The sequence below is a fragment of the Rhizobium sp. YTUHZ044 genome, from assembly GCF_051123975.1.
Lineage (GTDB): Bacteria > Pseudomonadota > Alphaproteobacteria > Rhizobiales > Rhizobiaceae > Rhizobium.
In genome coordinates, this window is sequence record NZ_CP101426.1 from 1 (window position 1) to 56,277 (window position 56,277).

Sequence of the window (56,277 nt, forward strand, 5' to 3'; positions counted from 1 at the left end):
GTGGAATTGAAAGGCGGCATTATGCAGATAAATACGATGACGGCGGGCGGGCTCGACAACGGGGATGCGGCACCGCAGGCGTTCGGCTCCATTCGCCAGGAAGTGGGGGAAGCAAAGGCGGAAATGAAGCAGAGCATTTTGTTTGAGCGTGTCAGCGCGCGCTTGAAGGCCCAGGTCGGTCCTGACGTCTATGCCAGCTGGTTCGCCAGGCTGAAGCTGCATTCGGTATCAAAGAGCGTTGTTCGCCTTTCGGTTCCCACGACCTTCCTGAAGTCGTGGATCAACAATCGTTATCTCGATCTCATTACCGGTCTGTTTCAGGCCGAAGACCCGGAAATCCTGAAGATCGAAATCCTGGTGCGCACGGCAACCCGCAGCGGCATGAAGGCCGTCGACGAGGTGGTCCAGCCCGAGCCGGCTGCTCCCGCGCAGATGCGCCGTCCGCCAAGCGCCCAGCCGGCCGGTCAGGCCGTCCAGCAGGCGGTTTCGGCCGTTGCCGCCGCAAGGCCCGCAAGCCTCGGTACGCCGCTGTTCGGTTCGCCGCTCGACAGCCGTTTCACCTTCGATACCTTCGTGGAAGGCAGCTCGAACCGCGTCGCGCTTGCGGCTGCCAAGACGATCGCGGAAGTTGGCTCCGGCGCCGTACGTTTCAATCCGCTCTTCGTCCATTCGACGGTCGGGCTCGGCAAGACCCATCTGCTGCAGGCGATCGCCAATGCGGCGGTGCAGAACCCGCGAGCCCTGCGCGTCGTCTATCTGACGGCCGAATATTTCATGTGGCGCTTCGCCACGGCGATCCGCGACAACGACGCGCTGACGCTGAAGGATTCATTGCGCAACATCGATCTCCTGATCATCGACGACATGCAGTTCCTGCAGGGCAAGATGATCCAGCATGAATTCTGCCACCTCCTGAATATGCTGCTCGACAGCGCCAAGCAGGTCGTCGTCGCCGCCGACCGCGCGCCATGGGAGCTGGAGTCTCTCGATCCGCGCGTCCGCTCACGCCTGCAGGGCGGCGTTGCCATCGAACTCGACGCGCCGGATTACGAAATGCGCCTCGAAATCCTCAAGCGGCGTCTGGCCGCGGCCCGTCTCGAGGATCCGTCGCTCGAAATTCCGGCAGATCTGCTTCAGCACGTCGCCCGCAACATCACGGCCAGCGGCCGCGAACTCGAAGGCGCCTTCAACCAACTGATCTTCCGCCGCTCCTTCGAACCGAACCTGTCGATCGAGCGCGTCGACGAATTGCTCGCCCATCTCGTCGGTTCGGGCGAACCGCGCCGCGTGCGGATCGAGGATATTCAGCGCATCGTCGCCAGGCACTACAACGTCTCGCGCCAGGAACTGGTCTCCAATCGCCGCACCCGCGTCATCGTCAAGCCGCGCCAGATTGCCATGTATCTGTCGAAGACGCTGACGCCGCGCTCCTTTCCGGAAATCGGCCGCCGCTTCGGCGGGCGCGATCACACGACCGTGCTGCACGCCGTGCGCAAGATCGAGGAGCTGATATCCGGTGACACCAAGCTTTCGCACGAAATCGAGCTGCTGAAGCGGCTGATCAACGAATAACCGGCGGACCTGTCGGGAAATTTGACGGCTGGAAGCGATTCCAGCCGTTTTCCTTTATAGGGTTTTTATTCTATACCTCCCGCATTCGAGAACGAGCGCCGAAAGGGCGCATGGGAGGGAATGAATGAGTTTCGAAAAGATCGCCGTTCTCGGCCTGGGCAAGGTCGGGCGGCTGGCGGCAACGCTTTTGCATGAAGGCGGCTTCGAGGTTATCGGTGTCGATGCGCAGCTGCCCCCGGGCGAGGTGCCCTTCAGATGCCGCGCAGGCGACGTATCCGATCCGCAGCTGATCGGCGAACTGCTCTCGAATGTCGAGGCGGTGCTGTCCTGCCTGCCCTATCATCTGAACATTGAGCTGGCCCGTGCCGCCCATTTTGCCGGCGTCCATTACTTCGATCTGACCGAAGATGTCCCGACCACCAATTTCATCATCGAGCTGTCGAAGACCGCCCGCGGACTGATGGCGCCGCAATGCGGCCTGGCGCCCGGTTTCGTCGGCGTCGTCGGGGCAAGCCTCGCCGATGGCTTCGATCGCTGCCGATCGATCCGCATGCGCGTCGGCGCCCTGCCGCAGCATCCGACGGGTCTCCTCGGCTATGCCTTCAACTGGTCGCCGGAAGGCGTCGTCAACGAATATCTGAACGACTGTGAGGTCATCGAAGGCGGCGTGCGCAAGCTCGTCTCGCCGATGGAGTGGCACGAGACCATCTATGTCGGCGGCGTCAAGCTCGAAGCCTTCACGACATCGGGCGGCCTCGGCACCATGTGCGACACCATGCTCGATAAGGTCGACAATCTCGACTACAAGACCATGCGTTATCCCGGGCACATGGAGCTGATGAACTTCTTCTTCCATGAGCTCTTGATGCGCGACAAGCGCAGGCTCGCCGGCGAAATCCTGACCAATGCCAAGCCGCCTGTTGAAGACGATGTCGTCTATGTCCATGTCGCCGCGGAAGGCACGGAGAACGGCAACCTGCGCCGCAAGGAATTCGTGCGCGCCTATTACCCGATCGAAATTGCCGGCGCCCGCCGCACGGCGATTGCCTGGACGACGTCGGCCTCCGTCGTCGCCGTCATAGAAATGGTCCGCGACGGCCTGCTGCCGGCGACCGGCTTCCTGCACCAGGAACACATTCCGCTCGAGATGTTCCTGAAGACGCCGACCGGCAGCCTGTTCAAGGCGGGCGCGACCAGCCACGGCTGAGACTTGTTTTCCGGCGCGGACGGCGATGTCGCTGCCGCGCCCGGATCAACCTCGTTGGATGTCAGCAGGCGAGATCAGCGACGACGGAATCGAGGATCAGCATGCCCGATGGAGTGCAGCGCAGGCGCGAATTGCCGATCCGCTCGACGAATTTATGTTCGAGCAGGAATTCCTCTCGTTTCGGGTCGAGCTCACGGCCCGAAAGCTGCTGCCAGCGGGCGAGATCGACGCCTTCCCGGAGCCGCAGTCCCATCAGCAGCAACTCGTCCGACTGTTCCTCGAAACCGAGCCGTTCCTGGTCGAGAATGCCGTGGCCGTCGCGCTCGACCATCTCGAGCCAGGCTTCCGGCTTGCGCTCGGTCGCCGTCGCAAGCTTCTCATGCCCACGCGTCAGCCGGCCGTGTGCGCCCGGACCGATGCCGGCATAGTCGCCGTAACGCCAGTAGGTCAGGTTATGGCGGCTTTCGGCGCCCGGCCGGGCATGATTGGAGACCTCGTAGGCGGGCATGCCTTCACGCGCCGTGATCTCCTGCGTCGCCTCGTAGAGCAGGGCCGATTGCTCGCCGTCCGGCACGATCAGCTTGCCCGATTTGTGCAGGCCAAAGAAGGGTGTGCCTTCCTCGATGGTCAGCTGATAGAGCGACAGATGGTCGACTGCATAGGAGATCGCTTCCTTCAGTTCCTTCTCCCATTCCTCGACCGTCTGCTCCGGCCGGGCATAGATGAGGTCGAAGGACATGCGCGGGAAGATCTCGCGCGCCAGCTGGATCGCCTTCAGCGCGTCGGCGACGTCATGCAGCCGGCCGAGGAATTTCAGATCCCGGTCGTTCAACGCCTGCACGCCGAGCGAGACGCGGTTGACGCCGGCAGCCCGGTAGCCGCGAAACCGCTCGGCCTCGACGCTCGACGGATTGGCCTCCATGGTGATTTCGATGCCGGCGGGCACATGCCAGTGCCGTGCGATGCCGTCAAGAATGGCATTGACCGTCTCCGGCTTCATCAGCGACGGTGTGCCGCCGCCGAGAAAGATGCTCGTCACCGTCTTCGGACCGCTCATTGCCCGGACCGCCGCCATCTCCTTCAAAAAGGCTGATGCAAAGCGCTCCTGGTCCACCGGCTGATGGCGTACATGGCTGTTGAAGTCGCAATAGGGACACTTCGCCGCGCAGAAGGGCCAATGCACATAGACGCCGAAGCCGGGCTCGCCGGTATCGGGCAGCAGCGCGGCGTCGCGCGAGAGGCTTGGCGTATCGAAATTGCCCACGAACAGACCTTATGCCTCCAGGCAGGTTTCGACGAAAAGTTTGAAGGCACGGGCCCGGTGCGACAGCGCCTGTGGCTTGCCGACGTTCCAGCCGTGTTTCTCCTCGCCGCTCATTTCGCCGAAGGTAACGTCGTAACCCTCGGGCTGGAAAACCGGATCATAGCCGAAGCCCTGGGTGCCCCGCGGCGGCCAGACGACGTTGCCTTCGACCTCGCCGCGGAAAAGCTCCGTGTGCCCGTCCGGCCAAGCCAGGCAAAGTACGCTGACGAAACGCGCCCCGCGCTGTTCCGGCGTCGTGGCGCCCGCATCCTGCAGCGCCTTTTCCACCTTGGCCATCGCCATGTCGAAGTCGCGCGTGCCGTCTGCCGTCTCCGCCCAGTTGGCGGTGTAGACGCCGGGATCGCCGCCGAGCGCGTCGACCACCAGGCCGGAATCATCCGAAAGCGCCGGCATGCCCGCGGCATTGGCTGAAGCGACCGCCTTGATCGTCGCATTCTCCTCGAAGCTCGTGCCGGTCTCGTCAGGTTCGACGAAATTCAGTTCGGCCGCAGACTTGGCGGTGAAGCCGAGCGGTCCGATCAGTTCCTGGATCTCGCGGATCTTGCCGGCATTGTGGCTGGCGACGACGATGGTTTTGGTTTCGAGCTTGCGCATTCAGATATCCTGTTCGATGCCCCAGATTTTTGCCTCCGCGCATTCCAGGCTGTTGCCGGCAGGGTCGCGGAAATAGATCGAGCGGCCGCCGTTTGGCCAGTGCACCTCGGATTCGATCGCGACGTCAGCCGCCATCAGCTGTTCGGCCATCGCATCGATATTGCGACCGGACACCCGGAAACAGGCATGGCCTTGCCCGGTCATGCCGTGCGGCGGCACCTGCAGTGCGTCGGGTGCCGGTGGCTTTATCGTTTCCTCGGGGTTGAAGATCAGGAGAACGCCAGGCCCACAGCGGAAGAAGACATGCCGATTGCCGGCGCGGGTGATCTTTTCAAGCCCGAGAACGTCTTCGTAGAACGTCTCGGCCTGATCGAGATCGCGCGCATAGAGCGCCGTTTCCAACATGCCTTCCAGCATGGGGTTCATCCCGCAATCGCCTCTTTCTGCAGGGCGACGAGTTCGCCGATGCCGTTCTTGGCAAGCCGCATCAGCGAACTGAATTCCTCTTCGCTGAACGGCGTGCCTTCGGCCGTGCCCTGGATTTCGACGATGCCGCCGGCGCCGGTCATGACGAAATTTGCGTCGGTCTCGGCCGAGGAATCCTCGAGATAATCGAGGTCGATGACCGGTTGGCTGGCGAAAACGCCGCAGGAGATGGCGGCGACGTGGTCCTTCAGGACCCGGTCGACCTTGATCATGTTGCGGCTTTCCATCCATTTCAGGCAGTCGTAGAGCGCGATCCAGCCGCCGGTGATCGAGGCCGTCCGTGTGCCGCCGTCGGCCTGGATGACGTCGCAATCGAGCGTGATCTGCTTTTCGCCGAGCGCCTGCAGATCGACGACGGCGCGCAGCGACCGGCCGATCAGCCGTTGGATTTCCTGCGTGCGGCCGCCCTGCTTGCCGGCGGCGGCCTCGCGCTTCATGCGCTCGCCGGTTGCCCGCGGCAGCATGCCGTATTCGGCCGTGACCCAGCCCTTGCCGGTGTTGCGCAGCCATGGCGGCGTCTTTTCCTCGAGGCTCGCGGTGCAAAGCACGTGCGTATCGCCGAATTTCACCAGGCACGAGCCTTCCGCATGCTTGGAAAAATTGCGCTCGAACGAGACCTTGCGCATCTGGTCGGTTTTTCTGCCTGAAGGCCGCATTCTCATCTCCTGGAGTTGTTGACCGCTTCTACGATTGGCGGCGCCCATTTGCAAATTCCCTTTTGCCACGGGTGCGAGTTTGACTATATTTTCGGGAGCATCATCAGCGTGGGTTTGAAAAGGTTCATGGGCATCAGGTCGACGTCGGTTTCGGATGCCGTTGCTGCACTGGACGAACGCTCCAGGGAAATTTTCCGCCGCATCGTCGAAGGGTATCTTGAAAGCGGCGAGCCGCTCGGCTCGCGCAATCTGTCGCGCCTGCTGCCGATGTCGCTGTCGCCGGCCTCGGTGCGCAACGTCATGAGCGATCTCGAAGAGCTCGGTCTCATCTATTCCCCGCATGTCAGCGCCGGCCGGCTGCCGACCCAGATCGGGCTGCGCTTCTTCGTCGATGCCTTCATGCAGATCGGCGATCTCTCCGCCGAGGAGCGTGCCAGCATCGATCGCCAGGTGCGGGCCGAAAGCGGCGGCAATCCGGTAGAATCGATGATGAACGAGGCGAGTCGCATGCTTTCCGGCATCTCGCGCGGGGCCGGCCTCGTCATCACCTCGAAAAGCGATCCGGTGTTGAAACATGTCGAGTTCATCCGGCTTGAGCCGACAAAGGCGCTCGCCGTACTCGTCGGCGATCACGATCAGGTGGAAAACCGCATCATCGAACTGCCGGCAGGCATCACCTCGTCGCAATTGACGGAGGCGGCGAATTTCCTCAACGCCCACATGTCCGGCCAGACGCTGCCGGAGCTGCGCAAACAATTAAGCCGTCTGAAGGATGATGTCCGTCACGAACTCGATGCGCTCTCGCGCGATCTTGTCGAGCGCGGCATCGCCGTCTGGGCCGGCAGCCCGGACGAGGGAAAGCCCGCCCAGCTGATCATCCGTGGCCGCGCCAATCTGCTCGAAGGCCTCGCCGGCGCCGAAGATCTCGACCGGCTGCGCATGCTGTTCGATGATCTCGAAAAGAAGGATAGCCTGATCGAGCTTCTTAACCTGGCCGAAAGTGGTTCGGGCGTTCGGATCTTCATCGGTTCGGAAAACAAGCTCTTCTCGCTGTCCGGCTCGTCGCTCATCGTCGCGCCCTATCGCGACGAGGACGACCGGATTGTCGGCGCCGTCGGTGTCATCGGCCCGACGCGGCTCAATTATTCCCGTATCGTGCCGATGGTGGATTATACCGCCCAGCTCGTCTCCCGCCTGTCGCGCAATCCGCTTTGATGTCATCACTGGCGAAGCCGCGGAATTTTCGCTTCTTCGTCACGCAGACTTGATTTTTTCCGGTCAAACCTCGATATCGGGCGCATCTGAAAATACCAACCGGAGACCGTCATGACCGATGAAACGACGAAAAACGGACCTGACGCAACTGCGGCCAACGCCGCAGCCGACGCTGCCGTCAACGTCGAAACAGCCACTGCCGGGCAGGAGGAGGCAAACCAGCCGGATCCGATCGACCTCCTGAAGGCCGAGAATGCCGAGCTGCGTGACCGCTATCTGCGCCTTGCCGCCGAGATGGATAATCTGCGCCGCCGCACCGAGCGCGAGGTCAAGGATGCAAAATCCTATTCCGTCGCCGGTTTCGCCCGGGACATGCTCGCCGTCTCGGACAATTTGCGCCGGGCACTGGACGCCATCTCTCCGGAGACCAAGGCCACGGCCGATGCCGGCCTCACCACGCTGATCGAAGGTGTGGAGATGACCGAGCGCGCGATGCTCGCGGCGCTGGAGCGCCACGGCGTTCGCAAGCTGGAGCCGGTTGGCCAGAAATTCGATCCGAATTTCCATCAGGCGATGTTCGAAGTGCCGAACTCCGAAGTGCCGAACAATACCGTCGTCCAGGTCGTGCAGGCCGGCTTCACCATCGGCGAACGCGTCCTGCGCCCGGCCATGGTCGGCGTCGCCAAGGGTGGCCCGAAGCCGGTCGAGGCCGAGATCAATTCCGTCTTCGACGAGAAGGACGCCTGAGCTCGGTTTCCCTCTCCGGCTCGGAGAAGGAGATAAAAATCAGATGCGGGCGAAGCGTTCGATCAGCAGATCGAAGAAGCCGTCCGCATCGACATGGCGCATGACCTTGGCATTGCGCTTGCGGTCGGTCACATGCCACCAGTCGACGACGGTCATCCCGACGGTGAGTTCGGACTGGACCTCGATTTCGACATTGCAGTCCCGGCCCTGGAAAAGCTCTGGTTTCAGCAGATAGGCGACAACCGTCGGGTCGTGCAGCGGCCCGCCGTCGGAACCGTATTTCTCGATATCGAAGCGTTCGAAGAATTCCAGCATTTCGACCATGGCCTTTGCCGGCGCCGTGCCGATCTCGGCCATGCGCTTGACCCGGTCCTTGCGGGTCAGCAGCTGGTGCGTCACGTCGAGCGGCATCATCACGATCGGGACGCCGGAGCGGAAAACGATGTCGGCGGCTTCGGGGTCGACATAAATGTTGAATTCGGCGGCCGGTGTAATGTTGCCGCCCTCGAAAAAGCCACCGCCCATCATCACCAGCTCGCGAACGCGGGCAACGATGTCGGGCGCCCTCTGGAAGGCCATGCCGATATTGGTGAGCGGCCCGAGCGTGCAGAGCGTCACTGTGCCCTCCGGCTCGCGGCGCAGCGTCTCGATGATGAAATCGACGGAGTGGCCGGGCTGCAGCGCCATCGTCGGTTCGGGCAGATCAGGGCCGTCGAGCCCGGTCTTGCCATGCACATGCTCTGCCGTCACCAGCTTGCGGGCGATCGGCCTATCGGCTCCGGCGAAAATCTTTACATCCGTGCGGCTGCAGAGCTCGCAGACGATGCGCGCGTTGCGGCTGGTGAATGACAGCGGCACGTTGCCAGCGACCGTCGTGATCCCCAGCACCTCGAGCTCATCGCGGCTGCCGAAAGCCAGCATGATGGCGGCCGCGTCATCCTGGCCGGGATCCGTGTCGATGATGATCTTTCTCGCGCTTGCCATTCCACTCGTCCCGTTTCCGCCATGCCGGTTGTCCCGGCAGACACCATCTCTTCATTTCCCGTCACAAATCGGCACATTACGCGCGGGCATGTTTTGATGCGAGGCAGCAGGTCCTTTGTCAAGCAAGGAGGCGGCCGCGGCCATTCGAAAATTGACAGATGTTTAAATTGGGGAGGGTCGTGCGCGCCTTGCAGCGCCGTAATCATGCCCCCATATTAGCGGCATCCGGATGCTGCGCTTGAGGTCCGGGATGGTCGCTTGCATCAAGGACTTGAAAAGAGATGAGCCGCATTACGCCTTTCGCCAGCCCTTTGCTTCTGGGCTTCGACGCCATGGAAAAGACGCTGGAGCGCATTTCCAAGGCGAGCGACGGATACCCGCCTTACAATATCGAACGCATCGCCGCCGACAGCGGCGCCCCCGAACGTCTGCGCATCACCCTTGCGGTTGCCGGTTTCAGCGAGGAGGAGCTTGATGTCTCCACCGAGGAGAACCAGCTTGTGATCCGCGGCCGCCAGCTGGAGCAGGGCGAGCGGGACTATCTCTATCGCGGCATCGCCGCCCGCCAGTTTCAGCGCACCTTCGTGCTGGCCGACGGCATGCAGGTGCTTGGCGCCGGCCTCAAGAACGGTCTGCTCTCCGTCGATCTAATTCGTCCCGAACCCGCCCGCATGGTCAAGAAAATTAACATTTCGGTTTCACAGTAGCACAACGGTTTGTCGAACCGTTGGTCCCTTCTCCCGGAGGAACAGGAATGTTGATGAAAGAAGCCACGTCTCGCTTGACCAAATCCGAGCTTGCCCACATCGGCAACGGCGAGGTCGCCTATATCAGAAAGATGCGCACTGAAGAGGTCGCCAAGTGCTTCCCAGAGGCGCCGGATATCGATCCGAACGTCGATCTCTGGGCACTCTTCGGCGCCGACGGCACGCCCATCCTTCTGACGGACAACCGCTCCAGCACCTTCTTCAAGGCGGCCGAAGACGAATTGAAGACGGTCAGTCTGCACTGACCGTCAAACGCCATCAGTGCCTCTGAAAAACCAAATGCCATCATGCATTTGAAAGCCATACTGCTTCGGAACTAATCGTCGTTGGTGCCGCACGGCACTACATGGCCTTCAATTGCTTCCAGCGCAGTGTTCGCTGAAGTCAGATCTTCCTGAATGTCAGATAGGCCGAGGAACGGCCCTCGCGGCGCGCTTTCGTCTCGTAGCGCGTGCTCGGCCAGCCCTCATAGGGGGTCAGCCAATCCGCCGCGTTTTCCGCCATCCAGTCGAAGCCGCCATGGTCGCGGCATTTGATCAGCGTCCAGTTCACATAGGTGTCGATGTCGGAGGCGAAGCAGAAAAGGCCGCCGGGCTTCAGCACGCGATGAAAGCGGTCGAGATTGGTCTTCGAGACGAAGCGGCGCTTCCAGTGCTTCCGCTTCGGCCATGGGTCGGGATAGAGCAGATCAATCTTGTCGAGCGTGCCATCCGGCAGCCAGTCGAGCAGTTGCGTTGCATCGTCATTATAGACGCGGATATTGGAGGCACCGGTTTCGCCGATGCGCGACAAAAGCTTCTGCATCGAATTGACGAAGGGTTCGACGCCGATGAAACCGGTCGAAGGTCTTTCGAGCGCCCGATGAATCAGATGTTCGCCGCCGCCGAAACCGATTTCCAGCCGCAATGTCGTGACCGGGATCGGGAAGAGGGATGTCAGCGGCTCCGGGGGAGCCGCCGAGAGATCGATGAGGAATGCCGGGAGCAGGCTGTTCAGCGTTTCCGCCTGCTGTTCGCGCAGGGCCTTTCCCTTGCGGCGACCGAAAAAGGCTTCGGTCGCCCGTCCCCGGCGCTCCATATCCGTCATGCAGCAGCCTTGGTCTTGACGGCTTCCTTGAGCGCCTTGACGAGGTCGGTGCGCTCCCAGGAGAACGAGCCGTCACGGCCGGCCTTGCGGCCGAAATGGCCGTAGGCCGAGGTCTTGGCGTAGATTGGCTTGTTGAGGTCGAGGTGACGGCGGATGCCCGATGGCGAGAGGTCCATATTCTGACGGATCGCCGCTTCGACCTGGTCTTCCGACACACCCTTGCCGGTGCCGTGCAGGTCGACATAGATCGACAGCGGCTGCGCGACGCCGATGGCGTAGGAGAGTTGGATCGTGCAGCGGTCGGCAAGGCCGGCGGCGACGACGTTCTTGGCGAGGTAGCGGGCGGCATAGGCAGCCGAACGGTCGACCTTGGTCGTGTCCTTGCCGGAGAATGCGCCGCCGCCATGCGGAGCCGCACCGCCATAGGTGTCAACGATGATCTTGCGGCCGGTGAGGCCTGCATCGCCGTCCGGTCCGCCGATGACGAACTTGCCGGTCGGGTTGATGTACCACTTGCAATCCTCGGCGATCTTCAGTTCGCCGAGTGCTTCGCGGATATAGGGTTCGACGACCGCGCGAACCTTCTTGGAATCCCAGCTCTCGTCGAGATGCTGGGTCGAAAGCACGATCGAGGTCACTTCCGACGGCTTGCCGTCGACGTAACGCACGGTCACCTGGCTCTTGGCGTCGGGGCCGAGCTTGGCGACTTCGCCGTCACCCTTCTTGCGGGCGGCTGCAAGCAGCCGCAGAATCCTGTGGGAATAATAGATCGGGGCCGGCATCAGGTCCGGCGTTTCCTTGCAGGCGTAACCGAACATGATGCCCTGGTCGCCGGCGCCCTCGTCGCCCTGCTGGTCGGCGGCGCTGTCGACGCCCTGGGCGATGTCGGCCGACTGAGAGTGCAGCAGCACGTCGATCTTTGCCTTCTTCCAGTGGAAGCCGTCCTGCTCGTAGCCGATATCCTTGATGGCGCGGCGGGCGGCGGCCTTGAACTTCGAGGGATTGATGACGTCCTTGCCGTCCTTGTCCTTCTTCATCAGGCTCGGTGGCAGGCGGACCTCGCCGGCAATAACGACGCGATTGGTTGTTGCCAGCGTTTCGCAGGCAATGCGCACGCCCCACGGATTGACGCCGGTCTTGGCCGCTTCGCGGTAGACCAGGTCGACGATCTCGTCGGAGATGCGGTCACACACTTTGTCCGGATGACCTTCGGCAACAGATTCGCTGGTAAAGAGATAATTCGCGCGCATTCCGGGATTCCCCTCAAAGAATAAAAGCCAGCTAGTAGGTACTCAGTTCGAGCGCCGATGACAAGCGCACAAGGACATAAATATATCTTTATATCCGCGGCGAAGTGACAAATTTTGCCCCAAAAACATAAAAAAAGCGGCCTTTCGACCGCCTTTCCATTTTGCAATGAGAGCTGGATCAGTCAGCGTCAGCTTCGGCAGCGAGCGCCTTGACCAGTTCCACGACCTTCCGGCGAACCTTGGGATCGGAAATCTTGACGAAGGCGCGGTTGAGCTGCAGGCCCTCCGAGGAGGAGAGGAAGTCTACGACGTAATTCGAGCTGGAGGCTTCGGCCATGCCGCCAACGGCGCCGGCATGTTCGCCGGGCGCATCTTCGAAGAAGAAGGAGACCGGAACATTGAGGATGCTCGAGATGTTCTGCAGACGGCTTGCGCCGACACGGTTGGTGCCCTTTTCATATTTCTGGATCTGCTGGAAGGTGATGCCGAGGCTTTCGCCAAGCTTTTCCTGGCTCATGCCCAACATCGTTCGGCGAAGGCGAATGCGGCTGCCAACATGGATGTCGATCGGATTCGGCTTCTTCTTATTTTCAATCATGGTCGTGCCCTAGCTACGAATTTCTGTTTCCAACCGGCATGCCCCTGATCCATCCCAAAACGCCACGTTGTAAGCGGCGGGAACCCGCCGACAAACATACGTTAAGAACGCCGATTGACACCACTATGCAATTTTAGGGGTTTTTGGTCAATTCAACCTCAAAATAAAACTTCCGCGTGAAATTAGCGCAATCAACATCAACAGTGCTTCGGTCAACCAGAAGTATGTCTCACGGGGGTATGTGGTTCCGAACCCATTGCCGAGCCCATCAACAGTTGCATCAATGAAGCCAGTCTCACCAAGATCGAGGCCCGCGATGATTTCCCCATGCGCGTTCACGATTGCCGAAATGCCGTTGTTGGCGTCGCGAATCAGCGGCAGGCCTGTCTCGATTGCTCGAACACGCGCCTGCTGGAAATGCTGGTAGGGCCCGGGCGTGATGCCGAACCAGGCATCGTTGGTGAGGTTGAGGAGCGCGTTGGCATCCACGATGTCGCCGGTCATTTCGCCCGGAAAGATGATCTCGTAGCAGATCAGCGGGTAGAGATTGAGACCGCCGGGCAACGCCAGCAGGTGCCGGCTTGCGGCGGCCGAAAAGCCGCCCGGTATCTCGACGACGTTCTGGATGCCGAGTTCGGTGAGGATGTCCTCGAAGGGCAGATATTCGCCGAAAGGCACGAGATGCACCTTGTCGGAGGCGGCGATGATCTGGCCGCGGCCGTCGATCACATAGATGGAATTGTAGTAGCGCACCGGTGTGCCAGGCCCCATCTCCTCGGCGCGCACCGCGCCGGCGATCAGAACCTGGTCGTCGTCGAGCGTATCGGCGATCCGCGTCAGCGCATCCTGGTTGTCGGTGAGGATGAAGGGGATCGAGGTTTCCGGCCAGACGATAATGTTGGGTTTGCGGCCGCCATTCCTGGGCGCTTCGGCGGAAAGCTTCAGATGGGTCTCGAAGATCGCATTGCGGTCGGCGTCGTTGTCCATCTTCGCCGCCTGGTCGATGGCCGGCTGCACCAGCCGCACCACCGGACGCTTGTCCTCGGGCAAGGGCTGCGGCCGCGGCGCCAGATGGACGGCATAGGCGCCGTAACCGAGGTGGGCGGCAAACAGCAGGGCGGCGAGCGCAATTCCCGACTTCGCGCCCTGTCGCGTTCCGATCAGCGCCGGGGCGGAAAAGACGAAGACGGCAAGTGCAGTCACCCCCATCGCACCGATCACATGCGCCGACTGCATCATCAGCGGAACGGGCATCAGGCCGTAGCCGATGGCATTCCAGGGAAAGCCGGTGAGGATCATGCTTCGAAGCCATTCCATCAGGCCGAAGCCGGCCGCCAGCGCGGCGATCCGTCCCATGCCGTCGGACCAGACGATCCGGGCAAGTGCAGTCGCCAGCCCGTAGAAGACCGCAAGGCCGGCCGGCAGTCCGAGGACTGCCAGGGGCAGTGCCCAGGCAAATTCCGCCGAATCGACCAGCAAGGCATGGCCGATCCACCAAAGGCCGGCGACGAAATAGCCGAAGCCGAACAGCCAGCCGACGGCAAAGGCCGGCCATAGCCTGCCGATCAGGCCGCTTTCAGGAGAAGCCGCCGCCCCGTCGAGCAGCCAGACGAGCAGCGTGAAGGAGAGAAACATCGCCGCGAAAAAACCGAAAGGCGGCAGCGCCAGAGCGGCGAATGCTCCAGCGGCGACGGCCAGCAACGACCGTTTTAACCCCCAGACGAGGATAACCCTGTCCGCAAGCCGCTCCATGCGCACTCCCATCAAACCGCGAATCAACCCATTCGCAGTCTTTCAAAAAAGCGGCTCTTTGTCCTGTTTCCGCGTCGGCCCGAAAGGCGATTCCGACTTTCGTACCGATGCCTAGTTGGTGGTCGATTCGGCCGGCCGGTCGTCGCCGGTCTCGGATCCCGGCGTGATGTCGCCAGCCTCCTTGGCGCGGCGGCGGATCGCGTGGCGCTTGCGGGTGATGCGCAGCCGCTTGATGCGGCGCGGATCGGCGTCGAGAATATGGAATTCGAAGTTCGGCAGAGCCTGGACCACTTCGCCGCGAACGGGGATGCGGCCGAGCGCGGAGAAGATCAGCCCGCCCAGCGTGTCGACTTCGTCGACCTGTTCGCTGATGTCGAAATCCGGTCCGATCGCTTCGGCGATCTCTTCCAGTTCGACACGGGCGTCGGCGACGAAAACGTCTTCGGCAACGCGCTTAAACATCACCTCTTCGTCGTCATGTTCGTCGTCGATGTCGCCGACCACCATTTCGACGATGTCCTCATGGGAGGCGAGCCCGTCGGTGCCGCCATACTCGTCGATGACGAGCGCCATTTGCGTACGGTTCACCTGCATCCGGCGCAGCAGGTCGGAGGCCAGCATCGACGGCGGCACGAACAGGATCTTGCGGATGATGCCGGCCTCGGCCAGCGTCTTCTGCAGGTCGACCCGGGCAAGATCGAAATTCGGCTTGGTCGAGCGCGGCGGCTTCTGGATGTTCTCCGGCGCGACGTCGATCGCCGGCGCTGCAGCTGCCGGCTTTGCCGGGCCGCGGCGCTTGTTGCGCGCCTGCTTGGCGACATAGGAGAGCAGGTCGCGGATATGCACCATGCCGCGCGGGTCGTCGAGCGTATCGGCATAAACAGGCATGCGCGAGCGGCCGGATTCCTCGAAAAGGATCATCAGTTCGCCGATGGTGATATTTTGGTCCACCGCCTCGATATCGGCGCGCGGCACCATCACGTCGGCGACGCGCACCTCGCGAAAGCGCAGGATATTGTGCAGCATCGCCCGTTCGTCGGGCGAAAAAGCGTCGTCGCCGGCCGCATCGGTCATCAGCGCGTCGGCAAGATCCTCGCGCAGTCGCGAGCCCTGCTGCGGGCGGAGAATGCGGGCGGCGCGCGACCAGAAGGATTGGGATCGGCCGGATGGCCGACTACTACTGCCTACCTCATCCGAAGAAGATGATGATTCGGAGTCCTTGGCGTCTGTCGCCGGCTTCGTCGTAAAGTCGCTCATGGTTCCATTTTAAGGTCTTGACCCTCGTAGGGATCAGATAGGCCGAGCTGCGCCAAAATGCGAGTCTCCAGCCCCTCCATAATTTCGGCTTCGGCATTATTCATATGGTCGTAGCCGAGAAGATGCAAGAAACCGTGCACCAGAAGATGGGTCAGGTGGTCGTCGAAGCTCTTGTCGAGTTCCTGGGCTTCCCGCTCCACCGTCTCCCGGGCGATGATGATGTCGCCGAGCATCGGCCCGGGCATCTTGCCGCGCTCAACCGGAAAGGCCGGGAAGGAGAGGACATTGGTCGGCTTGTCCTTGCCGCGCCATTCGGCATTGATGTCCTGGATCGAGGCATCGTCGGTAAAGACCAGCGAAACTTCCGGCGGCATCTTCGGAAAGGGCTGCTTCTCATTGTCGCTGAGATAGACCGCGGCGGCCCCGAGCACGCGCTCGCAAAAAACCAGCAGCGTTTCCTCGCCGGGCCAGCCGATGTCCTCGATGCTGATCTGGATATCGAGTTCGGCCATCAGTCCTGCCGACCGACGTCTTCGGCTTCGACAAGATAGGTGGCGTCATAGGCTCTGACGATGCGGCCGACCAGCGGATGGCGCACGACGTCGGTGTCCTTGAAGCGCACGATCGAGATGCCCTCGACGCCGTTCAGCAGCTCCAGGGCCTCGACGAGGCCGGATTTGACGCCCCGCGGCAGGTCGATCTGGCTCGGGTCGCCGGTGACGATCATGCGGGCATTTTCGCCGAGACGCGTCAGGAACATCTTCATCTGCATCGATGTCGTATTCTGCGCTTCGTCGAGGATGATGGCGGCGTTGGCGAGCGTGCGGCCGCGCATGAAGGCGAGCGGGGCGATTTCAATGACGCCGGCGGTGATCGCCCGATCGACCTTGTCGGCCGGGATCATGTCGTAGAGCGCATCATAGAGCGGGCGAAGATAGGGATCGACCTTTTCCTTCATGTCGCCTGGCAGGAAGCCGAGGCGCTCCCCGGCCTCGACGGCCGGGCGCGACAGGATGATCTTTTCGACCGCGCCGCGCTCGAGCATCTGGGCGGCATGGGCAACGGCGAGATATGTCTTGCCGGTGCCGGCCGGGCCGACGCCGAAGACGAGTTCGGCGCGCTCCAGCGCCCTGATATAGGCGTCCTGCGTCGGCGTGCGGGCGATGATCGTCTTCTTGCGCGTCGAAATCTGCGCCATTGTCAGCTTGGCCTTGCGCTCCATGGTGGGAAGGCTGAGCTGATCGTCGGCGGCGACCGCCATGCGGATTGCGCCCTCGACGTCGGATCGTTCCACGCTGCCGCCTTTCTGAAGCTTTTCATAGAGATAATCGAGCGTGCGCCGTGCCTGATTGGTGGTCACGACATCGCCCGATATGACGACGGAATTGCCGCGCGCCCGCGCATCGATGTTCAGCCGCTCCTCGAGCAGCTTGAGGTTCTGGTCGAACTGGCCGAAGAGTTCGCTGGCGAACCGATTGTTCTCGAACGTCAGGACGAAGTGATTGGTGTCGCTCGGCGTGCGGGGGTGGCGCGGTGAAGAAGAAACCAATTCTTGTCCGTTCAAGCGGTCGGGCTCCTTGGGTTAGACCGCAGCCTCTGCGCGTTCGGCAAACAGGCTGTTCGTTCCGGTTCCGGTGATTCGCACTTTGATAATGTCACCGATTTGCGATGCTTTTGCATCAACATTCACGGATTGAAGCCAGGGAGAACGTCCGATCAGCTGGCCCGGCATGCGGCCGGGTTTTTCGAGCAGCAGATCGATCTCCTTGCCGATGCAGGATTCGGCAAACTCCTGCTGCTGCTTCAAAAGAAGCGCTTGCAGGCGTTCCAGCCGTTCTGCCTTGATCTCTTCCGGCACCTGGTCCTTCAGTTCCGCGCCGGGTGTGCCCGGCCGAGTCGAGTATTTGAACGAGAAGGCCTGCGCATAGCGCACCTCCTCCACAAGTCTGAGTGTATCCGCAAAATCCTTGTCTGTCTCCCCCGGAAAACCGGTGATGAAATCGCCCGACAGCGCGATGTCCGGGCGCACGGCGCGGATGCGCTCGATCAGACTGAGATATTCTGCCGCCGTATGACGCCGGTTCATCGCCTTCAGGATCCGGTCGGAGCCCGATTGCACCGGCAGGTGCAGGTAGGGCATCAGCGCCCTGAGGTCGCGATGCGCCTCGATCAGCCGGTCGTCCATGTCGCGCGGATGGCTTGTGGTGTAACGCAGCCGCGCCAGGGCGGGGATCTCGGCAAGGCGGTAGAGGAGGTCGCCGAGGCTCCACGCCTCGCCGCGCGGTCCGGCGCCATGCCAGGCGTTGACGTTCTGGCCGAGCAGGGTGATTTCGCGCACTCCGGCTTCGACGAGCTTTTCGGCCTCCTCGACGATCTGCGAAACCGGCCGCGACACTTCCGAGCCGCGCGTATAGGGCACGACGCAGAAGGTGCAGAACTTGTCGCAGCCCTCCTGCACCGTCAGGAAGGCGGTGACGCCGCGGGCGCGGATCTTGCGGCTCTCGGCGAGAGGCAGGTGCTCGAACTTGTCCTCGATCGCATATTCCGTATCGACGACGCGCTGGCCCTCTTTGGCCCGGCGCAGCGCCTCCGGCAGGCGGTGATAGGTCTGCGGCCCGATGACGACATCGACGGCGGGGGCGCGGCGCAGAATCTCTTCGCCTTCGGCCTGGGCGACGCAGCCGGCAACGCCGATCATCATCTCCCGGCCGTCGGCGGCCTTTTTCTTTTTCATCTCGCGCAGCCGCCCGAGCGCCGAATAGACCTTCTCCGCCGCCTTCTCTCTTATATGACAGGTGTTGAGCAGAACGAGATCCGCCTGTTCCATGTCTTCGGTCGGTTCGTAGCCGTCGCGGGCAAGCGCATCGCTCATGCGCGTGGAATCATAGACGTTCATCTGGCAGCCATAGGTCTTGATGAAGACCTTGCGGCTGTTGCTGCCGTCGCGGAGAGAAACCTCCGGGGCCTGAAGAAGGGCGTTATCCTGTGTCATGGCGCGCTATTTAGTGGTTTTTGCCGCCCGAGAAAAGAGACCTCTCGGCTTAGCCGATATCGCGACCGCGCAGGCTTGTGTTGAGAAGGCTGCGGATGCGCGAGGCGATCGTCGCGCTTACCTCCTTGCGATTGCTGTCGGCGCGGTATTCCACCGCCTCGCCGAAGGAAACTTCCGCGTCGATGGCGCCGCATCTGAGAATGTCGATCAGATGCGGCAGGAGCTCGATATCCCCCGGCCAGGCGGCAAGCGGCCGGTGGTAGCGTCCCATCGGAACGCCGTGCACTCTGGTATAAGCAACGGCCACCGGCTGCACCACGACGGTTCCCGTCGGCGAATAAGGCACCGCCATCGCGGCAGCGCCGAACAGCGACGACTTGACCTCCAGCAACCGGTTGCCGTCCGAGGTCGTCCCCTCGGGGAAGAGCACGACAATCTCGCCGTCGGCCATGCGCCCGGCGATTTCATTTGCCTGATGGCCGGTCTTGCGCCTTTCCTCGCGCACGACGAACACGCTCTTCTGCAGCTTGGCGAGGGTGCCGAAGATCGGCCAATCGGCGACTTCGATCTTGGCGATGAAGGCGACGTCGGCGACGGCCGACATCACCATGATGTCGAGCCAGGACGAATGATTGGAGCAGAGCATCAGCGGTCGGCGGTCTTCCAGCCTGCCTGTCACCCGGACGCGGAGGCCGAGACAATAACAGATGATACGGTGCCAGACGCGCGGAAGACTACGGCGCAGCCGCCAGTCGAAACGCAGGGCCAAGACCTGCAGCGGCATGAGCACGATGCTGACGGCAAGGATGACGACCGCAGCGAAGGCAATGCGCAGCCAGGCAATCAAATGCGGCACTCCCGGGCTGCCATCGCTTCAGAGATCTTCCTTCTTCAACGGAATGCCGTAGAGCTCCAGGCGGTGGTCGACCAGCTGGAAGCCGTGCTCGCGGGCGATGCGCTCCTGCAGCGCCTCGATCTCAGGCGAACGGAATTCGATGACCGTGCCGGTCTTCAGGTCGATCAGGTGGTCATGATGCTCTTCCGGCACCGTTTCGTAGCGCGAGCGCCCGTCGCGGAAGTCGTGGCGGGCGATGATGCCGGCATCCTCGAACAATTTGACGGTGCGATAGACCGTGGAGATCGAGATCTTCGCATCGACCTTCACGGAACGGCGGTAAAGCTCTTCGACGTCAGGATGGTCTTCCGACTCTTCGAGGATGCGCGCGATCACGCGGCGCTGCTCGGTCATGCGCATGCCACGTTCGGCGCAAAGCTCCTCGAGGGTCTTGGCTACGTCGGTCATGGCCCGCCTTCAAAAATAATCGCGTTTCCACAATGCCTGCACGGCGTTTGCGCCGGTCCGCATGTCATGCTCTGCAGGGAACTATCGAAGAACGCGCTTCATGACAAGCGCCGTGGAACGGGCGCCGTTTTCCTGCTTGTAGTAGCCCTGGCGCTCGCCGACCTTTTCAAAGCCGAGCTTGCGGTATAGGCCGAGCGCCGCCGTATTGCCGCTGTCGACCTCGAGAAACATGCTCTCGCCGCCACGCGCCCGCGCCTCGCGCATCGCCGCCTGCATCAGCCGCCAGCCCAGCCCGGCACGGGCGACCTTCGCCTGCACGGCAATCGTCAGGATCTCGGCCTCGCCGGCGACTTGGCGGGCAAGGATAAAGCCGGGAAGCGGCTTTTTCAGGATGGCATTGGTCTGGCGCGCGACGAAGCCGAAAACAGTCTCCTGCGACAGCAGGCTGTGGAATTCGCCGTCGCCCCAGGGCCGGGCGAAACGCTCGCCATGCAGGACGGCGACGTCGCGGCAATCCTCGCGCTCCATGGCGATGATTTCAAATTCCGGCTTCAGCGTCAGATAGGCTTCCAGCATGGTCACACTCGTCGCGCAATCGCATATCCGGCCTGCGGCTTGGCATCCGGTCCGCGCAGATAAAGGGGCTTGGGCTTTCCGGCATCGGCAGGGGCGGCAGCCCCCAGACGCGCGACAATCGAAATCGGAAAGACGTTGGGGTGATCGCCACCGGCGCTGGCCTTCAGGAGCGGCGTTGCCGAACCGGTGATTTCACCGTCGAAGCCGGCCGCTAAAGCCTGGGCCTCGGCGACGCTTGCCGCCCGCGGCTGATCGAGCGGGGAACCATCGGCTGCGAAGGACTGGAGATAGATTTCGTCCCGCTTGGCGTCCATCGCCGCCAGCACGGCGCGGCCGGGCGTCTTCTCACGCTGGGCGGCGGCCATCACCTCGAGCGTGGTGACGCCGACGACGGGCACATTGAGGGAAAGCGCAAAACCGCGGGCTGCGGCAACGCCGACGCGGATACCGGTAAAGGAGCCGGGGCCGATCGTGACGGCAACGCGGTTGATCTGAGAAAGTGTCACTCCCGCCTGATCCAGCACGCGATCGACGATACCGATCAGATGTTCAGCATGCCCCTTGCCGATCATGTCCGATGCCTCCCCCAGCACCGTATTCCTGCCGCTGTCATAAATGGCGGCAGCGCAATCCACACCTGCCGTGTCGAGCGCCAGAACGATCATGCCATCAATTTCCGAATAAACTGTTTGTCGCCTAACCATAAACCGTCCGGCCGAACCTGAGATGAACGGCCGGAGCGAATTCGAAATTCTTAAGCGGCAATCACTTCCTGCACTTCGGGAACGAAATGGCGCAGCAGGTTCTGGACGCCGTGCTTCAGCGTCGCCGTCGAAGACGGGCAGCCGGAGCAGGAGCCTTTCATGTTCAGATAGACCTTGCCGTCCTTGAAGCCGCGGAAGGTGATGTCGCCGCCGTCCTGGGCGACGGCCGGGCGCACGCGGGTCTCCAGAAGCTCCTTGATGGTCAGCACGATCGATTCATCGGCTTCATCAAAGAACTCGTCGCCGGCATCGGCATCCTCGGAAAGGATGGAAGCATCCCCCATGACCGGCTTGCCGGACATGAAATGCTCCATGATCGAGCCAAGGATAGCCGGCTTAAGATGCTGCCATTCGGCGTTGTCCTTGGAGACGGAAATGAAATCATAGCCGAAATAGACACCGGTCACACCGGGAATATCGAACAGTCGGGCGGCGAGCGGCGAGGCTTCAGCCTCTTCGGCGCTGCGGAATTCGGCGGTGCCGTTTTCCATGACGACCTTGCCTGGCAGGAACTTCTGTGTGGCGGGGTTCGGCGTGGCTTCGGTCTGAATGAACATCTGGCTCTCCATGTGACAGGCTCGAGACCTCGGCCGTCTTTAGAATTCTTCAAAAGAAGATAAGCCCATTGCCTGATCTAATCAAGAGACTTGCACTCAAGAAATAGGCTCAGCAGAGGGCGTCGATTTCCTCGTTGGTCAGCGTATCCGGCAGGACGGTAACGGGGATCGGAAACGCCGCCGCGCGTCCGGCGACCGACGAAACAAGCGGTCCCGGACCTTCTTTTGCCGAGCCGGCGGCAAGAACGAGGATCGCCACATCGCGGTCTTCCTCGATCACGGCGTTGATCTGCTCGGCGGCACTGCCTTCACGGATGACGACCTCAGGCTCGATGCCGATCGTCTCGCGCACGATCTGGGCGATCTTGGCAACGGTTGCCTCGGCTTCCTCGCGCGCCTCGGCCCGCATGATCTCCTCGACGCCGAGCCATTGCTGGAAATCGCCGTTGGGGATCACATAGAGCAGCACCAGGCCGCCATTGGAATTCTTCGCGCGCCGGCCGGCATAATGAACGGCGCGCTGGCATTCGGGTGTTCCGTCGATCACCGCCATGAATTTGCGGCGGTGGCCTTCGAGCCGTGAGAGTCGCTTCGATACCATGGGGCGGACTCTGACACCCGAAGCGGAAAAATTGCAAGCGCAGTTTTCTGGCGCCTCTCGCTCTGACGGAGATCCTCTTCTCCCCCAAGAAGGCAGAAGAAGAGATCTGCCTCAGTAGAGGAAGCCGATGACGTCGCGTACTTGGCTCATCGTTACTTCGGCGCGGGCTCTCGCCCGTTCGCCGCCCTTGCGCAGGATCGCGTCGATATGGCTGGTATCGTCCATCAGCCGGCGCATCTCGCCGGTGATCGGCGCCAGCACATGGATGGCGAGATCGACCAGTGCCGGCTTGAAGACGGAGAACTGCTGGCCGCCAAAGTCGGCCAGTACCTCCGCCTTCGATTTGTCGGCGAGCGCGGCATAGATCGCCACCAGATTGTCGGCTTCCGGACGGCCCTGCAACCCGTCAACCTCGCTCGGCAAACCGTCCGGATCGGTCTTGGCCTTGCGGATCTTCTTCGAGATCGCGTCCTCGTCGTCCATCAGATTGATGCGCGAAAGGTCGGAGGGATCGGATTTCGACATTTTTTTGGTGCCGTCGCGCAGCGACATGACGCGCGGCGCCGGTCCGCCGATCAGCGGTTCGACCATCGGGAAATAGGCATGCACCGGCTCGTCGCCGACGGTGATGTCGATGCCGTAGCCGCTCTTGCGAATATGCTCGACATAATCGAGGTTGAACTTCATCGCGATGTCGCGGGCAAGCTCCAGATGCTGCTTCTGGTCCTCGCCAACCGGCACATGAGTGGCGCGATAGACGAGAATGTCGGCGGCCATCAAGCTCGGATAGGCGTAAAGGCCGAGCGAGGCCTGCTCGCGGTCCTTGCCAGCCTTGTCCTTGAACTGCGTCATGCGGTTCATCCAGCCGATGCGGGCGACACAGTTGAAGATCCAGGCGAGTTCCGCGTGCTGCGGCACAGCCGACTGGTTGAAAACGATATGTTTTTCCGGATCGATGCCGGCGGCGATGAAGGCGGCGGCGATCGAGCGCGTCTGGCTCGGCATGTCCTCGTGCACCAGCTGGGCGGTGAGCGCATGCATGTCGACGACGCAGTAGATGCAGTCGTTGCCTTCCTGCAGCGCCACGAACCGGCGGATCGCACCGAGATAATTGCCGAGATGCAGATTGCCGGTCGGCTGTACGCCGGAGAATACGAGTTTCTTGAATTCGCTCATGTCGTCCTCAATAGGCTGGTGGAGGGCCCCAAGGCTTCTCGCCTATGTTGCTAACGCCGCGGCTTATGCACGGGCGGCCGATCGCAATCAAGAGGTTCGGGCTGCGGCATGCTGGATCAGGTCGAAGGTGTTGCCGTAAGGATCCGCAAAGACCGCGACCGTACCGTAAACCTCATGTCTGGGCTGCTCGAGAAAACGCACGCCGGCGCCGAGCATGGCGGCATGATCGCGAGCGAAATCGTCGGTCTTCAGGAAGAAGCCGACGCGGCCACCCGTCTGGTTGCCGATCGCCGCGCGCTGCGCCTCGTTGGCCGCCTGCGCCAGCAGAAAGGCGGCGCCATCCCCGCCTTTCGGCTTCACCACCACCCAGCGTTTGCCCCCCGGCTGGGGCTCGTCCTGAAGGCAATCGAAACCGAGGGTGCCGCAATAAAAGCCCTTGGCGCGGTCGTAATCGTCGACGACGAGCGTGACGAGAAAAAGAGACTGAAGCGTCATGTGATCTCCCATGTTTGGATGTTTATTCCACCTAGGACGCGAATGAAGCTCACTTTTAAGCCGAATTGATCAGCGCCATTAGTTAAAATTGAGTATAAAATTTCACAGAAAAGCTTTTATTGAACTGAGAATCCTCGGCCGCGCTGGCCAGTCCAACGATCGCCAGCTAACCGCCCGGAGGGACCATGCAGAACGTCAGTTTGCTCGCCATGGCAGGCCTTTTCGCCCTACAATCCGCAACCGGCGCCGTCGGTCAAGACAGCAAGAGACCGGCCATTCATCTTCCCACGCATGAGGCGCGTCTCGCCTATGCGGTCCAGACCGTCAGCGTGCGCGCCGGCTGTTTTCCAGAGCGTCTGCGAGCGATCCTCTCGCATATCGCCGCAAAGACCGGACGCCGCCCGATCGTCACCTCCGGCCTCCGGCCGCATCCCCGCCGTCATGGCTCCCTGCATGGAAAATGCCTGGCGGCCGATATCCGGGTGCCCGGCCTCTCGGAACGAACAATCATTGCTGCCGCCAGGACAGCTCCAGGCATCGGCGGCATCGGCAGCTATTGCAACGGCATCATTCATGTCGATGTCGGCCCGCAACGACGATGGGTCGATTGTTAAAGCAATTTGAGAAACGTGCGGCTCGGCCTTGTGCAAGAGCTGTCCGGTTCGGACCCGCCCAAAGCCGTCGGTGGCGGCAGCCGGGTGAGGGGCAGGTTTCGCCAATTTCCCTCGTTTCACACGTCCTTCGCCGGCACCGGCTTGCGGTTGAGGTTGCGCCTTATCATGCCAAGATCCGCCCCGCCGATCAGGAAGGCGGCGGCGAAATAGATGAGCATGGCGATTGCGATCAGCAGCCCCAGCGTACCGACCTTGCTCAGAAGCGGCGCGCCGGAGGCGAGCCATGGCGCCCAATAGTGCTTGAGGAAGACGATTGCCGCGCCCATGACGGCCGAGGCGACGATCAGCAGGGCGGCGCGTTTTGCCAACGCCCATTCCCATGTCAGATGGCCGCGGCGCAGAAGCGTGGTGAACAGCAGCAGCGTGCTGATCCAGCCGGCTGTGGCTTCGGCGACGGCGATGCCGGGCGCGCCCATAAAGGGAAAAAGGGTCAGCGCCGTCGCGCAGTTGGTTCCCACCGCGATGGCCGAGAAGCGCATCGGCGTCTTGGTGTCCTCGCGGGCATAAAAGCCCGGCTGCAGCGCCTTGATCAGCACGAAGGCGGGCAGGCCGATGCCGTAGATCGCCAGGATCGAGCCGACCACCGCGGTGTTCTCCTGATGGAAGGCGCCGCGCTCGTAGAGCACGCGGATGATCTCGTCGGAGAGGATCCAGAGCGCGAAAGCGGCGGGGATGGTCAGGAACAGCACGAATTCGATCGAGCGGTTCTGCAGGTTTGCCGCTTCGCGTAGCGCCCCGCCCTTCAGTGCCCGGGCGAGCTCCGGCAGCAGCACGACGCCGACAGCGACGCCGACGACGCCGAGCGGCAGCTGATAGATGCGGTCGGCATATTGCAAGGCGGCAATCGCGCCGTCGCGGGAGGAGGCGATCGCCTGGCCGATCAGCTGGTTGATCTGGGTAATGCCGCCGGTGACGGCGGCCGGCACGGCGAGGATCAGCAGCCGCTTGACATTCGCAGTCATTTTCGGGAAGCGCAGGCTGATGCTCATGCCGGCCGCCAGCACGCCGACATAGACGACGGCGAGCTGCAGCACCCCGGCGGCAAGAACGCCCCAGGAGAGATACCAGGCCGTCGCGAGCGGATCGGCGCCGGTATAGAGCGAATAAAACAGCGCTCCGATCATCACCACGTTGAGGAAGACGGGGGCGATGGCGGCGGCGAAGAAATGATGCAGCGAATTCAGCATGCCGCTCATCATCGCCGTCAGCGACATGCACATCAGATAGGGAAACATCACCGCCGCCATGCGGATCGTGATCGAGAATTTCTCGGCATCGTCGGCAAAACCCGGCGCGATGATGAAGCGCACCAAGAGCGGCATGGCAAGCTCCATCACAATGGTGATGAGGAGCAGCACCGAAAACAAGACGCCGAAGACTTCTTCCGAAAAGCGCTTGGCGCCGTCCGTGCCGTTCGCCTCGATTTCCTTGGCAAAGAGCGGCACGAAGGCGGCATTGAAGGCGCCTTCGGCAAACAACCGCCGGAAGAGGTTCGGAAAACGGAAAGCAGCGTAGAAGACGTCGGCCATCGGTCCGGTGCCGAGCGCCGCCGCCATCAGCGTTTCACGGGCGAACCCGAAGATCCGGCTGCCGAGAGTGGCGCCGCCGACGGTCGCGAATTTCTTGACGAGGCTCATGCTTTGGGGCTCATGCGGGGGAATCGGCTTTCTTTTCGGCGGCGGGCGATGTTCGGGTGGCGGCGGGCGCGATGATGCCGGAGGGCATGCGCTCGCGCAGCTCGTCCTGCTCCTCTGCCATCACGGCCTTCATGCGGGCGGTGATATTGGCGCGCTTGCTGTCGCCCGATATTTTCTGACCCACGAGATCGGTGACGTAGAAGGTGTCGATCACCTTCTCGCCGAAGGTGGTGATGCGCGCCGACTGGATGTCGAGCGACAGATCGGAGAGCACGGCGGTGATCTCCGACAGCAGGCCCGGCCGGTCGAGGCATTCGACCTCGATGACCGTGAACTTGTTCGACAGGCTGTTGGTGATGTTGACCGAGGGCGGAATGTCGAAAGCCTTGCTTTTCTTGCGGTTGCGCGTGCGCGTGGCGATGACCTCGGGCAGGCGCTTGCGGCCGGCCAGTACATCCTCGATCATCCGCCCGATCGTACCGGCGCGGCGAAGCTCGTCGGCGTCGTCGGAAAATTCACGGCTGACATGGATCGTATCGAGCGCCCGTCCATCCGAGGTCGTGAAGATCTGTGCGTCGACGATGTTGGCGCCGGCCGCAGCACAGGCGCCGGCAATGACGGCGAGCAGTCTGGGATGGTCGGGCGACAGCACTGTGATTTCAGTGATGGCGTGGAAACTGTCGGTGCGCACCATGGTGGCGAGCGCCTGGCCCGCCTTGTCAGCCTGGCGGATGAAGTCGGCGTGGCGGAGCTGGTCTTCCAACGGCACGGACAGCAGGTAGGGCTGGTAATGCAGCTTCGTATAGGTGTTGCGGTCCTTCTGGCTCCAGGCGGAAAGGGCGCCGCGCAGCGCCTCGGCGGCGGCATTGGCCCGCTCCTTGCGGGAGACCTCCGAAAAGCCGCCGGCCAGCAGCAACTCGGTTTCGTAATAGAGCGTGCGCAGCAACTGGCCCTTCCAGCCGTTCCAGACGCCGGGCCCGACGGCGCGAATATCGCAGATCGTCAGGATCAGAAGCATCTTCAGCCGGTCGAGTGACTGTACGCGGTCGGCAAAGTCGATAATGGTCTTGCGATCGGTGAGGTCGCGGGTCTGCGCCACCATCGACATCGTCAGATGTTCCTCGATCAGCCAGACGACGAGTTCCGTCTGCTTCTGCGACAGTCCGAAGCGGGCGCAGAGCTTGCGGGCGACGCGGGCGCCGGCGATCGAGTGATCCTCCTGGCGGCCCTTGGCGATGTCGTGGAGCAGAACGGCGACGTAGAGCGCCTCGCGATCCTCGATGTTCGAGATCAGCTTGTTGGCAAGCGGATGCAGATCCTCGGCGCGTCCCTTGTCGATCTCGGAGAGAACGTCGACGGTGCGGATCAGATGCTCGTCGACGGTGTAGTGGTGATACATGTTGAACTGCATCATCGCGACGATCTTGCCGAAATCGGGGATGAAGCGGCCGAGCACGCCGGCCTCGTTCATCCGGCGCAAAATCAGCGCCGGGTCGCGCTTCGACGTCAGGATCGACATGAAGAGGCGGTTCGCTTCGTCGTTTTCCCGTAAGCTGTTGTCGATCAGCGCGAGCGAACGGGTGACGCGTTTCAGCGCATCCGGATGGAATTCCAGCCCGTTGATGTCGGCGACGTGAAAGAGCCGGAGGATGCTGACCGGATCGCGCTTGAAGACATCGGCGTCGGCGAGAGCGATGCGGCCGCGGTCTTCGACGAATTCGACGCTGCCGGCGATTTTGCGGGTGCGATGGGTAAAGCGGCTGATGACGCCGGTGAGGCCCGGGATCGACTTCGCCTGCTGGTCTTCGAGCGCGGCGCACAGGATGCGTGTGAGATCGCCGACGTCCTTGGCCACGAGGAAATAGTGCTTCATGAAACGCTCGACCGCCGAAAGGCCCGGGCGGGTGTGATACCCGAAGGCTTCGGCGATCTCGCGCTGGATGTCGAAGGACAGGCGCTCCTCGGCCTTGCCTGTCAGGAAGTGCATATGGCAGCGCACCGCCCAGAGAAAATCGTCGGCTTTCTCAAGCAGGCGATATTCGTGTTTTGACAAGACGCCGAGCTTGATCAGCTCCGCCTGGTCGCGCACGTGGTAGTAATATTTCGAGATCCAGAACAGCGTGTGCAGGTCTCGAAGCCCGCCCTTGCCTTCCTTGACGTTCGGCTCGACGAGGTAGCGCGTGTCGCCCGCCTTGCGGTGGCGCTCGTCGCGCTCGGCCAGTTTGGCGGCGATGAATTCGGGGCCGGTTCCGGTGACGATCTCCTTGTCGAAACGGGCCTCGAGCTCGGTTTCCAGCCGCTGCAGGCCGCAGATATAGCGCATCTCGAGGATCGCGGTACGGATCGTCATGTCGGATTTGGAAAGCGCGATGCATTCTTCCACCGTGCGGGTGGCGTGGCCGACTTTGAAGCCCATGTCCCAGAGCACGTAGAGCATGAATTCGACCGCCTTGTGCGTCTCCTCCGAAGGCCGCGGCGGGAAGAGGAAGAGCAGGTCGATATCGGAGCCCGGTGCCAGCGTGTCGCGGCCGTAGCCGCCGACGGCGGTGACGGCGAACTTGTCCTTCTGCAGCGGAAAAATACGGGCAGTGGCGAAATTGTAGAGGACGGTGATGATCTGGTCCTGCAGCCAGGATATCCGAAAGGCGCAATTAAGACCGCTGCCGTCGGCGGCAAGGGCTGCGCGCGCCTTCTGCCGGCCGTCCGCGCTCGCCTTTTTCAGCGCCGCGAGAAGATCGGCGCGCATGATGTCGGGCCGGTTCCGATTGGCTTCGGCAACGGCGTCGCACTGCGTCTGCAAGAGCTCGGTGTCGAGGATCTCCGAGAAATCGAGGTTGCGCGTCGCGCTCACAGGGGTGGTTTCCTGTCCATGCCGGGCTGCCTGATCGGGGCTCGCCTCACGTTTCGTCTGCATGCGCTATAACCTCTTTGCCCGGCGATTGACACGGGCCTTCATATTGCAAGAACCTTTAAATTTGGCGAAATGGTGTTGCCATGCTGCGATGCGGGACGCTTTGCCGCAAGCGGCGGCCTTTCCCTAAAGCCTAGTCTGCGATCTGCGCATGCAGCGAATACAGCACCTGCCGGGTCTCGCGCTGGATCTCCTCGAGCGTCGCCCTGTCGCACTCGCGGTAGCCCGCCTTAGCGATCGACGTTCCAAGTTCAGAGATCATAGCGCAGGAGCGGGTGATTTTCAGCAGGCCGATCGGCGATGTCCAGCCGCGCGCGTTGCGGTCTTTGTCGGCGCGCCGCATCGTGTCGAGCATGGAGCAGATGAGCGAGAGGCGCTCGGTTTCGCGGACCAGCTTCGCCATGAACATCGGCTGCGCTCCTATTTCAGCTTTTTCTTGAGATCGTAAAGCGCATCAAGCGCCTCGCGCGGCGTCATGTCGTCGAGGCTCATCGCCTTCAGCGTCTCCTCGACCTTGGAGGGGCCGCGGGCAGTGTCCTCGCGGCGCACCGCCACCTGGAAGAGCGGCAGGTCGTCGATCAGCTGGCTCGCCGGGTTCTTGCGGTCGGCATCTTCGAGGCGGGTGAGCACGTCGCGGGCCCGCGACACGACCGAGGCCGGTAGTCCGGCAAGCCTAGCGACCTGGATGCCGTAGGAGCGGTCGGCGGCACCCGGCCCGACCTCGTGCAGGAAGATCACGTCGCCGTCCCATTCCTTGACACGCATCGTCGCGTTCGATAGCCGGCCAAGCTTTTCCGACAGCACGGTCAACTCATGGAAATGCGTGGCGAAGAGGCCGCGGCAGCGATTGGCCTCATGCAGGTGCTCGACGGCGGCCCAGGCGATCGACAGCCCGTCGAAAGTGGCGGTGCCACGGCCGATCTCGTCGAGGATCACGAGCGAGCGGTCGCTCGCCTGGTTGAGGATAGCAGCCGTTTCCACCATCTCGACCATGAAGGTCGAGCGCCCGCGCGCCAGATCGTCGGAGGCGCCGACGCGGGAGAACAGCCGGTCGACGATGCCGATATGGGCCGATGTCGCCGGCACGAAGGAACCCATCTGCGCCAGGATCGCAATCAACGCGTTCTGACGCAGGAACGTCGATTTACCGCCCATATTCGGGCCGGTGAGCAGCCAGATCGCCCCGTCCTTGTCGCCCGTTTTCGGCGACAGATCGCAATTGTTGGCGACGAAGGGGCCGCCCGCCTGGCGGCGCAGCGCCTGTTCGACGACCGGATGGCGCCCGCCCTCGATCGCAAACATCTTCGAGCCGTCGACCTGCGGCCGGCAATAGGCCTGCTCTTCGGTGAGCAGCGCCAGGCCTGCGGCGACGTCGATCACCGCAAGCGCCCGCGCGCCCGCCTTGATCGCTTCGGCCTGCGCCACGACGGCTGCCGTCATCCTGTCGAAGGCTTCGAGTTCGATCGCGAGCGCCCGGTCGGCTGCGTTGGCGATGCGGCTTTCGAGATCGGCAAGTTCGGTCGTGGTGAATCGCATGGCGCTTGCCATCGTCTGGCGATGGATGAAGCGGGCCTTCGCTTCGGCCGTGTCCGTCATCGGAGCGGCGTTGCCGGCGGTCACCTCGATGAAATAGCCGAGGATATTGTTGTGCTTGATCTTCAGCGACCGGATGCCGGTTTCTTCGGCATATTGCAATTGCAGCCCGGCGATGACGCGGCGCGACTGATCGCGCAGCGCCCGGACCTCGTCAAGCTCGGCGCTGGCGCCGTCGCGCAGGAAACCGCCATCGCGTTTCAACAGCGGCAATTCATCGGCGAGCGTCTCGGCAAGCAGGGTTTCGAGGCCCGCCGGAAGGGCTTGCAGCCCGGAGAGCGCTTGATCAAGCTCTTCCGGCAGCATCGCGCTTGCAAGCAGATCGGCAAGTCCGCCGGCCGCTTGCAGGCCCTGGCGAATTGCCCACAGATCGCGCGGTCCGCCGCGGTCGAGCGCCAGGCGGGAGAGCGCGCGCGGCATGTCGGGCACATGTTTCAGCGTGTCGCGGAGCTTGCCGCAGAGCGCGGGCTCTTCGATCAGGAAGCCGATCGAATCGAGCCGCGCATTGATGCGGGCGGGGTCGGTGAGCGGCGACATCAGCCGTTCGGCGAGAAGTCGCGCGCCGCCACCGGTGACGGTGCGGTCGATCGCCTTCAGCAGCGAACCATTGCGATCTCCGGAGAGCGTTCGGGCAAGCTCCAGGTTGGCGCGGGTGGCCGGGTCGATGAAGAGCGTCGACGCGGCACTTTCCCGCTCCGGCCTGCCAAGCGGCGGCCGTTCGGCAATCTGCGTCTTCTCGACATAGGCGACGGCGGCTGCGGCCGCCGCCAGCTCGGCGCGCGAGAAGCTGCCGAAGCCGTCGAGGGTCGAGACGCCGAAATAGCGCGCGATCCGGCCTTCGGCGCTGGCGCTGTCGAAGAGCACGGAAGGCTGTGGAACCGCCGTGCGGCCAAGCACGTCGAAGACCGGCTTGAGCTCGGCATCGTGGAAGATCGTGTCGGGCAGGATCAATTCGCGCGGATCGATGCGCAGGATGTCGGCCAGCAGCCGCGCGCTTTCCGTCTCGGCAAGCCGGAAGACGCCTGTGGAAATATCGATCCAGGCGAGCGCCAGCTGCGGTTCGCCGCCGCCGCGGATGCGGGCAAGCGCCATCAGATAGTTCGATTCCGAAGGCGAGAGCAGCTTCTCCTCGGTGATCGTGCCGGGCGTGACGAGACGGATCACGTCGCGTTTGACGACCGATTTGGCGCCGCGTTTCTTGGCCTCGGCCGGATCCTCGATCTGTTCGCAGACGGCGACGCGGAAGCCGAGCGAAATCAGCTTCTGCAGATAGTCGTCGGCCGCATGCACCGGCACGCCGCACATCGGGATATCCTGACCCATGTGCTGGCCGCGCTTCGTCAGCGTGATGCCGAGCGCGCGGGAGGCTTCCAGCGCATCCTCGAAGAACAGTTCGTAGAAATCGCCCATGCGATAGAACAGCAGCGAACCCGGATTGTTCGCCTTGATCTCGATATATTGCTCCATCATCGGCGTCGCCGAGGCGCGGCTTTCCGCCGTGGCGAGCTCGGCAGCCGAAAAGGCTTCATTCCCAATGTCTATACGTGCGTTCACGGAGGTGCAGTTTTTCCCAAAAAAACAGGTGCCAACCCTATCCGCGCGCCGCTATAGATGACAACTGCATTTGAGGAAGAGCGAAGCGTCGCCCACAGGACGTTGGAGGATTTATGCCCGATATCGACAAGAAGGACCGACCGGTGACCTCGGTGACCGATCAGGAGGCGCTTGATTTTCACGCCATGGGCCGCCCCGGCAAGCTGGAGATCAACCCGACCAAGCCGATGGCAACGCAACGCGATCTCTCGCTCGCCTATTCCCCGGGCGTCGCCGTCCCGGTCAAGGCGATCGCCGCCGATCCGCAGACCGCCTATGACTATACCGCACGCGGCAATATGGTCGCCGTCATATCGAACGGGACGGCGATCCTCGGCCTCGGCAACCTCGGCGCGCTTGCCTCCAAGCCGGTCATGGAAGGCAAGTCGGTGCTGTTCAAACGCTTCGCCGATGTCGATTCCATCGACCTCGAGATCGATACGGAAAATGTCGACGAGTTCATCAACTGCGTGCGCTTCCTCGGCCCCTCCTTCGGCGGCATCAATCTCGAGGATATCAAGGCGCCGGATTGCTTCGTCATCGAGAGCCGGCTGCGCGAGCTGATGGACATTCCCGTCTTCCACGACGACCAGCATGGCACCGCGATCATCGCCGCCGCCGGCCTGATCAACGCGCTCGAACTGACCGGCCGCGACCTGAAGACGACGAAGCTCGTCTGCAACGGCGCCGGCGCTGCGGCGATCGCCTGCGTCGAGCTCATCAAGGCGATGGGTTTTGCACCCGAAAACGTCATCCTTTGCGATACCAAGGGCGTCATCTATCAGGGCCGCACCGAGGGCATGAACCAGTGGAAATCGGCGCATGCGGCAACGACTGACGCGCGCACGCTGAAAGAGGCGATGAACGGCGCCGACGTCATTTTCGGTCTGTCGCAGAAAGGCGCCTTCTCGGCCGAGATGATCCGCTCGATGGCCGATCGGCCGATCATCTTCGCCATGGCCAATCCCGATCCCGAGATCACCCCGGAGGAGGTCGCCCGCATCCGCGACGACGCCATCATGGCGACGGGGCGTTCCGATTATCCGAACCAGGTCAACAACGTCCTCGGTTTTCCCTATATCTTCCGCGGCGCCCTCGATGTGCGCGCCTCCACCATCAACGACGCGATGAAGATCGCCGCCGTCAAGGCGCTGGCAAACCTTGCCCGTGAGGACGTGCCCGATGATGTCGTCGCCGCCTACCAGGGCAACCGCCCACGTTTCGGGCCGCAATACATCATTCCCGTTCCCTTCGATCCGCGCCTGATCTCGGCAATCCCGGTGGCGGTCGCTGAGGCCGCGATCGAAAGCGGCGTCGCCCGCAAGGTGATCACCGACATGGCCGGCTACGCCCGCGAGCTCTCGGCGCGCCGCGATCCGATCGCCTCGACGCTTGCCAGCCTCTACGAACGTGTCCGCCGCCGCCCGAAGCGGATCGTCTTTGCCGAGGCCGAAGAAGAACAGGTCCTGCGCGCCGCCATGTCCTACGCCAACCAGCAGCTCGGCACCGCCATCCTGCTCGGCCGCGAGGACCTGATCCGGGCGACGGCGGAGCGCGCCGGCATCGATCTCAACCGGCCGGGCCTTGAGATCGTCAACGCCCGTATCTCGACCCGCGTCGAGGCCTATATCGATTATCTCTATGCCCGGCTGCAGCGGCGCGGTTATCTCCATCGCGATGCTCAGCGCCTGATCCACAATGACCGCAACCACTTCGCCGCCACCATGGTGGCGCTCGGCGACGCCGACGGCATGGTGACGGGCATCACCCGCAACTATTCCACCGCGCTCGAGGATATACGCCGCTGCATCGACGAGAAGCCCGGCCACCGTGTCATCGGCGTGTCGCTGGCGCTCTGCCGCGGCCGCACCGTCTTCGTCGCCGATACGGCCGTGCATGATATGCCGACGTCCGAAGAGCTTGCCGATATCGCCGAAGAGGCCGCCGGTCTCGCACGGCGCATGGGTTATCAGCCGCGCGTCGCCTTGCTTGCCTATTCCACCTTCGGCCATCCCTCCGGCGAACGGTCCGAGCGGGTGCGCGAAGCGGTGAAGATCCTTGACCGGCGGCGCGTCGATTTCGAATATGACGGCGAGATGGCGGCCGATGTGGCGCTGAACCGCAAGGTGATGGAGCAATATCCGTTCTGCCGGCTCTCCGGCCCCGCCAATGTCCTCGTCATGCCGGCCTTCCACTCGGCCTCGATCTCGACGAAGATGCTGCAGGAACTCGGTGGCTCCACCGTGATCGGCCCGATCCTCGTCGGCCTCGACAAGCCGGTGCAGATCACCTCGATGGGCGCCAAGGACAGCGACATCGTCAACATGGCGGCGATTGCCGCCTATGGCGGATCATAAGGCCATCTGCTCGCACAGCGAGCTATTCAGTGACCGGGGAGTTCGGCGAATCAGCCCCTCATCCGCCTGCCGGCACCGTGCCGCGACCTCTCAGTTCCTCGCAGGTCTATCATAGGGTACGTCCACTCTCCCCGTCATTACGGGGAGAGGGTTACAGTGGAGGCAGCCGTTGAGCCTACCAGACGGCAGTGCCACGAAGCGATCAGCTTGCGAAGCGGCCGGCGTCGGCGCCGTAGTAGTTCAGGTAACGGTCGGAAATGCTGGAGATCGGCAGCACGATCAGTACGTCGGTCGTGTTGAAGGCATGATCGATGACTGCGCTGGAGCCGACCATCGCGCCGAGACGCAGATAGCCCTTGATCAGCGGCGGCAGGGCCATCAGCGCCCGTTTCGGGTTGACGGCCTCGGCCGGCATCAGGTCCATGGTGCGGGCGAGATGCGGCAGTGCGCCGATGGCCCACTCGTCCTTCGCCAGCACATTGTGGTAGAGGAAGGACAGCGCCAGCGCGTGGCTTTCGAGATAGACGCCGGGAAACGAGGCGCAGCCGAACATCGCGCTCATGCCGTGCTTCAGCGCATAAGCCCAGTTGCCCTGCCAGAGAAGCTCGACCGTGCGTTTGGTTCGGTATTCCGGCAGCACACAGGAGCGTCCGAGTTCCATGAAACGCTTGTCCGGATGCTTGACGAGGAGGCTCTCGATTTCGAATTCGGAAGCCGAATAAAAACCGCCATTGGCGATGGCGACGTCCTGGCGCAGCAGCCGATAGGTGCCGACGATCTGGTCTTCCGGATCACCCTCGAGCGAGCGGTCGAGAACGAGAAGATGGTCGCAGAAAGCGTCATAGGCATCGAAATCGCGTTCGCGACGCATGGCTTCCGGCGGCAGCTGCGCCTTCATCTCGTCGACGAAGACGCGGTAGCGCACGGCCTGGGCCGCATCGATCTCACGTGCCGTGCGGGCAAGGCGGGTTTCGAGATTGCCGATCCGGCCGAGGATGTCGCCGTCTTTCTGCGCAGCCGCCGACGGCCGTGCAGCCTCCGCGGTAACGTCGTGATTCAGGATGTCGATGGAGGACATGGCGATTCTCCCGTTGCCGGCTTATCGACGCCATAAAACACTTCTGTACGACAGGAAAGTGACATATTGAATTTCCCGGCGCAAGCAGCGCGCGCAGTCAATCCAGTGACCTATCGCGCCTCTGCCCGGCGGGCGGAAAGAGCGGCGACCGCCTGAACTTCCGTCAGCAGCCGCACCGGGTCGACCGGCTTTACCATGACGCGGTTGGCGCCATTGAGCAAGACCTGGCGGCGCGACTCGTCGCTCTTGTCGGCGGTGAGCACGATCACCGGCACCGGGTCGAGATCGAGTCGCCTTTCGTGGCCGCGCAGGCGTCCCAGCATGTCGATGCCGTTGCCGCCGGGCATCGATAGATCGCTGATGATGATGTCGGGCCGAGCGTTCGCCTCGCCGAGGGCGCAATCGAGAAGCGTCTCGAAATCCTCGACATGGTGCACCTTGTGTCCGCCCTTTTCGAGCATGACGCGCACCAGCATAGCATTGATCGGATCGTCCTCTCCGAGCAGGATGCGCAGCCCGTGTGCGGCAACCACGGTCTCGGCCATCGGCAGGCCGAAACCCGGCTGGTTGTCGTTCAGCGCGTCGCGCTTCTCCATGCCGCGCATGCGCCCGCGCAGCACATCGATCAGCGACTGTTCGCGCAGCGGCCGGATGAGCCAGGCGTCGAACAGGTCGAGCGGATGGGCGCTGCGCTCTTCCGGATTGACGAGCAGGACTTTGCGCAGGCCGAGGGCAGCGATCTCGGCGCGATCGGCGAGATGCGCTGAAAATTCCGCCGACATACGATGATCGACGATGATATCGGTCGGCCGGCGGCCGCCGCTCGCCATTCCGAGCAGCCTCGCGCGCGCAGCCTCGCCGGTGTCGACCAGATGGCAGATCCCGCCGAGCGCGGTGATCGTTTCGGCAATGGCGGAGCGGGCGGCCCCCGCCGGCGCCAGCAGCACGACGCTGTTGCCGGCAAGCAGCGTGTTTCGCCGCTCGGATCGCTCGCTGTCGAGTTCGATGGGGAAGCGGATGGTGAACGTGCTGCCTTTGCCCTTTTCGCTGGTGACCGTCAGGGCGCCGTCGAATTCGCGCATGATGCGGGCTGAGATGGCAAGGCCGAGCCCAGTGCCGCCGCTCTTGTCGGCAACGTTTCCACCCTGTTCGAACTCGCCGAAGACGCGCGCCTGCTCCTCCGCCGTCATGCCCGGACCGGTGTCGGTGACGGTGATCAGGAGGTTGCTGGCATCGAGCGATACGCGGATGAAAACGCCCCCAGCCTGAGTGAATTTGACGGCATTGCCGATGACGTTGAACAGAACCTGGCGCAGCCGCGCCGCATCGAAGTTCATTTTCTCCGGAACGTCTGATGACACGGTAGCGCCGATCTCGATCCCCTTTTCATGCGCCCGGTGAGCGAGCATTTCGACGACGCTTTCCAGAAGCTTCCGCAGCGATTCCGAGCGCGGGTGAAGCTCGAATCGGCCGACCTCGATGGTGGAAAAATCGAGCAGATCCTCGACGAGCTGCGTCAAGGCGTGGCCTGACTGGCGGATGTTGGCCAGATAATTCTGCTGTTCCTGCGTCAGCCGCGTTTCCGCGAGCAGATGCGTCATGCCGAGAATGCCGGAAAGCGGCGTGCGCACTTCGTGGCTGACGGTTGCAAGCAGCCGCGATTTCGCGGCGCTGTTATACTCGGCTTTCTGGCGGGCCGACTCGCGGCTCTGCGCGATGAGCCGCTCCTCCGTGACATCACGGGCGACGCTCTGCAGCAGTAGGCGCCCGCTGCCCGGATCGCGGGTGACAACGTCGCGCCAGAGGAAAATGCGCTGGCCTTCCGGCGTCGATATCTCGACGTCGTAGCAGTGCGGGATCGGGCCGGGGCGGAAGGCAAGCCCGATCTCTTCGCAGGTCCGCCCTTCCGGACGCAGCCGGCCGGTCAGACGGCGAAACGTGTCGTTGGCCGAGATGATGCGCCGGTCCATGGCGCGGGTGAGGGTGATGTCGCCGAGCACGTCATGCACCTCGGCGAAGAGCTTCGCGCCATCATCGCCGTTCGGAGTGGATCGACCGGCCGGCTGCCGGCTTCTCTGCCGGCGAACCATCAGCACGGCATAACAGGCGATGACGGCAAGGCCGAGAGCAACAAGACCGCCCGAAAGGAGCAGCGGCTCGCCGGCATGAGCAAGCAGCGTCAGGATCATGGCGGCCAGAAAGCCGACGCCGCTCAGCCAGTAGAACAGCATGCGCCGCGTCGCTGCAGGCCCTGATAGGGAAGCGGCACCCGGGTGCGCTGTCGATACGCCGGGACGCGGAGAGGGTTCCTCCGTCCGCTCCTGAGGCGGCTTGACGGCGGTTCCGCCGAAGGCGGCGGACAATCTTTCCTGCAACTGTCCCAAACTCTGCATGGTATCTGGATAACATGAGGCTTGTTCCGAATGCCTTCAGGAATTCGATACAATTTTAGCGGCCGGCCTTTTTCGGCAGCAGCAGTTCCTCGAGAATGACGCAGCCGGCGCCGATGGTGATGAAACTGTCGGCGAGATTGAACACCGCAAACGACCAGCTTTCGGTGTAGAAGAGGATATAGTCGATCACATGCCCGTAGGCGAAACGGTCGACAAGGTTGCCGATCGCCCCGGCAATGATCAGCGCATAGCCGAGATGGGCGAGCCAGCGGTCTTTTGCCGTGCGGTACCACAGCCAGATGACGAAGGCGACGATGACGAGCCGCATGCCGACGATGAACCAGCCGTCCATGCCCTCCAGCATCGAAAAGGCGACGCCGAGATTATAGGTGCGATAGAGCGCCAGCATCGGAATGACGGGCACGGCTTCCTGCAGCGGCAGGTAATGATCGACGGCGACCTTCACGACCTGGTCGATCAAAACGGCGAAGAGGATGAAGAAGAGGATCGGCGCCGGGCGCGAAAACAGGGCGGGGCGTGCATGCGTCGGTTCGGTCATTTGCCCTCGGCAAGTGAGAGGAGATGGCGGCGCGCCTCGAAAAGCATGATGGCGGTGGCGACGGCGAGGTTGAGGGAGTCGGCGCGGCCCTGCTGCGGGATGCGGGCGAGCGCATCGGCTTCCCCAGCGAGCTGGTCTGGCAGCCCGGATTGTTCGTTGCCCATCAACAGCACGACGGGCTTCTTCCGATAGTCGATCGTGCGATAGTCGACGGCGCCGGCCAGATGGGTGGCGATGATGGAAACGCCGGCCGACTTCCGCCAGGTGAGAAATTCTTCCGGCGTCGCCCGTGCGACCGGAACGGCGAAGACCGAGCCCATGGTTGCCCGCACGGTCTCCAGCGAGAAGGGATCGGTGGTCTCGCCGATCAGAATGATGCCGGACGCACCGGCCGCATCGGCCGTCCGGATGATGGTGCCGAGGTTGCCCGGATCGCGCACCCGGTCGAGCGCCACCCACGTCTCACCCTCCTGCGGCCGGATGCCCTTGAGCGGCGCCCAGCGCTGCTCGAAGATGCCGACGACCATTTGCGGGTTGTCGCGCCGGGTGATCGCGGCAATGACTTTTTCGCTGACTTCGAGCACCAGCCCGCCGGAGGCGACGGTCCTTGCCGCCATCTGCTCGACCAGCGGCTTGCCTTTGGCCGCCTTGGCATAGACCAGCGTGCGGATCGTCCAGCCGAGCTCTATCGCATCGATGACGAGCTTCAGCCCTTCGGCGAGGAAAGTCCCGCTTTCCTCCCGCGACTTCTTGTTGGTCAGCGCCTTGATGTCCTTGATGATCGGATTGGCGAGCGAGGTGACTTCCTTCACCTGCCCGACCCTGCGCGGCCCCTGATCGTGGAAGTCCTTGCTCATTGCGGCACCCAGCGGGAAAAGAGGGAGGTGGAAAGCGCGCGGCCCGGCGTTTTGCCGTCGAGGCCTGCCTCGCGAATCACCAGCTCGCCGGATTCGACCGCGCCGCCGGCGCCGCGCATCGTTTCACGCATCAGCTCGTGGATCGAATAGAAGCTGGCGCGGATCGAATAAGCCGTCAGCACCAGGCCGACCGCCTTCGGCGACAGGATCTCGCGGCAGATATCGAGCATCAGGGGCAGATGCTCGAAGAGATGCCAGACTTCGCCATTGGGGCCGCGGCCGAATTTCGGCGGATCGGTGAGGATGATGTCGTACTGGCTGCCGCGGCGTTCCTCGCGCAGGATGAATTTCATCGCATCCTCGCAGATCCAGCGGATCGGCAGCTTCTCCATGCGGCCGAGCGCCTGGTTCTCGCGCGCCCAGCCGATCGCCTTCTTCGACGCGTCGACATGGGTGACCTCGGCGCCGGCGGCGGCGGCGACCAGCGAGGCGACGCCGGTATAACCGAAGAGGTTCAGCACCTTCAGCGGCCGGCCGGCCTTTTCGACCGCCTCCTTCATCCAGCTCCAGTGGACGATCTGCTCGGGAAAGACGCCGACGTGACGGAAGGAGGTGAAGCGGCCGAGGAAATCGACGCCGAGCAGGTTGAGCGGCCAAGCCTCGCCGAGCGCCTCCTCGGGGAAACGCCAGCGGCCGGTGCCTTCCTCGTCAGTGTCGCCGGTGAACACGGCATCGACCTTCTCCCAGATCTGCGGTGCTAGCGAAGGCCGCCACAGCGCCTGGGCTTCCGGGCGGATGATGCGGTAGGGGCCATATTGCTCCAGCTTTTGGCCGTCGCCGCTGTCGATCAGGTGGAAATCGCCGGCGCCGAGCGATTCGAGAATGACAGGCACGCGCTCCGCCGGCCGATCGCCGCTGCGCGCCATGAGCGGGCGCGAAACCGCGGCCGGCGCAGTCTCGCGAACCGTGTCGCGTGTGGCCGCAGGCCGTGCCGCGGACTTCGGTGCTCGGCCGGCCCGATCGTCTCTGCGGCTTTCACCGGCGGGACCCGATGTCTTCTTCTGGCCCGGCCGGCGTTCTCTTTGTTTCAACGTGCTCTTCCGCGTCTCTGTCGGGGTGGCGTGATAGCGCTGCGTCCTCGGCAGCACCTTGTATTATGCAGTAGCCCAGAAAACCGTACCGGATCAACTGCGCATGGGTGCGGGCGTCATTCCACGCGCGGGATCGCAAGCCAGCCAGATAACATTCCCCTCCGCCGTAGCAAAGCGCTTTACCGCTGGGATAAGATGGGCGAATCGCAGATGGGGCTATCGAATGGATTTCACCGGCGAAGAACGCATCGCCGCGCCGCGGGACATGGTCTGGGAAGCGCTCAACGATCCGGAGATCATGCGTGGCTGCATTCCCGGCTGCCAGGGCATTGAGCGACTGTCGCCAAGCGCTTTCGAGGCGACGATCAAGGTCAAGTTCAGCCTGTTCTCCGCCAGCTTTCATGGGGTGCTGACGCTTTCCAATATCGATGCGCCGGAAAGCTATACGCTATCGGCCGAAGGCAAGGGCGGCCTTGCCGGCTTCGCCAGGGGCAGCGCCGATGTCGTACTCAAGGCGAGGGGCGAGGAGACGATCCTGCACTACCGGGCCAAGGCCGAGCTCGGCGGCAAGCTTGCCCAGCTCGGCGCCCGTCTGCTCGACTCGACTTCGCAGAAGCTCGCTGAAGGCTTCTTCTCGGATTTCAATGCTGCGGTCGTTGCAAAAATGGCTGCGGATTGAGCGCCAAAGGCTTTCGCTGCGGCTTGGCGCGGACCTGCGCCTGAGCTATTCCGGCAGGATGACATGGACCATCAGGCCGCCGCGGGCGGAAGACCGGGAAATGCTCGCGGACATCTATCTTGCCGTGCGTCGCCAGACATTCGTCTGGGTCGATCCCGGCAAGTTTCACCGCGAGGATTTTTCGGCTCATACCAACGGTGAAACCATCCTCGTCTGCGAACATACCGATGGTAGCCTTGCCGGTTTCCTGTCGCTCTGGCCGGAGGATGATTTCATTCATATGCTTTATGTAAGGCCGGAATTCCAGGGGCTCGGCGCCGGCACGGCGCTGCTCAGGGCGCTGCCGGAATGGCCGCGACATAAGTACCGGCTGAAATGCCTGGTGAACAACCGGCGGGCGAAGGCCTTCTATCTTTCCCACGGTTTTGCCGTGACCGGCAATGGCGCGTCGCCGGAAGGCGATTATGAGGAGCTGAGTTTTTCTCCGATTTGACGCGGGCGGTAAAGCCGATCTTACCGCGACGGCAGCTGGCCGGCGATATCTTCTGCGCGGCTCCTGTGACGATCGGCCTCGCCCTGCCAGCGAATGGCTTCCTTGGCCTCGGTGCGGGCACGCTTGCGGTGTTTGCCCTGGCTGAACCAGGTGGCGGCCGAACCGATCAGCATGCCTGCTATCAGCGCGATGAACAGGAAGACGAAGAAGGGCGCGGAAACTGCAAGCACCTGGTCTTCGGGCCTGAAGGGATTGAAGGCGAGCGTGACGCTCTGCCGGTTGGCGACGCAGAAGACGATGAGGATGACGCCGAGCGGCAGCAAAATCAACAGGTTGACGATCTTCTTGGCCATTTGAGCTCTCCATGCGCCTGATATGCACCGGCCCGAAAATCGATTCCGACTTTCAGGCCGATGCGCTAGCAGAATAGGAAAACGGTGTTCAAGTTCAAGTGCGGTTTCGCCGCAGGCGGCTCGCGCCGCTCAATCCTCTTCGTCGGCCTGGCCGGGATTGAGCCGCTCGCGCAGTTCCTTGCCTGTTTTGAAGAAGGGAACCCACTTCTCTTCGACGAAGACGGTATCGCCGGTGCGCGGGTTGCGGCCGGATCGGGACGGGCGGTTCTTGACCGAAAACGCGCCGAAGCCGCGCAATTCGACGCGGTTGCCCGCAGCCAGTGCATCGGTGATCTCGTCGAGAACCGCGTTGACGATATTTTCGACGTCGCGATGATAGAGATGCGGGTTGCGTGCCGCAACAATCTGCACCAATTCGGACTTGATCACAGTCGCCCCCTTAAATTATTGATTTCTTATCAATCGCGGCCAACCTGCCAAACTGAAAGCAGCCCGTCAAGAAGCAACTTTGGGGGCAGGATTCCGTTGATATCCTGGCCTTTGACCAGATCATCATAACCCAGGATAGTAATGAGCCGCGAAACAGCTCCAGCGAGCAGAAAAGGCGTGTTGCTCTTCTTGTCCCAATCGACCATCGGCAGATCGGTGTCGATGCCGCGCGACTTGAGATAGGCGCGGATTTCCGCCTCGCCGCCGATCGTATCGACGAGCTTTGCCTTCAGCGCCTGCCGGCCGGTATAGATTGTGCCGTCGGCGAGTTTCAGCACCTCCTCGCGCGGCAGCTTGCGCCGGTCGGCGACCAGGTCGACGAACCAGTTGTAGCTGTCGACCACCATGTTGCGGATCATTGCCTTGGCCTCCTCGCTCGCCTCGTGGAAGGGCGAGGGCTCGGCCTTCAGCGGCGAGGACTTGATCTCCTGCAGCGATACGCCGATCTTGTCGAGTAGCGGCTGGATCTGCGGGTACTGGAAGATAACGCCGATCGAGCCGGTGATCGAGCTGTCGCCGGCAATGATCGTGTCGCCGGCGGTGGCGACCATATAGCCGGCGGAGGCGGCCAGCGTGCGCACGTCGGAGACGACGGGCTTCTTGGCTGATATGGCCCGGATCGCCTTGAAGATTTTTTCCCCGCCATAGGTCGTGCCGCCGGGCGAGGAGATCGAAATCACCGCGGCCTTCACCTGATCGCTGGTCTCGACCTTCTTTAGCCGCTCCAGCAGCTCGTCGTCATCGACGATCAGCCCCGATATCGTCACATGGGCGATATGCGGACTTGCCGTGCCGGCCTCGCCGACGGCGAAACGGTAGAAAGCGAAACCGAGCGCCACGACGAGGGCGACCGCGACGATGCGCCAGAAGCCGAGCTTGCGGCGCAGCCGCCGGCGATCCGCGATGATCGAACTGTCCATAGAAACCTCCAGCGCTGGCCCAGGGTCGGCATGGCGCCGATAGGCCCGGTGAAATTGGTGGAAGCGGCGCGTATGAATGCCACTTTTGTATGTTTTTCCGTTTTGTTGCTTGTTGCAGAAAAAATTCCGTATTGGCAAGCCAATGTAATAATGCGAAACGAACTGTGATTGCCGGCCGGCTTTGTTACGCAGGCGAGGCAATCACCGCACATGGAACGAGACCTATGCTCGATACCCTGAAGAACAACGGACATGCCGCTTATGCGGGCTCCGGCAGGAGCCCCTATGGCGATGCGTTGTTCCATTCCGCCCGCGTGCGGCGGCTGAAGATTTTGCTGCCGTTGGCTGCCCTTGTCGTCGCCGGCGCCCTCACGACGGTGGCCTTGGTGAGCCTGTACCTGCCTGAAAACGTCAAGTTTGAAGGCGCCAAGATCGAGAACGGCAAGGTCGTGATGGAAAAGCCGGCAATTGCCGGACGCAACTCCGACGGCGTCAATTATTCCATGCTTGCCGAAAGGGCGCTGCAGGATATCCGCAATCCCGATCTCATCACCCTCGAGACCATCAAGGCCGCTGTTCCGATGAATGACGGGCTGGTTGCCCGCGTCATCGCTTCGACTGCCGATTATAACCGCGCCACCGACAATCTGCATATGACGACTCCCTTCACCCTGGTGCTGAGCAGCGGCCTCAACGCACAATTCCAGTCCGCCCGGCTCGACATCAAGGGCGGCAACATGCGCAGCGACGATCCCGTCACCATCACCAAGGACAATGCTTCCATTGTTGCGAAGACGCTGGAGATAACCGATAAGGGGCGCGTGATCACATTCGAGGGGAATGTTCGCATGAATGTCGATCCATCCACCATTCATAAACAGGGCACTTAACCAGCCGGGTCACCCATGACAAAAGATTGTCGCATTTCAGCTTGCAAGACGGGCATCGCATTCGTTGCCGGCGCATTTGCCCTTATTCTGACGGTCTCGGGCGCGGGGGCGCAGTCGACGACCATGTCGGGCATGAAGCTTTCCAACGACCAGCCGATCCAGATCGAAAGCGACAAGCTGGAGATTCGCGACCAGGAGCACACGGCGCTCTTCACCGGCAACGTCAAGGTCGTCCAGGGCACGACGACGATGCAATCCGGCAAGATGACTGTCTATTACAAGGACAAGGCGGCAAAGTCGGGCGCCGGCGCGCCGGCCCAGCCCGAGGCGAAACCCGAGCAGTCGGCCTCCCTGGCGTCGGGAAGTGCGGATATCGACAAAATCTTGGTGACGGACAAGGTCTACCTGGTCTCGGGCACGCAGACGGCGACTGCCGACGATGGCAATTTCGACATGGCCTCGCAGACATTCATCCTGACCGCGGATCAGGGAAACAAGGTCATCCTGTCGGACGGTCCGAACGTCTTCACCGGTTGCAAGCTGACCGTTCACATGCAAACCGGCCAGGCGGAGCTTGAAAGCTGCGGCGGTCGTGTCCAGATTCAGCTCGATCCGAAATCGCAGCCGAACGCGCAGAAGCAGAACTGAACCGGCCTCCCACGTGAAATTATCATCGCTATCCACCATGTTCGGCAGGCCTGAGCCGCAAGCTGCGGGTGCCGCCGACAAGAGCCGCTATCAGGGGACGCTGATCGCCCGTGGTCTGACCAAGACCTATGCGACGCGCCGTGTCGTCAACGGCGTCTCCCTGGTCGTGCGTCGCGGCGAAGCCGTCGGCCTGCTCGGCCCGAACGGCGCCGGCAAGACGACCTGCTTCTACATGATCACCGGCCTGGTACCGGTGGATGAAGGCACGATCGAGATCGATGGAAACGATGTCACGACCATGCCGATGTACCGCCGCTCGCGGCTCGGCGTCGGTTACCTGCCGCAGGAAGCCTCGATCTTTCGCGGACTGACGGTTGAAGAAAATATCCGCGCCGTCCTCGAAGTGCATGTGAAGGACAAGGCCGAGCGCGAGCAGAAGCTGAACGAGCTGCTGGAGGAATTTCATATCCAGAAGCTGCGCAAGAGTGCCGCCGTCGCCCTTTCCGGCGGCGAACGCCGCCGTCTCGAAATCGCGCGAGCGCTTGCAACCGACCCGACCTTCATGCTGCTCGACGAGCCCTTCGCCGGTGTCGACCCGATTTCGGTCGCCGATATCCAGAACCTCGTCCACCACCTGACGGCGCGCGGCATCGGCGTTCTCATTACCGACCACAATGTGCGTGAGACGCTTGGCCTCATCGACCGCGCCTATATCATCCATGCCGGCGAGGTGCTGACCCACGGCCGGGCGAACGACATCGTCAACAATCCGGAAGTGCGCCGACTCTATCTCGGCGACAAGTTCAGCCTCTGACCCCGCGCTGATTCACCTTCCCGCGTAGTTCCGCTTGACCAAATGAGATAAAAAAGCAATTTTTGGGCCAACTCGGATTTCCGTGGCCTGAAGCGTGGATCGGGCGCGGTTTCCTGGAGTCGAGGGAGTTTCGCGTCCGTCATGGCACTGTCCGCCAATCTATTTCTGCGCCAGAGCCAGTCCCTGGTCATGACGCCGCAACTGATGCAATCCATCCAGTTGCTGCAGATGACCCATTTTGAGCTCAACCAGTTCATCGCTCAGGAAGTGGAGAAGAACCCGCTGCTCGAATTTCCGTCGAATGACGGCGAGGCGGGCGACGAACGGGCGGCAGGCGAGGACGAGCAATTCGGTCATACGCCGGAGGATGCCGGCTCGGACGACAGCGCCGACAATCGCGCCGAGGCGCTGTCGAGCGACTGGTACGATAATGGCGGCAGCGAAAGCAGCAGCCGGCTGAACGACGAGCTCGACGCCAATTACACCAATGTTTTTCCCGATGACGGTGGTCCGCAGCGCCTCGATGCACCGGAACTCGTCGGTCAGTGGAAGTCCATGCCGGGCAGCGCCGACGGCGCCGATTACGATCTCGATGATTTTGTCGCCGGTCAGGTGTCGCTGCGCGATCATCTCGCCCAGCAGATCCCCTTCGTCCTGCCCGATATGAGCGATCGGCTGATCGCCCAGAATTTTATCGATCAGCTTGACGATGCCGGTTACATCCAGCTCGATCTCGTCGAGACCGGCGAGCGGCTCGGCACGGGTCTCACGCAGGTCGAACACGTGCTCGCCGCACTCCAGACACTCGATCCGCCGGGTGTTTTCGCCCGCAGCCTCGCCGAATGCCTGGCGATCCAGCTCCGGCAGAAGGACCGTTACGACCCTGCCATGCAGGCGCTGGTCGAAAACCTCGAACTCCTGGCGCGGCGTGACTTCGTCACGCTGAAGCGGCTCTGTGGCGTTGACGAGGAAGATCTTCTCGACATGCTCGGCGAGATCCGCCAGCTCAATCCGAAGCCCGGCAGCGGATTCGAGACGGGTGTTTCCGAAGCGATCATGCCGGATGTCGTTGTCAGGCCCTCCGCGGAGGGTGGCTGGCTGGTCGAGCTCAATCCGGATACGCTGCCGCGCGTGCTTGTTAATCAGTCCTATTTTTCCCGCGTGACCCGGAACGGTGAGGATCATGCCTTCCTTTCCGAGTGCCTGCAGAGCGCCAACTGGCTGACCCGCAGCCTCGACCAGCGGGCAAAGACCATCATGAAGGTGGCAAGCGAGATCGTCCGCCAGCAGGACGCCTTCCTGCTGCACGGTGTCGACCACTTGCGGCCGCTGAACCTGAAGACGGTGGCCGAGGCGATCAAGATGCATGAATCCACCGTCAGCCGCGTCACCTCGAACAAATATATGCTGACGCCGCGCGGCCTCTTCGAGCTCAAATATTTCTTCACCGTGTCGATCGGCGCCGTCGAGGGCGGCGACAGCCATTCGGCCGAGGCAGTGCGTCACAAGATCCGCGCGCTGATCATGCAGGAGAGCCCGGACGCGGTGCTCTCCGATGATGACATCGTCGACATGCTGAAGAAGGGCGGCGTCGATCTCGCCCGCCGCACGGTCGCGAAATACCGGGAAGCGATGAACATCGCTTCCTCGGTCCAGCGCCGCCGCGAGAAACGGGCGCTCGCCAAGGTCGCGGGCTTCTGACGCAGCAGGACGCTTCGATCTTGATCGAAGCATCCACTTCGCAATTGGCCTATTTCTCCCGTGTCTTGAACGAATATCGACGTGTCTATGACGCCGCAAAAGCCGAAGCTTGCCAGAGAACTTGTCCTGCTTTTGGTGCTGGCGACCCTCTGGGGTTCTTCCTACACCTTCATCAAGATCGGGGTCGAAACGATCCCGCCGGTGACCTTGATCGCCGTGCGCACACTGATTGCCGGCGCCATTCTGCTGGCCGTGCTTTGCCATCGGCATGTCCGCCTGCCGCGCGATGGCGCGACATGGCGCCTGTTCGTCGTCCAGGCCTGCCTGAACAGCGTCATTCCTTTCACGCTGATCGCCTGGGCGGAGCAGTCCGTCGATGCCGGACTGGCGGTGATCTTGAATTCGGCGACGCCGATCTTCACCTTCCTGCTGACCGTGTCGATAACCCGCCATGAGCAGGCGACGGCGCGAAAGCTCTTCGGCGTCGTCTCCGGGCTTGCCGGCATCTGCCTTGTCATCGGCGTCGAAGCGCTCGGCGGTCTTGGCGAAAGCCTGATGGCGCAAATCGCGATCATCCTGGCGACCATCTGTTATGCCGGGGCCGCGATTTTCAGCAAGAACTTCAGAGGCCTTGATCCTGCCGTGCCGGCGGCCGGCTCGCTGATCTCGGGCGCGGTCATTCTGATGCCTGTGAGCCTGCTCGTCGACCGGCCGTGGGGGCTCGATCCCTCGGCCGCATCGGTGCTGGCGCTGCTTGCCCTTTCCGCCTTCTCGACGGCGCTTGCCTTTACGATCTATTTCCGTCTCGTTCAGACGCTGGGTTCGGTCGGAACCACATCGCAAGCCTATCTCCGCGTGCCGATCGGTGTCGCGATCGGCACCATCTTCCTCGGCGAAAGTCTAAGCCCGACGGCCTTGATCGGGCTCACCTGCGTCATTCTCGGTGTCATCGCCATGACGATGCCGCACACAACGCAGGCGCGAAGCGCGTGAGATCATGAAAGGAAAGTCGCTGGAAGGCTCCTTCCGCAAGAGATTTGCCACACCTTCTGCGAGCGCGCCCGGGCCTGATTCGACGTCCTATTGACTTTCCGGTAACCTGTGGCTAGAAGCCCGCCGCAATCGGCGCCGTGAACGGCGTTTTGAAGTTATCCCCATCATCCCAAGGGAACCGAGGGCCCACAGGCCTACGCCGATCTTGCTTGAGATTGCGCGAAGTGCTTGGATGAACCCGAGGCTTGGCGTAAACTGATACCCGCAAACGACCATAAGAAGGGAAACTCCATGAGTGTGCGTGTATCCGGGAAACATATGGAAATTGGTGAATCCTTCCGTCAAAAGATCGAGGACCAAATTGCTACGGCCATCACGAAATACTTCGATGGGGGGTATTCCGGTCAGGTGACCGTCGAAAAGGCGAGTTCTCGTTTCTCGGCAGACTGCAAGCTTCATCTCGACAGCGGGGTGGTGCTTCATGCCGCCGGCGAAGCCACGGATCCGCAGCTTGCTTTCGACGCCGCTTCCGAGCGCATCGAGAAACGCCTGCGTCGCTACAAGCGCAAGCTGAAGGACCACCATGCCGGAAACCACCTGAATGGCTTTGCAGAAGTCTCCTACACGGTCATGGACTCCGTTCCTGATCACGAGGATGAGATCCCCGACGATTTCGCCCCGGCGATCGTCGCTGAAAGCACGAAGCAGTTGAAGACCATGTCCGTCGCCACCGCCGTGATGGCGCTCGACATGACCGATGAGCCGCTTCTCCTGTTCCGCAGTCCCGGCAAGGAACATCTGAACATCGTTTATCGTCGGCACGACGGAAATATTGGCTGGATCGATTCGGCCAATATCAAAGCCTGAGATCAGGGCGGTGAGCGGCGGTATCGCCGCCGCTCCTCGCATCAACTGATCCCGGCGACAGAAGGAAAAAGAAATGGCATTGGCAGATTTGCTCCATCAGGATGCGATCATTCCCGCCCTCAGAGTAAATTCCAAGAAACAGTTGCTTCAGGAATTGGCGGCAAGAGCCGCGAGGATCACCGGGCTCTCCGAACGGGAGATCTTCGACGTCATCCTGCAGCGCGAACGCCTGGGTTCGACCGGCGTCGGCAACGGTATCGCCATTCCCCACGGCAAGCTGGTGAACATTCATTCCATCGTCGGCATCTTCGCCCGGCTGGAGCAGCCTGTTGATTTCGAAGCGCTGGACGACCAGCCCGTCGACCTCGTCTTCCTGCTGCTTGCGCCGGAGGGCGCCGGCGCCGATCATCTCAAAGCCCTGTCGCGCATCGCCCGCGTCCTGCGCGATCAAGACCTGGTTGCAAAGCTGCGCGCCACCGATTCCGCCTCGGCGATCTATGCCTTCCTCAACGAGGAGCAGACGTCGAACGCTGCCTGAGCTGCATGGATACCCAAACGAAAAAGGCGCCTGATTTCGCAGGCGCCTTTTTGTTTATGGAGGGCTGAACGGTCAGAACTCTTCCCAGTTATCCCCAGCCAGGGCAGCCGAGCCATGCGATTGAGGTGTGGTGCGGCGGGTCGCCGGGGCGTGGCGAACGGCGGGAGCGGCCGCGAAATGCGAGGGGGCTGCAGCCGGCGCACGCATCTGCCTTGCCACGGAGGCGAGTGCAGTCGCATTGGCGGAGCCGGAGACGCTGAAGCGCGTAGCGAGCGCCTTCAGTGTCTGCGCTTCGTCGTTGAGCGCCACGCTGGCGGCAGTCGCTTCCTCCACCATCGCCGCATTCTGCTGCGTTACCTGATCCATCTGGTTCATGGCCTGGTTGATTTCCTTCAGCCCGACCGCCTGTTCGCTGGCCGATGCCGAAATCTCCCGGATCAGGCTGTTGATCCCCATCACTTGCTCGGCGATTTTGTGCAGCGCACCGCCGGCGCGCCCGACGAGATCGACGCCTTCCTTGACCTGGACGGCCGAGGTGTTGATCAGCGTCTTGATCTCCTTGGCGGCATTGGCCGAACGCTGCGCGAGTTCACGCACTTCCTGGGCGACGACAGCAAAACCCTTGCCGGCTTCGCCGGCGCGCGCCGCTTCGACGCCGGCGTTCAGTGCCAGCAGGTTGGTCTGGAAGGCGATTTCGTCGATGACGCCGATGATCCGCGAAACCTCCGTCGAAGACTGCTCGATCCCTTGCATGGAGGCGATGGCTTTCTGCACCACTTCGCCGGATTTTTCGGCATCCTGGCAGGCGAGGTTGACGTTGTCGGCAGCCGTGCGTGCATTCTCGGCACTCGAATCGACCTGGGCGGTGAGCTCATTCAGCGCTGCCGCCGTCTCTTCCAGGCTTGCCGCCTGTTGCTCGGTGCGTTTGGCGAGGTCGGAAGCGCTGTTGCTGATCTCCCCGGTGCCGGCGCCGATATTGACGACACTGAGGTTCATTGTAACGATGGTCTCTTCGAGGCTTGCTAGCGCGGCATTGAAATCCTGTTTCAGCTTGCCGTATTCGCCGGGAAATTCGTCGGTGATGCGGTGACCGAGATTGCCCCGCGACAGCTCCGAAAGACCGGCGCCGACGATCGAGACGATCTGGCGCTGCAGCGATAGCGATTCCTGGCGTTCCGATTCAGAACGGCCGCGCTCGGCCTCCGCGGCCCCCCGCTCTCTGGCGGCTTCGTCTTCGAGTCGCCTGGAGTCGGCGAGCTTGAAGCGGAAGCCTTCAAGCGCCTTGGCGACCGAACCGACTTCGTCGGTACGATCCTGCCCCGTGACCGGCACGGCATATTCGCCGTCGCTGAGGGTTTTGACGCTGGCGACAAGGCTGCCGAGCGGCCGCTGCACGAGTGAGCGGACGGCGAAATAGAGCGCGAGCATCACCGCGCCGAGCACGATCAGGCCGGTGGCGATCATCATGTAAGTCTGGTCTTGTACCGGCGCGTTGATCGCGGCGTGCGGGACGTCGACAAGCACGAGCCAGGTGGCATTGACGCCGGGGACCTCGAACGGATAGACGACGCGGTCGAAGGGATCGAAGCCGTCATAGGTGAGGTTGCGGACGAGGCCGGGCTGCTTGTTCGACAGCGCCGCCTTGACGACGTCGGCGCCTTCGCCGTCATATTGCTTCGTCATCAGGTCGGGGATCGGTGCGACGATCCAGTTGCCGGCCTGGGACAGCAGCGTCACCCGGCCCGAGCCGAAGGGATGCAGCGCCTGCAGCTTGTCGGTCAGCGACTTCAGCGAGATGTCGACACCGCCGACACCGATCATCTTGCCGCCCGATATGACGGGATAGGCAATGGACGTCAGCAGCGTCGGCACATCTGTTCCCTGGGCGAGGTAGGGGGTCGTGATCGCGCCCTTGCCACTGTCGGCAGCAAGCTTCCACCATTCGGCGGTATAATCATTGTCGAAGGTGGAGTACTGGATTCCACCGTCCTTGGTCTTCGACCAATAGGGCGTGAAGGCGCCGTTCTTGTTCGTGCCTTCGTCATTATTGTTGGCGATCTCGGTGGTCTTGCCGTCGAGCGCGCCGAGCTGCTCGCAGAACCAGCTGCCGAAGGCAAAGGCGTTCTGTTCGAGATTAGCTTTCAGCACGTTGATCATGCCCCTGCGGTCGAGCGACTTGCCTTCGTGGGCTCGACCGATCACGCCTGTCATGCTGCGTGCGGCACTGGCGAGTTCGCCGACATTGGCGGCGATTTCGTTGGCGATCGCTTTCGCCTCGAGATTGGCTTGGTCCATCGTCAGCGTCTGGACGCGGTCCCGGGTCTGGCCGATGAGGAAGAGATTCGAAACGATGAGAACAAGCGCGATAGCGACGCCGGTGATGACGATGAGCTTCGCCGCAAGCGATTTCATGCGAAAAATGAACATGGGGTCCTCGGGCAAGGATACGCCGAACGTGCATTCTCCGGCGCAGGAGCGAAGGCATGGCTCCGTCATGGAGCAGCCGCATCAGCCGCGGATCCGCAAGCGCGAAGACCCGGCGATCACTGGGAAGATCGCCGGAGACCTCTTAAATTTGAGTGAAACTTTAGCGGTTTGTATGATGAAAGCCGCAGAAATCTCCCTTAAAATTGAAGGAGATCTGGCGAGTTTCGCAGGCAGGCTAGCCTATATTCTGTCTGCGACTTCCTCACTCACAGGAATCGACGGTTGCGCTCCTGATTTGAGACATGCGAGTGAACCGGCGACTGCCGCCCGGTGCAGCGCCGTCCGAAAGTCGAGGCCCTCGTCGAGACTGGCGGCGAGATAGCCGCAGAAGGTGTCGCCTGCCCCGACCGTATCGACAGGATCGATCGCCAGCCCTTGCGCCCGTGAAATGACCCCATCCCGGATGGCGATGACGCCATCGCCGCCGAGCGTCACGATCAGGGTCTGGCCGGTTTCCTGATGCAGGCGGACAAGCGCTGCCTCGCGCGCTTGTGCGTCCATGCCGTCCTGTCCGGCAAGCCGCTCGAACTCGGTCTCATTGGCAATGACGATATCGGCCAGGCGACCGAGGCGCGGTGCATCGGGGATCAAGGGGGCGAGGTTGAGGATGCTGGTGATGCCCTTGGCGCGCGCGGCCGAGAGCGCGCGTTCGACGGCCGCGACAGGCACCTCGAGCTGCAACATCAGCATGTCGCCTTCGTTCATGCGGCCGACCGCGATTTCCGCATCAGCTGGCGTGACCAGGCCGTTGGCGCCCGGAACCACGGCGATCATGTTCTCGCCGTCGGCGCCGACCAGGATCAGCGCCGTGCCCGTGGGGCCGTCAACATGCTTCACGAGGGAGAGATCGGTTCCCGCCGCATCGAGCAGGGCAAGCGCATCGGCGGCAAAAGCATCCTTGCCGACGGCGCCGACCATGTGCACATAGCGGCCGGCGCGGCGGGCTGCCAGCGCCTGGTTGGCGCCCTTGCCGCCGGCAGCCGTGGCAAAACCGTTGCCGGCCACCGTCTCGCCGGGCTTCGGCAGTCGCTCGGTCGTGGCGATGAGATCCATGTTGATGGATCCGAAAACTGTGATCATCAGGCTGTCCCGTCTTTTAGAGCATGCGAATGACATCATGCCCCTGCTATTCCATGGGGCGAGACACTGCCCGAAGCGGTCACTCCTCGTCAACCACCCGAAGCTTGAGAAGGCCGGTACGGCTTTCCACCGATTTGGCCGGAGCCTCGCCATCGCGGGCGGGCTTGGCGTCACCGCCTGCCTCGAATTCCAGCGCCTCGATCTTGGCGCCGCGCCTGGTGAGCTTGTCGGCTGACGTGACCACCATGTCGATATCTTTCTGCGCCATGGCGAAGTGGCCCTGCAGCTTGCGCACCCGCTCGTCGAGGCGGCCGAGATCGTCCATCAGCAGTGCCACCTCGCCCTGGATCAGATGCGCCTGCGCCCGCATGCGCTGGTCTTTCAGCACCGCCTGGATGACCTGGATCGACAGCATCAGAAGTGATGGCGAGACGATGACGATGCGCGCTCGGTGTGCCTTCTGCACCAGCGGCTCGAAGTTCTCGTGGATCTCCGCGAAGATCGATTCCGACGGCACGAAGAGAAAGGCCGTCTCCTGGGTTTCCCCCTGAATCAGATATTTCTCCGAAATATCCCGGATATGGATCTCCATATCGCGGCGGAACTGCTGGCCGGCGATCTTGGCGGCCTCGGGGCTGCCGGCGTCACGGATGGCGTTCCAGGCTTCGAGCGGGAACTTCGCATCGATGACAAGCGGCGGCGCGCCGTTCGGCATGCGGATCGTGCAGTCCGGCCGCGAGCCGTTGGAGAGCGTCTGCTGGAAGGCATAGGCGCCCATCGGCAGGCCGTCGGCGACGATCGTCTCCATCCGCGACTGGCCAAAGGCGCCGCGCGTCTGCTTGTTCGAGAGAATCGCCTGCAGTCCGACGACGTCCTTGGCGAGCGTCTGGATATTGTTCTGCGCCGCATCGATGACCGCCAGCCGCTCCTGCAGCCGCTGCAGATTCTCATGCGTCGATTTCGTCTGCTCGGTGATCGTCGAGCTGACGCGCTGCGACATGCCGTCGAGACGTTGGCTGATTGCCTGATTGAGCTCGCTCTGACGCGCGCCGAAAACCTCGGCCATGGCCGTGATGCGGCCCTGCATCTCCGCCTGGATCTTCAAAAGCTCGGCCATGCGCGCCTCGCTTTCGCCAGCCCGCAGGCTCGCCTCCTCCGCCTGCTCGCGGCGGAGGCTGATGCCGCGCAAGAGAAGGATGATCACCAGAAGCACAAAGGCGATGAGAACGCCGCCGGCAAGCGCCAGCATGGCCGGACTGAGCGAGGCGACGGAGAGGGCGAGCGATTCGGGATGAACGGTCATGCCGCAACCATAACAGAAGATGGGGCAATATATAGATCAAAACGTGAACAAAATCGGCAATTCCCAATATCCTCTCTGTCGCTTTCCTCGCCGACGCGGAAAATCGCTGCCAGTTTAATCATTGCTCAACCATATTGGCCAAAATCTGTGCCAATGAATTCCCTCCCGCGCCGTTGCGCCAAGTACAGAGATTTCCATGACATCCCAGCAGACCGACAGTGCCCTCAGACAGCGTCTCGATTTCATCGAACTGGACGAGGCGGCGCGCCGGTCGATGCGGGATATCAGCCCCGTCATATCAGAGCTGATCGGCGCTGCCCTCGATAAGTTTTATGCCAAGATCGCCAGGACCCCCGCCGTATCGGCTTTTTTCGCCGATAAGAACCATGTCGCCCACGCCAAGAAGCACCAGCAGGATCATTGGAGCAAGCTTGCCGGCGGCGCCTTCGACGAGAGCTATGTGGACGGCGTGACCGCGGTCGGCCGAACGCATGCCCGCATCGGGCTGGAGCCGCGCTGGTATGTCGGCGGCTACGCCCTTGTCATGTCCGAACTCGTCAAGGGCATCATGGAGAAGCAGTGGCCGTCGGTCTTCGCGCGCCAGCAGGGCAAACTGCTCGCCGAGAAGCTGTCGGCGGTCATCAAGGCGGGCATGCTCGACATGGATTATTCCATCTCGGTCTATCTCGAGACGCTTGAAGCCAAACGCCAGGCTCTTGAAGAGCAGCGCGCCCAAGCCCAATCCGACCAGGCGCTTGCGCTCGAGCAGCTGCGCCGCGGCCTGGAGGCGCTGTCGAACGGCGATCTCGAGGCTACCCTGCCGTCCGACCTGCCAGGTGATTTCCGGCAAATGGCCGAGGATTACAATCGTGCCGTCAAGGCGCTTCGCCAGTCCTTTGCATCGGTGCGGGACACGTCCGGCCATATCATGAACGGCGCCGACGTCATTTCCAATGCGACCAACGACCTGGCGTTGCGCACTGCCCAGCAGGCGGCGGGCGTCGAGGAGAGCTCGGCCGCCCTGCAGCAGCTTTCCGTCAGCGTCGGCCAGACGGCCGCCAATGCCGAGAAGGCTTCGGACGCCGTACGCGAGACGCAGCAGAAGGCGAAGAATTCGGGTGAGCTCGTCACCAGCGCCGTTTCGGCGATGGCCGGCATCGAGAAATCCTCGACGGAGATTTCCAAGATCATCGGCGTCATCGACGAAATCGCCTTCCAGACCAATCTTCTGGCGCTGAACGCCGGCGTCGAGGCAGCGCGCGCCGGCGATGCCGGCAAGGGTTTTGCCGTTGTCGCCCAGGAAGTGCGCCAACTTGCCCA

At 62.4% G+C, this 56,277-nt stretch carries 54 protein-coding genes (1 of these 54 only partly in view); 18 read left to right on the forward strand and 36 right to left on the reverse strand.

The annotated features are described in order from the left end of the window. Nucleotides 1-21 precede the first annotated feature (21 nt). Together dnaA and NL154_RS00010 are read left to right on the forward strand one after the other, a co-directional pair. Nucleotides 22-1,572: a chromosomal replication initiator protein DnaA gene (gene dnaA / locus NL154_RS00005; RefSeq protein WP_434734126.1), complete on the forward strand. Its 1,551-nt coding sequence runs from the start codon at nucleotides 22-24 to the stop codon at nucleotides 1,570-1,572. 124 nt (nucleotides 1,573-1,696) lie between these two features. Then, a complete protein-coding gene (locus NL154_RS00010; protein ID WP_210629462.1) occupies nucleotides 1,697-2,779 on the forward strand; it encodes a saccharopine dehydrogenase family protein in 1,083 nt (360 codons plus the stop codon). Nucleotides 2,780-2,840: 61 nt separating this feature from the next. Here NL154_RS00010 and hemW read toward each other — a convergent pair whose 3' ends face one another. Genes hemW through rph form a run of 4 tightly spaced genes read right to left on the reverse strand, consistent with a single transcriptional unit; the run spans nucleotide 2,841 to nucleotide 5,839 of the window. Beyond that, the gene (gene hemW, locus NL154_RS00015) at nucleotides 2,841-4,043 is read right to left on the reverse strand and encodes a radical SAM family heme chaperone HemW (RefSeq protein WP_434733392.1); all 1,203 of its coding nucleotides are present in this window, start codon (nucleotides 4,041-4,043) and stop codon (nucleotides 2,841-2,843) included. Nucleotides 4,044-4,052: 9 nt separating this feature from the next. Next, the gene (rdgB, locus tag NL154_RS00020) at nucleotides 4,053-4,697 is read right to left on the reverse strand and encodes an RdgB/HAM1 family non-canonical purine NTP pyrophosphatase (protein WP_210629460.1); all 645 of its coding nucleotides are present in this window, start codon (nucleotides 4,695-4,697) and stop codon (nucleotides 4,053-4,055) included. After that, on the reverse strand, nucleotides 4,698-5,123 hold the full coding sequence (locus NL154_RS00025; protein WP_221145803.1) for a VOC family protein: 426 nt from the start codon (nucleotides 5,121-5,123) through the stop codon (nucleotides 4,698-4,700). Next, entirely contained in the window at nucleotides 5,120-5,839 is a 720-nt protein-coding gene (gene rph / locus NL154_RS00030; protein WP_064809389.1) for a ribonuclease PH, read from the reverse strand. The genes NL154_RS00025 and rph overlap by 4 nt, the downstream gene beginning before the upstream one ends. Nucleotides 5,840-5,965: 126 nt before the next feature. Here rph and hrcA point away from each other — a divergent pair, with 126 nt between their 5' ends. Together hrcA and grpE are read left to right on the forward strand one after the other, a co-directional pair. Beyond that, nucleotides 5,966-7,054 carry a heat-inducible transcriptional repressor HrcA gene (gene hrcA / locus NL154_RS00035; protein ID WP_210629458.1) on the forward strand — a complete coding sequence of 363 codons (1,089 nt, stop codon included), beginning with the start codon at nucleotides 5,966-5,968 and terminating at the stop codon, nucleotides 7,052-7,054. A 111-nt stretch (nucleotides 7,055-7,165) separates the two neighbouring features. After that, nucleotides 7,166-7,801, forward strand: coding sequence for a nucleotide exchange factor GrpE (grpE, locus tag NL154_RS00040; RefSeq protein ID WP_434733393.1), 636 nt, complete (start codon nucleotides 7,166-7,168; stop codon nucleotides 7,799-7,801). A gap of 39 nt (nucleotides 7,802-7,840) precedes the next feature. On the opposite strand, the gene NL154_RS00045 is transcribed toward grpE, so the two are convergent. Continuing rightward, complete coding sequence (locus tag NL154_RS00045) at nucleotides 7,841-8,785, reverse strand: nucleoside hydrolase (RefSeq protein WP_434733394.1); 945 nt, start codon at nucleotides 8,783-8,785, stop codon at nucleotides 7,841-7,843. A gap of 281 nt (nucleotides 8,786-9,066) precedes the next feature. Here NL154_RS00045 and NL154_RS00050 point away from each other — a divergent pair, with 281 nt between their 5' ends. Both NL154_RS00050 and NL154_RS00055 read left to right on the forward strand, forming a co-directional pair. Continuing rightward, nucleotides 9,067-9,492: an Hsp20 family protein gene (locus tag NL154_RS00050; protein WP_210629455.1), complete on the forward strand. Its 426-nt coding sequence runs from the start codon at nucleotides 9,067-9,069 to the stop codon at nucleotides 9,490-9,492. 47 nt (nucleotides 9,493-9,539) lie between these two features. After that, a complete protein-coding gene (locus NL154_RS00055; RefSeq protein ID WP_088684489.1) occupies nucleotides 9,540-9,797 on the forward strand; it encodes a DUF1150 family protein in 258 nt (85 codons plus the stop codon). A gap of 139 nt (nucleotides 9,798-9,936) precedes the next feature. Here the strand turns inward: NL154_RS00055 and trmB are convergent, their stop codons facing one another. The 16 genes from trmB to NL154_RS00135 form a co-directional block, all read right to left on the reverse strand. Further along, entirely contained in the window at nucleotides 9,937-10,638 is a 702-nt protein-coding gene (trmB, locus tag NL154_RS00060) for a tRNA (guanine(46)-N(7))-methyltransferase TrmB (RefSeq protein ID WP_210629454.1), read from the reverse strand. Beyond that, entirely contained in the window at nucleotides 10,635-11,888 is a 1,254-nt protein-coding gene (metK, locus tag NL154_RS00065; protein WP_434733395.1) for a methionine adenosyltransferase, read from the reverse strand. The genes trmB and metK overlap by 4 nt, the downstream gene beginning before the upstream one ends. Nucleotides 11,889-12,066: 178 nt before the next feature. Further along, nucleotides 12,067-12,486, reverse strand: coding sequence for a helix-turn-helix domain-containing protein (locus NL154_RS00070; RefSeq protein WP_064707753.1), 420 nt, complete (start codon nucleotides 12,484-12,486; stop codon nucleotides 12,067-12,069). A 147-nt stretch (nucleotides 12,487-12,633) separates the two neighbouring features. Then, a complete protein-coding gene (gene lnt / locus NL154_RS00075) occupies nucleotides 12,634-14,238 on the reverse strand; it encodes an apolipoprotein N-acyltransferase (RefSeq protein ID WP_434733396.1) in 1,605 nt (534 codons plus the stop codon). Between the two features lie 111 nt (nucleotides 14,239-14,349). Continuing rightward, the gene (locus NL154_RS00080; RefSeq protein WP_210629451.1) at nucleotides 14,350-15,495 is read right to left on the reverse strand and encodes a hemolysin family protein; all 1,146 of its coding nucleotides are present in this window, start codon (nucleotides 15,493-15,495) and stop codon (nucleotides 14,350-14,352) included. Beyond that, complete coding sequence (gene ybeY / locus NL154_RS00085) at nucleotides 15,492-16,007, reverse strand: rRNA maturation RNase YbeY (protein WP_210629450.1); 516 nt, start codon at nucleotides 16,005-16,007, stop codon at nucleotides 15,492-15,494. The genes NL154_RS00080 and ybeY overlap by 4 nt, the downstream gene beginning before the upstream one ends. After that, a complete protein-coding gene (locus tag NL154_RS00090) occupies nucleotides 16,007-17,059 on the reverse strand; it encodes a PhoH family protein (protein ID WP_064707756.1) in 1,053 nt (350 codons plus the stop codon). The genes ybeY and NL154_RS00090 overlap by 1 nt, the downstream gene beginning before the upstream one ends. Before the next feature lie 18 nt (nucleotides 17,060-17,077). After that, entirely contained in the window at nucleotides 17,078-18,487 is a 1,410-nt protein-coding gene (gene miaB, locus NL154_RS00095; RefSeq protein WP_434733397.1) for a tRNA (N6-isopentenyl adenosine(37)-C2)-methylthiotransferase MiaB, read from the reverse strand. A gap of 49 nt (nucleotides 18,488-18,536) precedes the next feature. After that, nucleotides 18,537-19,334, reverse strand: coding sequence for a lysophospholipid acyltransferase family protein (locus tag NL154_RS00100; RefSeq protein WP_434734127.1), 798 nt, complete (start codon nucleotides 19,332-19,334; stop codon nucleotides 18,537-18,539). Nucleotides 19,335-19,361: 27 nt separating this feature from the next. After that, nucleotides 19,362-19,790, reverse strand: a complete 429-nt coding sequence (locus NL154_RS00105; RefSeq protein WP_085776722.1) for a Fur family transcriptional regulator — start codon at nucleotides 19,788-19,790, stop codon at nucleotides 19,362-19,364. Between the two features lie 81 nt (nucleotides 19,791-19,871). Then, complete coding sequence (locus NL154_RS00110) at nucleotides 19,872-20,366, reverse strand: GNAT family N-acetyltransferase (RefSeq protein ID WP_210629447.1); 495 nt, start codon at nucleotides 20,364-20,366, stop codon at nucleotides 19,872-19,874. Between the two features lie 2 nt (nucleotides 20,367-20,368). Next, complete coding sequence (gene tsaB / locus NL154_RS00115) at nucleotides 20,369-21,031, reverse strand: tRNA (adenosine(37)-N6)-threonylcarbamoyltransferase complex dimerization subunit type 1 TsaB (RefSeq protein ID WP_210629446.1); 663 nt, start codon at nucleotides 21,029-21,031, stop codon at nucleotides 20,369-20,371. A gap of 89 nt (nucleotides 21,032-21,120) precedes the next feature. Next, nucleotides 21,121-21,687, reverse strand: a complete 567-nt coding sequence (locus NL154_RS00120; RefSeq protein WP_210629445.1) for a NifU family protein — start codon at nucleotides 21,685-21,687, stop codon at nucleotides 21,121-21,123. Nucleotides 21,688-21,796: 109 nt separating this feature from the next. Further along, nucleotides 21,797-22,288, reverse strand: a complete 492-nt coding sequence (locus tag NL154_RS00125; RefSeq protein ID WP_011423764.1) for a universal stress protein — start codon at nucleotides 22,286-22,288, stop codon at nucleotides 21,797-21,799. A 111-nt stretch (nucleotides 22,289-22,399) separates the two neighbouring features. Further along, the gene (trpS, locus tag NL154_RS00130) at nucleotides 22,400-23,464 is read right to left on the reverse strand and encodes a tryptophan--tRNA ligase (protein WP_434733398.1); all 1,065 of its coding nucleotides are present in this window, start codon (nucleotides 23,462-23,464) and stop codon (nucleotides 22,400-22,402) included. A gap of 87 nt (nucleotides 23,465-23,551) precedes the next feature. Beyond that, a complete protein-coding gene (locus NL154_RS00135) occupies nucleotides 23,552-23,959 on the reverse strand; it encodes a VOC family protein (protein ID WP_221153683.1) in 408 nt (135 codons plus the stop codon). 185 nt (nucleotides 23,960-24,144) lie between these two features. On the opposite strand from NL154_RS00135, the gene NL154_RS00140 reads away from it, so the two are divergent. Further along, entirely contained in the window at nucleotides 24,145-24,573 is a 429-nt protein-coding gene (locus tag NL154_RS00140; protein ID WP_210629442.1) for a YcbK family protein, read from the forward strand. A 116-nt stretch (nucleotides 24,574-24,689) separates the two neighbouring features. Here NL154_RS00140 and murJ read toward each other — a convergent pair whose 3' ends face one another. The 4 genes from murJ to mutS form a co-directional block, all read right to left on the reverse strand. Continuing rightward, the gene (murJ, locus tag NL154_RS00145; protein WP_221153694.1) at nucleotides 24,690-26,270 is read right to left on the reverse strand and encodes a murein biosynthesis integral membrane protein MurJ; all 1,581 of its coding nucleotides are present in this window, start codon (nucleotides 26,268-26,270) and stop codon (nucleotides 24,690-24,692) included. Between the two features lie 10 nt (nucleotides 26,271-26,280). Beyond that, nucleotides 26,281-29,184: a [protein-PII] uridylyltransferase gene (locus NL154_RS00150; protein WP_210629440.1), complete on the reverse strand. Its 2,904-nt coding sequence runs from the start codon at nucleotides 29,182-29,184 to the stop codon at nucleotides 26,281-26,283. A 130-nt stretch (nucleotides 29,185-29,314) separates the two neighbouring features. After that, nucleotides 29,315-29,590 (reverse strand): hypothetical protein, encoded by a 276-nt coding sequence (locus NL154_RS00155; protein ID WP_210629439.1) that lies wholly within the window; start codon nucleotides 29,588-29,590, stop codon nucleotides 29,315-29,317. Between the two features lie 11 nt (nucleotides 29,591-29,601). Then, on the reverse strand, nucleotides 29,602-32,328 hold the full coding sequence (mutS, locus tag NL154_RS00160; protein ID WP_210629438.1) for a DNA mismatch repair protein MutS: 2,727 nt from the start codon (nucleotides 32,326-32,328) through the stop codon (nucleotides 29,602-29,604). 113 nt (nucleotides 32,329-32,441) lie between these two features. On the opposite strand from mutS, the gene NL154_RS00165 reads away from it, so the two are divergent. Continuing rightward, nucleotides 32,442-34,724 carry an NADP-dependent malic enzyme gene (locus NL154_RS00165; protein WP_210629437.1) on the forward strand — a complete coding sequence of 761 codons (2,283 nt, stop codon included), beginning with the start codon at nucleotides 32,442-32,444 and terminating at the stop codon, nucleotides 34,722-34,724. A 202-nt stretch (nucleotides 34,725-34,926) separates the two neighbouring features. On the opposite strand, the gene NL154_RS00170 is transcribed toward NL154_RS00165, so the two are convergent. From NL154_RS00170 to NL154_RS00190, 5 genes are all read right to left on the reverse strand, one after another. After that, complete coding sequence (locus NL154_RS00170) at nucleotides 34,927-35,802, reverse strand: GNAT family N-acetyltransferase (RefSeq protein WP_210629436.1); 876 nt, start codon at nucleotides 35,800-35,802, stop codon at nucleotides 34,927-34,929. 110 nt (nucleotides 35,803-35,912) lie between these two features. Beyond that, nucleotides 35,913-38,195 (reverse strand): hybrid sensor histidine kinase/response regulator, encoded by a 2,283-nt coding sequence (locus tag NL154_RS00175; protein ID WP_221153709.1) that lies wholly within the window; start codon nucleotides 38,193-38,195, stop codon nucleotides 35,913-35,915. 55 nt (nucleotides 38,196-38,250) lie between these two features. Then, a complete protein-coding gene (lspA, locus tag NL154_RS00180; protein ID WP_064800454.1) occupies nucleotides 38,251-38,754 on the reverse strand; it encodes a signal peptidase II in 504 nt (167 codons plus the stop codon). Further along, nucleotides 38,751-39,611: a TrmH family RNA methyltransferase gene (locus NL154_RS00185; RefSeq protein ID WP_210629434.1), complete on the reverse strand. Its 861-nt coding sequence runs from the start codon at nucleotides 39,609-39,611 to the stop codon at nucleotides 38,751-38,753. The genes lspA and NL154_RS00185 overlap by 4 nt, the downstream gene beginning before the upstream one ends. Further along, the gene (locus NL154_RS00190) at nucleotides 39,608-40,702 is read right to left on the reverse strand and encodes a class I SAM-dependent methyltransferase (RefSeq protein ID WP_210629433.1); all 1,095 of its coding nucleotides are present in this window, start codon (nucleotides 40,700-40,702) and stop codon (nucleotides 39,608-39,610) included. The genes NL154_RS00185 and NL154_RS00190 overlap by 4 nt, the downstream gene beginning before the upstream one ends. Nucleotides 40,703-40,925: 223 nt before the next feature. Here NL154_RS00190 and NL154_RS00195 point away from each other — a divergent pair, with 223 nt between their 5' ends. Continuing rightward, a complete protein-coding gene (locus NL154_RS00195; protein ID WP_210629432.1) occupies nucleotides 40,926-41,381 on the forward strand; it encodes an SRPBCC family protein in 456 nt (151 codons plus the stop codon). 58 nt (nucleotides 41,382-41,439) lie between these two features. Beyond that, on the forward strand, nucleotides 41,440-41,874 hold the full coding sequence (locus NL154_RS00200) for a GNAT family N-acetyltransferase (RefSeq protein WP_434733399.1): 435 nt from the start codon (nucleotides 41,440-41,442) through the stop codon (nucleotides 41,872-41,874). Nucleotides 41,875-41,894: 20 nt separating this feature from the next. Here the strand turns inward: NL154_RS00200 and NL154_RS00205 are convergent, their stop codons facing one another. The 3 genes from NL154_RS00205 to sppA form a co-directional block, all read right to left on the reverse strand. Further along, nucleotides 41,895-42,227, reverse strand: a complete 333-nt coding sequence (locus tag NL154_RS00205) for a LapA family protein (RefSeq protein WP_210629430.1) — start codon at nucleotides 42,225-42,227, stop codon at nucleotides 41,895-41,897. Between the two features lie 129 nt (nucleotides 42,228-42,356). After that, complete coding sequence (locus tag NL154_RS00210; protein WP_003544934.1) at nucleotides 42,357-42,656, reverse strand: integration host factor subunit beta; 300 nt, start codon at nucleotides 42,654-42,656, stop codon at nucleotides 42,357-42,359. Nucleotides 42,657-42,685: 29 nt separating this feature from the next. Continuing rightward, nucleotides 42,686-43,636 (reverse strand): signal peptide peptidase SppA, encoded by a 951-nt coding sequence (sppA, locus tag NL154_RS00215; protein ID WP_210629429.1) that lies wholly within the window; start codon nucleotides 43,634-43,636, stop codon nucleotides 42,686-42,688. Nucleotides 43,637-43,860: 224 nt separating this feature from the next. Between sppA and lptC the strand changes: the two genes are divergently transcribed. The 7 genes from lptC to ptsN all read left to right on the forward strand — a co-directional run bounded on the left by lptC (nucleotide 43,861) and on the right by ptsN (nucleotide 50,087). Beyond that, nucleotides 43,861-44,526, forward strand: a complete 666-nt coding sequence (gene lptC / locus NL154_RS00220; protein ID WP_434733400.1) for an LPS export ABC transporter periplasmic protein LptC — start codon at nucleotides 43,861-43,863, stop codon at nucleotides 44,524-44,526. A gap of 15 nt (nucleotides 44,527-44,541) precedes the next feature. Beyond that, nucleotides 44,542-45,174, forward strand: a complete 633-nt coding sequence (locus NL154_RS00225) for an LptA/OstA family protein (protein WP_210629427.1) — start codon at nucleotides 44,542-44,544, stop codon at nucleotides 45,172-45,174. 37 nt (nucleotides 45,175-45,211) lie between these two features. After that, on the forward strand, nucleotides 45,212-45,988 hold the full coding sequence (gene lptB / locus NL154_RS00230) for an LPS export ABC transporter ATP-binding protein (RefSeq protein WP_210629426.1): 777 nt from the start codon (nucleotides 45,212-45,214) through the stop codon (nucleotides 45,986-45,988). A gap of 141 nt (nucleotides 45,989-46,129) precedes the next feature. Continuing rightward, complete coding sequence (gene rpoN / locus NL154_RS00235) at nucleotides 46,130-47,689, forward strand: RNA polymerase factor sigma-54 (protein ID WP_210629425.1); 1,560 nt, start codon at nucleotides 46,130-46,132, stop codon at nucleotides 47,687-47,689. A gap of 87 nt (nucleotides 47,690-47,776) precedes the next feature. Then, nucleotides 47,777-48,682: a DMT family transporter gene (locus NL154_RS00240; RefSeq protein WP_434734128.1), complete on the forward strand. Its 906-nt coding sequence runs from the start codon at nucleotides 47,777-47,779 to the stop codon at nucleotides 48,680-48,682. Between the two features lie 291 nt (nucleotides 48,683-48,973). Next, complete coding sequence (gene hpf / locus NL154_RS00245; protein ID WP_210631703.1) at nucleotides 48,974-49,549, forward strand: ribosome hibernation-promoting factor, HPF/YfiA family; 576 nt, start codon at nucleotides 48,974-48,976, stop codon at nucleotides 49,547-49,549. 73 nt (nucleotides 49,550-49,622) lie between these two features. Continuing rightward, nucleotides 49,623-50,087 (forward strand): PTS IIA-like nitrogen regulatory protein PtsN, encoded by a 465-nt coding sequence (gene ptsN, locus NL154_RS00250; protein ID WP_011423788.1) that lies wholly within the window; start codon nucleotides 49,623-49,625, stop codon nucleotides 50,085-50,087. 72 nt (nucleotides 50,088-50,159) lie between these two features. Here ptsN and NL154_RS00255 read toward each other — a convergent pair whose 3' ends face one another. The 3 genes from NL154_RS00255 to NL154_RS00265 all read right to left on the reverse strand — a co-directional run bounded on the left by NL154_RS00255 (nucleotide 50,160) and on the right by NL154_RS00265 (nucleotide 54,957). Then, complete coding sequence (locus NL154_RS00255; RefSeq protein ID WP_221145809.1) at nucleotides 50,160-52,514, reverse strand: methyl-accepting chemotaxis protein; 2,355 nt, start codon at nucleotides 52,512-52,514, stop codon at nucleotides 50,160-50,162. 240 nt (nucleotides 52,515-52,754) lie between these two features. Then, nucleotides 52,755-53,654 carry a ribokinase gene (locus NL154_RS00260; protein ID WP_210629423.1) on the reverse strand — a complete coding sequence of 300 codons (900 nt, stop codon included), beginning with the start codon at nucleotides 53,652-53,654 and terminating at the stop codon, nucleotides 52,755-52,757. Nucleotides 53,655-53,733: 79 nt separating this feature from the next. Beyond that, nucleotides 53,734-54,957: a DNA recombination protein RmuC gene (locus NL154_RS00265; RefSeq protein ID WP_210629422.1), complete on the reverse strand. Its 1,224-nt coding sequence runs from the start codon at nucleotides 54,955-54,957 to the stop codon at nucleotides 53,734-53,736. A gap of 196 nt (nucleotides 54,958-55,153) precedes the next feature. On the opposite strand from NL154_RS00265, the gene NL154_RS00270 reads away from it, so the two are divergent. Then, a protein-coding gene (locus NL154_RS00270; protein WP_221145824.1) for a globin-coupled sensor protein crosses the window boundary here: on the forward strand, nucleotides 55,154-56,277 show its 5' portion. Its footprint extends 373 nt past the window's final position; the window shows 1,124 of its 1,497 coding nt (coding positions 1-1,124); it begins with the start codon at nucleotides 55,154-55,156; the stop codon falls past the right edge of the window.

Coding starts and splice junctions, on each gene's coding strand:
- NL154_RS00200 (WP_434733399.1), top strand. CDS start 41,440: ATGACATGGACCATCAGGCCGCCGCGGGCGGAAGACCGGGAAATGCTC.
- rph (WP_064809389.1), bottom strand. CDS start 5,839: ATGCGGCCTTCAGGCAGAAAAACCGACCAGATGCGCAAGGTCTCGTTC.
- metK (WP_434733395.1), bottom strand. CDS start 11,888: ATGCGCGCGAATTATCTCTTTACCAGCGAATCTGTTGCCGAAGGTCAT.
- NL154_RS00045 (WP_434733394.1), bottom strand. CDS start 8,785: ATGGCAAGCGCGAGAAAGATCATCATCGACACGGATCCCGGCCAGGAT.
- tsaB (WP_210629446.1), bottom strand. CDS start 21,031: ATGATCGTTCTGGCGCTCGACACGGCAGGTGTGGATTGCGCTGCCGCC.
- NL154_RS00010 (WP_210629462.1), top strand. CDS start 1,697: ATGAGTTTCGAAAAGATCGCCGTTCTCGGCCTGGGCAAGGTCGGGCGG.
- hpf (WP_210631703.1), top strand. CDS start 48,974: ATGAGTGTGCGTGTATCCGGGAAACATATGGAAATTGGTGAATCCTTC.
- NL154_RS00125 (WP_011423764.1), bottom strand. CDS start 22,288: ATGGTATCGAAGCGACTCTCACGGCTCGAAGGCCACCGCCGCAAATTC.
- NL154_RS00080 (WP_210629451.1), bottom strand. CDS start 15,495: ATGAGCGACTTTACGACGAAGCCGGCGACAGACGCCAAGGACTCCGAA.
- NL154_RS00170 (WP_210629436.1), bottom strand. CDS start 35,802: ATGTCCTCCATCGACATCCTGAATCACGACGTTACCGCGGAGGCTGCA.
- NL154_RS00120 (WP_210629445.1), bottom strand. CDS start 21,687: ATGTTCATTCAGACCGAAGCCACGCCGAACCCCGCCACACAGAAGTTC.
- miaB (WP_434733397.1), bottom strand. CDS start 18,487: ATGACACAGGATAACGCCCTTCTTCAGGCCCCGGAGGTTTCTCTCCGC.
- NL154_RS00165 (WP_210629437.1), top strand. CDS start 32,442: ATGCCCGATATCGACAAGAAGGACCGACCGGTGACCTCGGTGACCGAT.
- ybeY (WP_210629450.1), bottom strand. CDS start 16,007: ATGGCCGAACTCGATATCCAGATCAGCATCGAGGACATCGGCTGGCCC.
- NL154_RS00265 (WP_210629422.1), bottom strand. CDS start 54,957: ATGACCGTTCATCCCGAATCGCTCGCCCTCTCCGTCGCCTCGCTCAGT.
- NL154_RS00225 (WP_210629427.1), top strand. CDS start 44,542: ATGACAAAAGATTGTCGCATTTCAGCTTGCAAGACGGGCATCGCATTC.
- NL154_RS00175 (WP_221153709.1), bottom strand. CDS start 38,195: ATGCAGAGTTTGGGACAGTTGCAGGAAAGATTGTCCGCCGCCTTCGGC.
- NL154_RS00205 (WP_210629430.1), bottom strand. CDS start 42,227: ATGGCCAAGAAGATCGTCAACCTGTTGATTTTGCTGCCGCTCGGCGTC.
- NL154_RS00110 (WP_210629447.1), bottom strand. CDS start 20,366: ATGCTGGAAGCCTATCTGACGCTGAAGCCGGAATTTGAAATCATCGCC.
- lptB (WP_210629426.1), top strand. CDS start 45,212: ATGTTCGGCAGGCCTGAGCCGCAAGCTGCGGGTGCCGCCGACAAGAGC.
- hrcA (WP_210629458.1), top strand. CDS start 5,966: ATGGGCATCAGGTCGACGTCGGTTTCGGATGCCGTTGCTGCACTGGAC.
- NL154_RS00105 (WP_085776722.1), bottom strand. CDS start 19,790: ATGACCGACGTAGCCAAGACCCTCGAGGAGCTTTGCGCCGAACGTGGC.
- murJ (WP_221153694.1), bottom strand. CDS start 26,270: ATGAGCCTCGTCAAGAAATTCGCGACCGTCGGCGGCGCCACTCTCGGC.
- trpS (WP_434733398.1), bottom strand. CDS start 23,464: ATGAGCGAATTCAAGAAACTCGTATTCTCCGGCGTACAGCCGACCGGC.
- dnaA (WP_434734126.1), top strand. CDS start 22: ATGCAGATAAATACGATGACGGCGGGCGGGCTCGACAACGGGGATGCG.
- NL154_RS00050 (WP_210629455.1), top strand. CDS start 9,067: ATGAGCCGCATTACGCCTTTCGCCAGCCCTTTGCTTCTGGGCTTCGAC.
- NL154_RS00135 (WP_221153683.1), bottom strand. CDS start 23,959: ATGACGCTTCAGTCTCTTTTTCTCGTCACGCTCGTCGTCGACGATTAC.
- NL154_RS00255 (WP_221145809.1), bottom strand. CDS start 52,514: ATGTTCATTTTTCGCATGAAATCGCTTGCGGCGAAGCTCATCGTCATC.
- lptC (WP_434733400.1), top strand. CDS start 43,861: ATGCTCGATACCCTGAAGAACAACGGACATGCCGCTTATGCGGGCTCC.
- NL154_RS00070 (WP_064707753.1), bottom strand. CDS start 12,486: ATGATTGAAAATAAGAAGAAGCCGAATCCGATCGACATCCATGTTGGC.
- NL154_RS00260 (WP_210629423.1), bottom strand. CDS start 53,654: ATGATCACAGTTTTCGGATCCATCAACATGGATCTCATCGCCACGACC.
- grpE (WP_434733393.1), top strand. CDS start 7,166: ATGACCGATGAAACGACGAAAAACGGACCTGACGCAACTGCGGCCAAC.
- NL154_RS00155 (WP_210629439.1), bottom strand. CDS start 29,590: ATGTTCATGGCGAAGCTGGTCCGCGAAACCGAGCGCCTCTCGCTCATC.
- rdgB (WP_210629460.1), bottom strand. CDS start 4,697: ATGCGCAAGCTCGAAACCAAAACCATCGTCGTCGCCAGCCACAATGCC.
- NL154_RS00195 (WP_210629432.1), top strand. CDS start 40,926: ATGGATTTCACCGGCGAAGAACGCATCGCCGCGCCGCGGGACATGGTC.
- sppA (WP_210629429.1), bottom strand. CDS start 43,636: ATGGACAGTTCGATCATCGCGGATCGCCGGCGGCTGCGCCGCAAGCTC.
- ptsN (WP_011423788.1), top strand. CDS start 49,623: ATGGCATTGGCAGATTTGCTCCATCAGGATGCGATCATTCCCGCCCTC.
- rpoN (WP_210629425.1), top strand. CDS start 46,130: ATGGCACTGTCCGCCAATCTATTTCTGCGCCAGAGCCAGTCCCTGGTC.
- lnt (WP_434733396.1), bottom strand. CDS start 14,238: ATGGAGCGGCTTGCGGACAGGGTTATCCTCGTCTGGGGGTTAAAACGG.
- lspA (WP_064800454.1), bottom strand. CDS start 38,754: ATGACCGAACCGACGCATGCACGCCCCGCCCTGTTTTCGCGCCCGGCG.
- NL154_RS00150 (WP_210629440.1), bottom strand. CDS start 29,184: ATGCAGACGAAACGTGAGGCGAGCCCCGATCAGGCAGCCCGGCATGGA.
- NL154_RS00055 (WP_088684489.1), top strand. CDS start 9,540: ATGTTGATGAAAGAAGCCACGTCTCGCTTGACCAAATCCGAGCTTGCC.
- NL154_RS00240 (WP_434734128.1), top strand. CDS start 47,777: ATGACGCCGCAAAAGCCGAAGCTTGCCAGAGAACTTGTCCTGCTTTTG.
- NL154_RS00140 (WP_210629442.1), top strand. CDS start 24,145: ATGCAGAACGTCAGTTTGCTCGCCATGGCAGGCCTTTTCGCCCTACAA.
- NL154_RS00025 (WP_221145803.1), bottom strand. CDS start 5,123: ATGAACCCCATGCTGGAAGGCATGTTGGAAACGGCGCTCTATGCGCGC.
- trmB (WP_210629454.1), bottom strand. CDS start 10,638: ATGACGGATATGGAGCGCCGGGGACGGGCGACCGAAGCCTTTTTCGGT.
- NL154_RS00185 (WP_210629434.1), bottom strand. CDS start 39,611: ATGAGCAAGGACTTCCACGATCAGGGGCCGCGCAGGGTCGGGCAGGTG.